The 57671-nt window shown below is 35.8% G+C and carries 55 protein-coding genes, 2 tRNA genes and 1 riboswitch (2 of these 58 cut by a window edge); of the genes, 24 read left to right on the top strand and 33 right to left on the bottom strand.

Features of this window, described 5'->3' with window-relative positions:
• From eno to ctlX, 4 genes are all read left to right on the top strand, one after another.
• Nucleotides 1–1246: the 3' portion of a phosphopyruvate hydratase gene (gene eno / locus ABVM53_RS02915; RefSeq protein WP_405329295.1), read on the top strand. It extends 44 nt beyond the left edge of the window; the window shows 1246 of its 1290 coding nt (coding positions 45–1290); its start codon lies off the left edge, out of view; its stop codon occupies nt 1244–1246.
• A 247-nt stretch (nt 1247–1493) separates the two neighbouring features.
• Complete coding sequence (locus tag ABVM53_RS02910; RefSeq protein WP_405329292.1) at nt 1494–2780, top strand: citrate synthase; 1287 nt, start codon at nt 1494–1496, stop codon at nt 2778–2780.
• 89 nt (nt 2781–2869) lie between these two features.
• Nucleotides 2870–3784 carry a dimethylarginine dimethylaminohydrolase family protein gene (locus ABVM53_RS02905; RefSeq protein WP_405329290.1) on the top strand — a complete coding sequence of 305 codons (915 nt, stop codon included), beginning with the start codon at nt 2870–2872 and terminating at the stop codon, nt 3782–3784.
• A gap of 77 nt (nt 3785–3861) precedes the next feature.
• Nucleotides 3862–4794: a citrulline utilization hydrolase CtlX gene (ctlX, locus tag ABVM53_RS02900; protein ID WP_405329287.1), complete on the top strand. Its 933-nt coding sequence runs from the start codon at nt 3862–3864 to the stop codon at nt 4792–4794.
• A gap of 2 nt (nt 4795–4796) precedes the next feature.
• Here ctlX and ABVM53_RS02895 read toward each other — a convergent pair whose 3' ends face one another.
• The 3 genes from ABVM53_RS02895 to ABVM53_RS02885 are packed head-to-tail and all read right to left on the bottom strand — an operon-like array spanning nt 4797 to nt 8208.
• Complete coding sequence (locus ABVM53_RS02895; protein WP_405329284.1) at nt 4797–6293, bottom strand: BCCT family transporter; 1497 nt, start codon at nt 6291–6293, stop codon at nt 4797–4799.
• 5 nt (nt 6294–6298) lie between these two features.
• Nucleotides 6299–7744: an SDR family oxidoreductase gene (locus ABVM53_RS02890; RefSeq protein ID WP_405329281.1), complete on the bottom strand. Its 1446-nt coding sequence runs from the start codon at nt 7742–7744 to the stop codon at nt 6299–6301.
• 32 nt (nt 7745–7776) lie between these two features.
• A complete protein-coding gene (locus ABVM53_RS02885; RefSeq protein WP_405329278.1) occupies nt 7777–8208 on the bottom strand; it encodes a hypothetical protein in 432 nt (143 codons plus the stop codon).
• 147 nt (nt 8209–8355) lie between these two features.
• On the opposite strand from ABVM53_RS02885, the gene argS reads away from it, so the two are divergent.
• The 3 genes from argS to ABVM53_RS02870 all read left to right on the top strand — a co-directional run bounded on the left by argS (nt 8356) and on the right by ABVM53_RS02870 (nt 12635).
• The gene (gene argS, locus ABVM53_RS02880) at nt 8356–10131 is read left to right on the top strand and encodes an arginine--tRNA ligase (protein WP_405329275.1); all 1776 of its coding nucleotides are present in this window, start codon (nt 8356–8358) and stop codon (nt 10129–10131) included.
• Between the two features lie 217 nt (nt 10132–10348).
• Nucleotides 10349–11677, top strand: a complete 1329-nt coding sequence (gene ffh, locus ABVM53_RS02875) for a signal recognition particle protein (RefSeq protein ID WP_405329272.1) — start codon at nt 10349–10351, stop codon at nt 11675–11677.
• 70 nt (nt 11678–11747) lie between these two features.
• The gene (locus tag ABVM53_RS02870; RefSeq protein WP_405330842.1) at nt 11748–12635 is read left to right on the top strand and encodes a bifunctional 5,10-methylenetetrahydrofolate dehydrogenase/5,10-methenyltetrahydrofolate cyclohydrolase; all 888 of its coding nucleotides are present in this window, start codon (nt 11748–11750) and stop codon (nt 12633–12635) included.
• A gap of 67 nt (nt 12636–12702) precedes the next feature.
• Here the strand turns inward: ABVM53_RS02870 and ppgK are convergent, their stop codons facing one another.
• The 10 genes from ppgK to ABVM53_RS02820 form a co-directional block, all read right to left on the bottom strand.
• The gene (gene ppgK, locus ABVM53_RS02865; RefSeq protein ID WP_128757633.1) at nt 12703–13446 is read right to left on the bottom strand and encodes a polyphosphate--glucose phosphotransferase; all 744 of its coding nucleotides are present in this window, start codon (nt 13444–13446) and stop codon (nt 12703–12705) included.
• Between the two features lie 306 nt (nt 13447–13752).
• A complete protein-coding gene (locus tag ABVM53_RS02860) occupies nt 13753–14808 on the bottom strand; it encodes an AI-2E family transporter (RefSeq protein ID WP_405329268.1) in 1056 nt (351 codons plus the stop codon).
• Nucleotides 14805–15224: a VOC family protein gene (locus ABVM53_RS02855; RefSeq protein ID WP_405329265.1), complete on the bottom strand. Its 420-nt coding sequence runs from the start codon at nt 15222–15224 to the stop codon at nt 14805–14807. The genes ABVM53_RS02860 and ABVM53_RS02855 overlap by 4 nt, the downstream gene beginning before the upstream one ends.
• 18 nt (nt 15225–15242) lie before the next feature.
• Nucleotides 15243–15488, bottom strand: coding sequence for a Rho termination factor N-terminal domain-containing protein (locus ABVM53_RS02850; protein WP_371456953.1), 246 nt, complete (start codon nt 15486–15488; stop codon nt 15243–15245).
• 92 nt (nt 15489–15580) lie between these two features.
• Nucleotides 15581–16363, bottom strand: coding sequence for a 23S rRNA pseudouridine(2604) synthase RluF (rluF, locus tag ABVM53_RS02845; RefSeq protein WP_405329262.1), 783 nt, complete (start codon nt 16361–16363; stop codon nt 15581–15583).
• A 31-nt stretch (nt 16364–16394) separates the two neighbouring features.
• Complete coding sequence (locus ABVM53_RS02840; RefSeq protein WP_405329259.1) at nt 16395–17234, bottom strand: alpha/beta hydrolase; 840 nt, start codon at nt 17232–17234, stop codon at nt 16395–16397.
• A gap of 48 nt (nt 17235–17282) precedes the next feature.
• Nucleotides 17283–17486, bottom strand: coding sequence for a hypothetical protein (locus ABVM53_RS02835; protein WP_128757627.1), 204 nt, complete (start codon nt 17484–17486; stop codon nt 17283–17285).
• A gap of 103 nt (nt 17487–17589) precedes the next feature.
• Entirely contained in the window at nt 17590–17961 is a 372-nt protein-coding gene (locus ABVM53_RS02830) for a cupin domain-containing protein (RefSeq protein ID WP_405329256.1), read from the bottom strand.
• Between the two features lie 21 nt (nt 17962–17982).
• Nucleotides 17983–18528, bottom strand: a complete 546-nt coding sequence (locus ABVM53_RS02825) for a hypothetical protein (protein WP_405329253.1) — start codon at nt 18526–18528, stop codon at nt 17983–17985.
• A 22-nt stretch (nt 18529–18550) separates the two neighbouring features.
• Nucleotides 18551–20071, bottom strand: a complete 1521-nt coding sequence (locus ABVM53_RS02820; RefSeq protein ID WP_405329251.1) for a helicase HerA-like domain-containing protein — start codon at nt 20069–20071, stop codon at nt 18551–18553.
• Between the two features lie 152 nt (nt 20072–20223).
• Between ABVM53_RS02820 and ABVM53_RS02815 the strand changes: the two genes are divergently transcribed.
• Nucleotides 20224–20856, top strand: coding sequence for a 7-carboxy-7-deazaguanine synthase QueE (locus ABVM53_RS02815; protein WP_405329248.1), 633 nt, complete (start codon nt 20224–20226; stop codon nt 20854–20856).
• A 53-nt stretch (nt 20857–20909) separates the two neighbouring features.
• Here ABVM53_RS02815 and ABVM53_RS02810 read toward each other — a convergent pair whose 3' ends face one another.
• Nucleotides 20910–21461 carry a DUF2911 domain-containing protein gene (locus ABVM53_RS02810; RefSeq protein WP_371456958.1) on the bottom strand — a complete coding sequence of 184 codons (552 nt, stop codon included), beginning with the start codon at nt 21459–21461 and terminating at the stop codon, nt 20910–20912.
• Nucleotides 21462–21715: 254 nt separating this feature from the next.
• Here ABVM53_RS02810 and asnB point away from each other — a divergent pair, with 254 nt between their 5' ends.
• The 5 genes from asnB (at nt 21716) to secDF (ending at nt 31285) form a co-directional block, all read left to right on the top strand.
• On the top strand, nt 21716–23398 hold the full coding sequence (asnB, locus tag ABVM53_RS02805) for an asparagine synthase B (RefSeq protein ID WP_405329245.1): 1683 nt from the start codon (nt 21716–21718) through the stop codon (nt 23396–23398).
• A gap of 293 nt (nt 23399–23691) precedes the next feature.
• Nucleotides 23692–25632 carry a DNA topoisomerase (ATP-hydrolyzing) subunit B gene (gene gyrB, locus ABVM53_RS02800; protein WP_128757620.1) on the top strand — a complete coding sequence of 647 codons (1941 nt, stop codon included), beginning with the start codon at nt 23692–23694 and terminating at the stop codon, nt 25630–25632.
• 121 nt (nt 25633–25753) lie between these two features.
• Nucleotides 25754–26755, top strand: a complete 1002-nt coding sequence (locus ABVM53_RS02795; protein WP_405329242.1) for a DUF6588 family protein — start codon at nt 25754–25756, stop codon at nt 26753–26755.
• Nucleotides 26756–26937: 182 nt separating this feature from the next.
• Entirely contained in the window at nt 26938–27864 is a 927-nt protein-coding gene (gene mdh / locus ABVM53_RS02790; RefSeq protein ID WP_405329239.1) for a malate dehydrogenase, read from the top strand.
• 406 nt (nt 27865–28270) lie between these two features.
• Nucleotides 28271–31285 (top strand): protein translocase subunit SecDF, encoded by a 3015-nt coding sequence (gene secDF / locus ABVM53_RS02785; protein ID WP_405329236.1) that lies wholly within the window; start codon nt 28271–28273, stop codon nt 31283–31285.
• A gap of 91 nt (nt 31286–31376) precedes the next feature.
• Here secDF and ABVM53_RS02780 read toward each other — a convergent pair whose 3' ends face one another.
• The 8 genes from ABVM53_RS02780 to ABVM53_RS02745 form a co-directional block, all read right to left on the bottom strand.
• On the bottom strand, nt 31377–32294 hold the full coding sequence (locus ABVM53_RS02780; protein ID WP_405329234.1) for a glutaminase: 918 nt from the start codon (nt 32292–32294) through the stop codon (nt 31377–31379).
• Nucleotides 32295–32783 carry a DUF192 domain-containing protein gene (locus ABVM53_RS02775; protein ID WP_405329231.1) on the bottom strand — a complete coding sequence of 163 codons (489 nt, stop codon included), beginning with the start codon at nt 32781–32783 and terminating at the stop codon, nt 32295–32297.
• A gap of 4 nt (nt 32784–32787) precedes the next feature.
• Nucleotides 32788–33723, bottom strand: a complete 936-nt coding sequence (gene lgt, locus ABVM53_RS02770; RefSeq protein WP_405329228.1) for a prolipoprotein diacylglyceryl transferase — start codon at nt 33721–33723, stop codon at nt 32788–32790.
• Between the two features lie 59 nt (nt 33724–33782).
• Entirely contained in the window at nt 33783–34031 is a 249-nt protein-coding gene (gene yidD / locus ABVM53_RS02765) for a membrane protein insertion efficiency factor YidD (protein ID WP_405329225.1), read from the bottom strand.
• A gap of 11 nt (nt 34032–34042) precedes the next feature.
• Nucleotides 34043–35530, bottom strand: a complete 1488-nt coding sequence (gene cysS, locus ABVM53_RS02760; RefSeq protein ID WP_405329222.1) for a cysteine--tRNA ligase — start codon at nt 35528–35530, stop codon at nt 34043–34045.
• Nucleotides 35531–35566: 36 nt separating this feature from the next.
• Entirely contained in the window at nt 35567–36247 is a 681-nt protein-coding gene (gene folE, locus ABVM53_RS02755; protein ID WP_128757611.1) for a GTP cyclohydrolase I FolE, read from the bottom strand.
• Nucleotides 36248–36411: 164 nt separating this feature from the next.
• Entirely contained in the window at nt 36412–37908 is a 1497-nt protein-coding gene (locus ABVM53_RS02750) for an OmpP1/FadL family transporter (protein WP_405329218.1), read from the bottom strand.
• A gap of 24 nt (nt 37909–37932) precedes the next feature.
• Nucleotides 37933–39081, bottom strand: a complete 1149-nt coding sequence (locus tag ABVM53_RS02745) for a hypothetical protein (RefSeq protein WP_405329215.1) — start codon at nt 39079–39081, stop codon at nt 37933–37935.
• Nucleotides 39082–39211: 130 nt separating this feature from the next.
• On the opposite strand from ABVM53_RS02745, the gene proS reads away from it, so the two are divergent.
• The 4 genes from proS to rpsT all read left to right on the top strand — a co-directional run bounded on the left by proS (nt 39212) and on the right by rpsT (nt 41231).
• On the top strand, nt 39212–40684 hold the full coding sequence (gene proS, locus ABVM53_RS02740) for a proline--tRNA ligase (protein ID WP_371456969.1): 1473 nt from the start codon (nt 39212–39214) through the stop codon (nt 40682–40684).
• Between the two features lie 86 nt (nt 40685–40770).
• A tRNA-Glu gene (locus ABVM53_RS02735) sits at nt 40771–40842 on the top strand.
• Nucleotides 40843–40887: 45 nt separating this feature from the next.
• Nucleotides 40888–40959 (top strand) — tRNA-Glu (locus ABVM53_RS02730).
• A 23-nt stretch (nt 40960–40982) separates the two neighbouring features.
• Entirely contained in the window at nt 40983–41231 is a 249-nt protein-coding gene (gene rpsT, locus ABVM53_RS02725; RefSeq protein WP_128757607.1) for a 30S ribosomal protein S20, read from the top strand.
• A 304-nt stretch (nt 41232–41535) separates the two neighbouring features.
• Here the strand turns inward: rpsT and rho are convergent, their stop codons facing one another.
• Entirely contained in the window at nt 41536–43272 is a 1737-nt protein-coding gene (gene rho / locus ABVM53_RS02720; protein WP_371456970.1) for a transcription termination factor Rho, read from the bottom strand.
• 210 nt (nt 43273–43482) lie between these two features.
• Here rho and ABVM53_RS02715 point away from each other — a divergent pair, with 210 nt between their 5' ends.
• The gene (locus ABVM53_RS02715) at nt 43483–43893 is read left to right on the top strand and encodes a DUF4293 domain-containing protein (protein WP_371456971.1); all 411 of its coding nucleotides are present in this window, start codon (nt 43483–43485) and stop codon (nt 43891–43893) included.
• A 74-nt stretch (nt 43894–43967) separates the two neighbouring features.
• Here the strand turns inward: ABVM53_RS02715 and ABVM53_RS02710 are convergent, their stop codons facing one another.
• Nucleotides 43968–44462: a metallophosphoesterase family protein gene (locus ABVM53_RS02710; protein WP_405329210.1), complete on the bottom strand. Its 495-nt coding sequence runs from the start codon at nt 44460–44462 to the stop codon at nt 43968–43970.
• Between the two features lie 87 nt (nt 44463–44549).
• Between ABVM53_RS02710 and truA the strand changes: the two genes are divergently transcribed.
• Nucleotides 44550–45317 (top strand): tRNA pseudouridine(38-40) synthase TruA, encoded by a 768-nt coding sequence (gene truA, locus ABVM53_RS02705; RefSeq protein WP_405329207.1) that lies wholly within the window; start codon nt 44550–44552, stop codon nt 45315–45317.
• Nucleotides 45304–47076: an ABC transporter ATP-binding protein gene (locus ABVM53_RS02700; RefSeq protein ID WP_405329204.1), complete on the top strand. Its 1773-nt coding sequence runs from the start codon at nt 45304–45306 to the stop codon at nt 47074–47076. Before truA ends, ABVM53_RS02700 begins: the two co-directional genes overlap by 14 nt.
• Nucleotides 47077–47086: 10 nt before the next feature.
• Here the strand turns inward: ABVM53_RS02700 and cdaA are convergent, their stop codons facing one another.
• Nucleotides 47087–47869 carry a diadenylate cyclase CdaA gene (gene cdaA, locus ABVM53_RS02695; protein WP_128757601.1) on the bottom strand — a complete coding sequence of 261 codons (783 nt, stop codon included), beginning with the start codon at nt 47867–47869 and terminating at the stop codon, nt 47087–47089.
• Nucleotides 47870–48103: 234 nt separating this feature from the next.
• Here cdaA and ABVM53_RS02690 point away from each other — a divergent pair, with 234 nt between their 5' ends.
• The 3 genes from ABVM53_RS02690 (at nt 48104) to ABVM53_RS02680 (ending at nt 50788) form a co-directional block, all read left to right on the top strand.
• On the top strand, nt 48104–48460 hold the full coding sequence (locus tag ABVM53_RS02690) for a BlaI/MecI/CopY family transcriptional regulator (RefSeq protein WP_128757600.1): 357 nt from the start codon (nt 48104–48106) through the stop codon (nt 48458–48460).
• A 3-nt stretch (nt 48461–48463) separates the two neighbouring features.
• Complete coding sequence (locus tag ABVM53_RS02685) at nt 48464–50161, top strand: M56 family metallopeptidase (protein ID WP_405329199.1); 1698 nt, start codon at nt 48464–48466, stop codon at nt 50159–50161.
• A 474-nt stretch (nt 50162–50635) separates the two neighbouring features.
• A complete protein-coding gene (locus ABVM53_RS02680; RefSeq protein ID WP_405329196.1) occupies nt 50636–50788 on the top strand; it encodes an SsrA-binding protein in 153 nt (50 codons plus the stop codon).
• Here ABVM53_RS02680 and ABVM53_RS02675 read toward each other — a convergent pair.
• Nucleotides 50785–51297 (bottom strand): adenine phosphoribosyltransferase, encoded by a 513-nt coding sequence (locus ABVM53_RS02675; RefSeq protein WP_405329193.1) that lies wholly within the window; start codon nt 51295–51297, stop codon nt 50785–50787. The two genes, ABVM53_RS02680 and ABVM53_RS02675, sit on opposite strands and share 4 nt — an antisense overlap.
• 84 nt (nt 51298–51381) lie before the next feature.
• Between ABVM53_RS02675 and ABVM53_RS02670 the strand changes: the two genes are divergently transcribed.
• On the top strand, nt 51382–51771 hold the full coding sequence (locus ABVM53_RS02670; RefSeq protein WP_405329190.1) for a DUF423 domain-containing protein: 390 nt from the start codon (nt 51382–51384) through the stop codon (nt 51769–51771).
• Between the two features lie 57 nt (nt 51772–51828).
• Here the strand turns inward: ABVM53_RS02670 and ABVM53_RS02665 are convergent, their stop codons facing one another.
• From ABVM53_RS02665 to ABVM53_RS02635, 7 genes are all read right to left on the bottom strand, one after another.
• The gene (locus ABVM53_RS02665) at nt 51829–53109 is read right to left on the bottom strand and encodes a hypothetical protein (protein WP_405329187.1); all 1281 of its coding nucleotides are present in this window, start codon (nt 53107–53109) and stop codon (nt 51829–51831) included.
• Nucleotides 53110–53111: 2 nt separating this feature from the next.
• The gene (locus tag ABVM53_RS02660) at nt 53112–53915 is read right to left on the bottom strand and encodes a hypothetical protein (protein ID WP_405329184.1); all 804 of its coding nucleotides are present in this window, start codon (nt 53913–53915) and stop codon (nt 53112–53114) included.
• A gap of 349 nt (nt 53916–54264) precedes the next feature.
• Nucleotides 54265–54921: a thiaminase II gene (gene tenA, locus ABVM53_RS02655; RefSeq protein ID WP_405329182.1), complete on the bottom strand. Its 657-nt coding sequence runs from the start codon at nt 54919–54921 to the stop codon at nt 54265–54267.
• Nucleotides 54908–55741: a bifunctional hydroxymethylpyrimidine kinase/phosphomethylpyrimidine kinase gene (thiD, locus tag ABVM53_RS02650; protein ID WP_405329179.1), complete on the bottom strand. Its 834-nt coding sequence runs from the start codon at nt 55739–55741 to the stop codon at nt 54908–54910. The genes tenA and thiD overlap by 14 nt, the downstream gene beginning before the upstream one ends.
• Nucleotides 55742–55752: 11 nt before the next feature.
• The gene (thiE, locus tag ABVM53_RS02645) at nt 55753–56412 is read right to left on the bottom strand and encodes a thiamine phosphate synthase (protein WP_405329176.1); all 660 of its coding nucleotides are present in this window, start codon (nt 56410–56412) and stop codon (nt 55753–55755) included.
• Nucleotide 56413: 1 nt separating this feature from the next.
• Nucleotides 56414–57208, bottom strand: coding sequence for a hydroxyethylthiazole kinase (thiM, locus tag ABVM53_RS02640; protein ID WP_405329174.1), 795 nt, complete (start codon nt 57206–57208; stop codon nt 56414–56416).
• Between the two features lie 46 nt (nt 57209–57254).
• Nucleotides 57255–57345, bottom strand: a riboswitch (TPP riboswitch).
• Nucleotides 57346–57413: 68 nt separating this feature from the next.
• A protein-coding gene (locus tag ABVM53_RS02635; RefSeq protein ID WP_405329171.1) for a Na(+)-translocating NADH-quinone reductase subunit F crosses the window boundary here: on the bottom strand, nt 57414–57671 show its 3' portion. It continues 195 nt past the right edge of the window; only the last 258 of its 453 coding nucleotides appear in the window; the start codon falls outside the window, past its right edge; the stop codon is at nt 57414–57416.

The following is a 57671-nucleotide window of genomic DNA, read 5'->3' as shown; positions in this document are numbered from 1 at the left end:
TCGTGGTAACCCTACAGTAGAGGTAGATGTTTTAACTGAAAATGGTGTGCTAGGAAGAGCTGCTGTGCCTTCAGGTGCTTCTACAGGTGAACATGAAGCTGTAGAGTTGCGTGACGGGGGTAACGATTATATGGGGAAAGGTGTTTTAAAAGCAATTGATAATGTTAATACAATAATTGCACAAGAATTACTTGGAGTTTCTGTTTTTGAACAAAATTTAATAGATCAGACAATGATCGAATTAGATGGGACACCTAATAAATCAAAATTAGGAGCAAATGCAATTCTAGGAGTTTCTTTGGCAGTAGCTAAAGCGGCAGCAAATGAGCTTAATATGCCATTATATCGTTATGTAGGTGGTGTTAGTGCAAAGACACTTCCAGTACCTATGATGAATATTATAAATGGTGGTTCTCATAGTGATGCGCCGATTGCATTTCAGGAATTTATGGTTATGCCGGTTAAAGCAGAAAGCTTTACGCATGCTATGAAAATGGGTACCGAGATTTTTCATAACTTAAAGAAAGTGCTTCACGACAGAGGTTTAAGTACTGCTGTGGGTGATGAAGGTGGTTTTGCACCTACATTAGAAGGTACCGAAGATGCAATTGAAAGTATTCAAAAGGCTGTTGAAAATGCTGGATACAAATTTGGTGATGAAGTTATGATTGCTTTAGATTGTGCTGCAGCTGAGTTCTACGTTAATGGAAAGTACGATTATACAAAATTTGAAGGAGATAAAGGTGTTATTCGCTCTAGTGAGGAACAAGCGACTTACCTTGCTGAATTAGCTGCTAAATATCCTATAATTTCTATCGAAGATGGAATGGATGAAAATGACTGGGAAGGATGGAAATCTTTAACTGAAAAAATAGGTGACAAAGTTCAGCTTGTAGGTGATGATTTATTTGTTACAAATGTTGAGCGCTTATCAAGAGGTATTGAAAATGGAATTGCAAATTCTATACTTATTAAAGTAAATCAAATAGGTACGTTAACAGAAACTATTGCTGCCGTAAATATGGCACACAATGCAGGATATACCAGTGTAATGTCGCATCGTTCTGGAGAAACAGAAGATACTACAATCTCTGATCTTGCAGTTGCATTAAATACAGGGCAAATCAAAACAGGTTCAGCTTCGCGTAGTGATCGTATGGCTAAGTACAATCAACTACTTCGTATAGAAGAAGAGTTAGGATCTGTTGCATATTTTCCTAAAATGCAAGCATTTAAAATAAAATAAATTTCACAATACTGTGATTATAAAAAGCATCCATTTTGGATGCTTTTTTTTATTCTATTTTAAATTTTACTTTGATAGCGTTGATGATTCAGTAATTTAGTATTTGATAGAATCATTAAAATTTATGGATTAAATTATTTGGTTTTTTTTAACCACGCAAGCCAGCTATTTTCTTTAATAATCTCTCTTAATTTTGTATTTTAGCAACACTTGAATTTTTTGATAATCAGCTAAAACTTATAATATAATGGCAGATAATGCTACGTTGACAATTGGGGGTAAATCCTATGAATTTCCTGTTATTACAGGTACTGAAAATGAGAATGCAATCGATATAGCTAGCTTAAGAGCAGTTACCGGAGGATATACAACTATAGATCCCGGATATAAAAATACCGGAAGTTGTGAGAGTGCAATAACATTTCTAAATGGAGAAGAAGGTATTTTGAGATATAGAGGATATTCAATTGAAGAATTAGCTGAAAAAGCATCATTTCTTGAAGTTGTTTATTTACTGATTTTTGGTGAATTACCTACCCAAAATCAATTAGATAAATTCCATAAAGATATCAAGGAAGAAAATCATGTAGATGAGGATATAAAGAAAATTCTTAACGGTTTTCCTAAGTCTGCTCATCCTATGGGCGTTTTAGCTTCTTTAACTTCGGCACTTACTGCTTTTAACCCAGGGGCAGTTAATGTAGATTCTGAAGAGGATATGTATAAAGCTATCGTTAAATTACTAGGTAAATTCCCGGTTTTAGTAGCGTGGACTATGCGTACTAAAATGAGCAAACCTCTTGATTACGGGGATGATAGTTTAGGTTATGTTGAGAATCTACATAAAATGATGTTCTCTAAACCTAATAGTGAGTATAAAGTAGATCCTTCTATTATTGAGGCTATAGACAAATTATTAATTCTTCACGCAGATCACGAGCAAAACTGTTCTACTTCTACAGTACGAATAGTAGGATCTTCACACGCGGGATTATTTGCTTCTATTTCTGCAGGTATTTCTGCATTATGGGGACCATTGCATGGTGGGGCAAATCAAGCAGTTATTGAAATGCTTGAGGCTATTAAAGCAGATGGTGGAGATACTAAGAAATATATGCAAAAGGCTAAAGACAAAGAAGATCCTTTCCGTCTTATGGGCTTTGGTCATAGAGTTTACAAGAATTTTGATCCACGGGCTAAAATTATCAAGAAAGCAGCAGATGATGTTCTTGAGAAGTTAGGTGTTGATGATGAAGTGTTAGCGATTGCAAAAGGTCTAGAAAAAGAAGCGCTTGAAGATGACTATTTTGTAAAGCGTAAACTATATCCTAATGTAGATTTTTACTCAGGTATAATCTATCGTGCACTTGGGATTCCTGTAGAAATGTTCACGGTTATGTTTGCAATGGGTCGTGTACCGGGATGGATTGCACAATGGAGAGAAATGCGATTACGCAAAGAGCCAATAGGACGCCCTCGCCAAGTGTACATAGGCGAGACGTTGAGATCATTTAAACCTATGGAAGAACGTTAGAATCTGCGGGTTCTGTATTATAAAAAGCGGGTTTTTGATTATCTTCAAGAACCCGCTTTATATTTATATAATTACGACAATTAGATTTTATGATAAAACTGAATATAAACGATGAGACCTCTCGTCTTAGGTCTGTAATACTCGGAACTGCTAAGAGCAATGGTCCTGTTCCCACCTTAGAGGAAGCATACGATCCTAAATCTATGCTATATATAAAGGCCAATACCTATCCGAAAGAGGAAGATATGCTTAGAGAAATTGAAGCAGTTGAAGAAGTCTTTAATAAATATGGCGTACAAGTGTTTAGGCCAAAATTGATTGAAAATTGCAATCAAATATTTACTAGAGACATTGGTTTTGTTATTAATGATACTTTTATCAAAGCGAATATTCTCCCCGATCGTGAAGAGGAAATTGAAGCGATTGAGCACGTACTAGCTCAGATGGATCAAAGCAAAATCATACGATTTCCTGAAGAAGCTCACATCGAAGGAGGAGATGTAATGCCAGTGGGCGATTATATATTTGTAGGTGTTTATCGTGAAGTAGACTATCCCGACTATATAATTGCACGTACTAATATGGAGGCGGTAAATCACTTGCAAAAATCATTTCCCGATAAGAAAGTGGTGTCTTTTAATCTTCGAAAATCTAATTCTAATCCGTATGAAAATGCACTTCATTTAGATTGTTGTTTTCAGCCAGTAGGTGATAAATATGCAATAATTCATAAGAACGGATTTTTAATTGAAGAGGAGTATTTGTGGCTGGTCAATCATTATGGAAAGGAAAATATTTTTGAAATAGATTCTGAGGAAATGTTTAATATGAACTCTAATATTTTTTCAATAGCTCCAGACGTTGTTATTTCAGAAAAGAATTTTACCCGACTTAATGCTTGGTTAAGAAGCAAGGGGATCACAGTTGAAGAAGTGCCTTATGCAGAAATTTCAAAGCAAGAAGGATTATTGCGATGCAGTACACTTCCACTAGTACGAGAATAAAATATTTCAATACAAAATACTGGTAAAAGGCTATGAAAATTGAAAAGTGAAACTCTACATTTGCGCAAAAAATCACAATGAAGCAAGTTACTAATACGGTATTGATGGTACGTCCTGTAGCATTTAGAATGAATGAGCAGACTGCTATAAATAACTACTTTCAAGAAGACCTAGCTCTTAAAAATGAGGAGATAAATAAAAAAGCTCAGCAAGAATTTGATCAGTTTGTTTTAAAATTAAAGTCTGTTGGTGTGAATGTGCTTGTTCTTGATGATGATAAAGAGCTTGACACTCCAGATTCAATATTTCCAAATAATTGGGTAAGTACTCACGAAAATGGGAATGTAGCCTTATATCCAATGTATGCTGAAAATAGAAGGCGAGAGCGTAGAGAAGAATTTTTTAATGTTTTAGAAGATTCAGGTTTTCAAATCAATAATATCGTTGATTACACAGAGGCCGAAGAGGAAAGTATTTTTCTTGAAGGAACCGGAAGTATAATTTTAGATCGAGTTAATGAGAAAGCTTATTGTGCACTTTCAGCTAGAGCAGATGAGGATCTATTTATAGAATTTTGTGAAGATTTTGAATTTTTACCTGTAATCTTTAATGCCTATCAAACTGTAGAGGGAAAGCGACTTCCTATATATCACACTAATGTTATGATGTGTGTGGCAGAAGAATTTTGCGTTATTTGTTTAGATAGTATTGATGACAAAAAGGAACGAAAATTTGTAATTAATCAGTTAAAGGAATCCGGTAAGGAAATTATTGCTATTTCAGAAAAACAAATGCATCAATTTGCAGGCAATTTGTTACAGGTGGTTAATGATAAAGGGGTTAACATCCTTGTAATGAGTAAAAGTGCTCATTTATCTTTAAATGATGGGCAAATAAAAAGTATCACTAAATATTGCGAAATTGTAAGCAGTGATCTAGAAACTATAGAGACTTGCGGAGGAGGAAGCGCACGTTGTATGATGGCTGAAATTTTTCTTCCTAAGGCTTAATACTACATTTTCCAGCGGTAGAGATTCAGTATCCATTTGATGATCATCCATACCATAAATAAGCTCAAAGGGAGTGATGTAATTATAAGCAGCATCTGGGCGGCTACAAGTACATCACTTCCTTCTCGAGCAAAACCTAATAGCACGAGTCCTATAGCGCTCAATGTTAATATGACGCTCCATAAAATGCGATGTTTACGTGAAGGATTCTCTGTTTTGGACGTAAAGGTGCTAAGTACATAAATGGCAGAATCTAAAGAGGTTACTAGAAATCCTATAAGTAGTATAATGATTAAGCTATTTACGATAGTTTGCAAGGGATAGTTAGAAAGAAAAATAAATAATGAGGTGAACACATTTCCAAACTCATCTGAATAACTTCCCCAATCTTCAATATGTTTAAAAGCTGAAGTTCCAAACACAGAAAACCAGAAAAAAGTACCGATTGAGGGAATAAGTAAAGCGCCTATTATAATCTCACGTATAGTTCTTCCTTTACTGATCCTAGCTATGAAAATCCCTGTAAACGGAGCCCAAGCTATCCAAAATGCCCAATAATAATAAGTCCAGTCTGTTAAGAATTGTTTCCCTGGATTATAAATTCCTATGGCAAGACTCAAAGGAATAAAATCTATTATATACCGGTAAAAAGCTATACCAAATTGTTTTACAATTTCGAATATATCTCCTTGAACGAAGACAAATAACAGAAGAGCAAGAGTAAGATAAATATTTGCCGATGATAGCCTCTTGATACCCTTATCCACACCGCTCAAAGCAGATAGTAATGAAAATATACCAATTATAATTATGAGTAAAATGATGTAATTGTAGTTCAAAACGTCTCCTAGAAGATGATCCAATCCTCCTTTAATTTGACTAGCTCCCAGTCCTACAGCTGCTACAAGGCCAAAAACAGTAGTTAGAATGGTTAAGAGATCTATTAAGAACTTTCCATTTATATACGATTTGTTTATTAATTGTTCTGAGTGAAAAACAGTACTACTGGTTAACGTGGGTCTATTAAATTTAAATACGGCCGTACCTATAGCTAATGCAAATAGTGTATAAAAAGCCCAGGCGGTGAATCCCCATTGATAAAATGTAAACTCCAGAGCTATAACTTCTCTAGATTGGCCGGTATTTATAGGAGAATTTTCAAACATATATACAGGTTCCTGTACAGCTCGTAACAAAATTCCAGCTCCCATTCCGGCACTATATAACATAGAAATCCAGGCTATTTTAGAAAAAGCCGGCTTCTCAGTCGGTTTTCCAAGTTTGTAGTTCCCCCACTTTGAAACCGCTATACCAAGCAGTAGAAATACACTTACAAGTCCCAGCACTAAATAATACTGACCGAAGATATCGCGTACTTTTAATGAGGCGCTTTTAATTAAATTATAACTTTCTGAGGTATAACTATAAAAGAAAAAGCATACTATTAATAAAATAGCAATAGATGAAAATAGGAGAAAATTGTCTTTAATTTTATGCAAAGTTTTTAGGATAAATTTTTATGCGGGTTATATGTAGCAATATTTCTAATCATACCCTCAAAAATAAAATAATGAAAGGGTAGCATACTAAACCAGTAAAGTCTTCCCCATAAACCACGTGGTCTAAAGGTGGCTGTTTGATGTAAAATATTATTGTCATCAATTTCCCAATCTAACCAAGCTTCTCCGGGAACTTTCATTTCTGCAAACAGGAGTAAACGCTTCTCTTTTTTGTCTGCGAGTAAAACTCTCCAGAAATCCAGAGAGTCACCTTCATAAAGTTCGTTTGTATGGGTACGTCCTCTACGCAAACCTACACCGCCAAAAATTTTATCTGCAAATCCGCGTATTTTCCAGAGTCTGTTTGCGTAATACCAGCCGCGATTACCGCCTATAGACCATATGTTTTCTAGAGCTTGTTCTGGGTTATCAAGTTTAATTGTCTGTCTGTCTTTGAGACATCCAAATTCTGGAACTTTTATATACTCACTTACATCTTTTCTAAACCTTCCGCTAATCATTGAATCCTTCCAGCTAGAGACTACTTGATTTTGCTCGATTTTTTCAAATGCCAGTTTGATAGCTTCAGTATAGGTGAGCGGGGTAATTTGTAGTAATTCCTGCAAACGCGTATCTCTTGTGATAACCTCTATACGCATACTGTCTACAAGATTTAAAGCGAGTTTGTAGCTTGTAGATGTGACAAAATAAAGCCAGTACGAGGAGATCTTTGGACTCATAACCGGGACATCTAGAATTGTGAGAGACAAGGATCTTATTTCCGCGTAGCGTAACATCATTTCTTTATATGAAAGAATATCTGGACCTCCAATATCAAAGGATTCATTGTAACAAGCTTCATTACCCAGCACACCTGACAGATACTGTAAGACATTACGAATAGCAATAGGCTGGCAGCGTGTAGTAACCCATTTTGGTGTAATCATAACGGGTAACTTCTCACATAAATCACGTATAATCTCAAAAGAAGAGCTTCCAGAACCCACGATAATGGCAGCTCTAAGTACCGTAAGCTTAAAATTACCTTCGTAGAGCGTATCTTCCACTTGTTTTCTCGATCTTAAATGCTTGCTTAAGTTTTCTTCGTTAACAATACCGCTTAAATAAATAACCTGCTTACAATTTGTATTTTTTAAATAGGTATTGAAATTACGTGCTGAAAGTTCTTCTTTTTCATCAAAATCTGATGTTGAAGAGGTCATAGAATGGATGAGATAATAGGCGGCATCAATATCTTCGGGTAATTTTGAAACCTCTGGTTTTTGTAAAAAATCGATTTCAATTACAGTAATGCGCTCTAACATACGCGCATTTACAGAAAGTCTATTTTTGTCTCGCACAGCACAGACAATCTCGTGTCCTTGTTCTAAAAGTAACGGTAAGAGACGCATACCTATATAGCCGTTAGCGCCGGTAAGTAAGATTTTCATAGGTATGTTTTAATATGAATAATTTTGAGATATTACATTCCTTCCGGAAGTTGAGGAAGGTTTTCTGCTTTATAATCAAGTATTTTTTTAATAAAGTTATGCGTGGCTTTATCCGTTGCGAGAGCCCTAATTTTTATAAAATAGTTATCTCTATAAATGCTGTACTCTTCAGCTTTGCCCTTATACAAGTGCAATTTGTAATACGGTATGATTAGAGCATAGGATTCTAATAACGATCGAAAACCTACGATTATACCTTTTGGTCGCATTTCAATATTACAAGTATTTAGGTAACTATCTAATATTAATAGGTTATGAATTTCTATACTTGTGCTTGTAATAAATAATTTTGAAGAACCTATGCCGCGCATTTTTAAGCGTTCACGAATTGTAAATGGTGGACCTACTTCATTAATAATTTTTCTTTTTACTTCTGGATTGTTATAAGAAACATTGAGCAACATCTTTTCTTTTAAAGATACAGGTTTGTGAAGAATAATTTACTCTAATTATTAGGATTGCTTTCTTCGGAAACCAGACAACACCAGATTAGCATTTTACTTTGGTAAAGGCTGTATTTGCTTATCTTTGCGGGTTCAGAAATAAAGCTCATGAATTTATCACAAAAAATTAGTCAGGCAGTTAAAGATGCTGTTAGGAATATATATAACGCAGAATTACTAGAGGTAGAATTGCAGCCTACTCGTAAGGATTTTGAAGGCGATTTAACGGTAGTTGTATTTCCGATCTTAAGAGTGGCAAAAGGCAATCCTGTTATTATTGGTGAGCAAATAGGAAAGTTTTTGAAAGAAAATATTTCAGAAGTTTCTGATTTTAATGTGGTTAAAGGTTTTTTAAATCTGGTTATTTCCGATGAATATTATCTTGAGTTTTTCAATAGTATAAAATCTATAGAAAACTATGGGCATAAACCAGCTACAGGCAATGCGGTTATGGTGGAGTATTCATCCCCTAACACAAACAAGCCACTTCATTTAGGACACGTACGTAATAATCTTCTAGGTTATTCGGTAGCTGAAATTATTAAAGCTTCAGGAAAGAAGGTTTATAAAACACAAATTATTAATGATCGCGGAATTCATATTTGTAAGAGTATGTTAGCCTGGAAAAAATTTGGAGCAAATGAAACTCCAGAAAGCAGCGGTCTAAAAGGAGATAAGCTTGTAGGGAATTACTACGTAAAATTTGATAAGGCTTATAAAGAAGAGCAGTCGTATCTAGTAGCACAAGGAAAAACACAAGAAGAAGCAGAGAAACAAGCTCCGTTACTTTTAGAAGCTCAAGATATGCTCCGTAAATGGGAGGCAGGTGATGAAGAAGTGGTTTCACTGTGGAAAATGATGAACGGCTGGGTATACGAGGGTTTTGAGCAAACCTACCAAAATCTAGGGGTTGATTTTGATAGTTATTATTTTGAGAGTAATACCTATTTATTAGGAAAAGACAATATTGAAGAAGGCCTAAAAAAAGGTGTTTTTTATAGAAAAGAAGATGGCTCAGTTTGGTGTGATCTTACTGAAGATGGTCTTGATGAGAAAATCGTACTGCGTAGTGATGGGACTTCTGTATATATGACTCAGGATATAGGTACTGCCATACAACGTGTAAAAGATCATCCCGATGTAGGTGGCATGATTTATACCGTGGGTAATGAACAGGATTATCATTTTAAAGTATTGTTTTTAATTTTGAAGAAACTAGGTTATGAATGGGCTGAAAACCTATACCATTTAAGCTACGGCATGGTGGATTTACCTAGCGGAAAAATGAAAAGCAGAGAAGGGACCGTTGTTGATGCAGATGATTTAATTGCAGAAATGGCCAGCACTGCCGGAAATATTGCAGAAGAGCTAGGTAAGCTAGATGGGTATAGTGATGATGAAAAGCAGGAGCTTTATAAAATGATAGGATTAGGTGCACTCAAATATTATATTTTGAAAGTGGATCCTAAAAAACGCATACTATTTAACCCGGAAGAATCTGTAGATTTTCAGGGGAATACAGGTCCTTTTATTCAGTATACTTATGCGCGTATACAATCTATTTTACGAAAAGCTATAGATACTGGGGTTCCGCTAGATGCAGATCATAAAGAACTACATATAAAAGAAAAGGAACTTATTAAGCAAATAGCTTTATATCCTGAAACAGTACAACTGGCTGCAGAAAATCAAAGTCCGGCGCTTATAGCCAACTATACCTATGATTTAGTAAAAGAATTTAATTCATTTTACCAGCAGGTTTCAATATTAGGAGCAGACTCTGATAGTGAAAAGAGTTTCAGAGTTGCACTTTCTAAGAAGGTGAGTGATGTAATTGCAGCTGCTTTTGGATTACTTGGGATTGAAGTTCCCGAGCGTATGTAAATAATAAAATAATGCACTGCATTTTAAGAGTATTGTTTATTGGATAATTGAGAAACAAATTGTTCTAATAATCTACTTGATCTTGTAGTATTAATATGTGAAGAATACCCATTGAGAATAATGAGTTTATTGAGTTTAAACAATGTATTTCAGAATACAAATAAACCTTTACTGTCATATTCTAAATCATTAAATTTGCAGTCTTAATTGAATACCTATGTTTGATAATTTAAGTGATAAGTTAGATAAGGCGATGCACGTGCTTAAGGGGCACGGTCAGATTACAGAAGTAAACGTAGCCGAAACCCTAAAAGAAATTCGTCGTGCGCTCGTAGATGCCGATGTTAACTATAAGATTGCCAAAGATTTTACCAGTACGGTAAAAGAGAAAGCATTAGGTCAAGATGTTTTGACGGCTCTTAAGCCAGGTCAATTAATGACCAAGCTTGTTAAAGATGAACTTACAGCTTTAATGGGTGGTGATGCTGAAGGAATTAATCTTTCTGGGAATCCATCTGTTATATTAATGTCTGGTTTGCAGGGTAGTGGTAAGACAACATTTTCTGGAAAATTAGCAAATTATCTAAAAACCAAAAAAACTAAAAAACCGTTACTAGTTGCTTGTGATGTGTATCGTCCTGCGGCAATTGATCAGCTTCACGTAGTAGGTGATCAAATAGGCGTTGAGGTCTATTCTAATAGAGAAGAGAAAGACCCTGTTAAAATTTCGCAAGCTGGTATTGCTCACGCAAAGGCTAATGGATTTAATGTGGTGATTATAGATACGGCAGGTCGACTGGCAGTTGATCAAGCTATGATGAATGAGATTGAGGCCGTTCATAAAGCAATACAACCGCAAGAGACGCTTTTTGTAGTTGATTCTATGACGGGGCAAGATGCTGTGAATACTGCTAAGGCATTTAATGATATTCTAAATTTTGATGGGGTTATCTTAACAAAATTAGATGGTGATACCAGAGGTGGTGCAGCCTTATCAATAAAAACGGTTGTAGATAAGCCTATTAAATTTATAGGTACGGGTGAAAAAATGGAAGCGATAGATGTGTTCTATCCTTCACGTATGGCAGACCGTATTTTGGGAATGGGAGATGTTATCTCTCTGGTAGAGCGTGCACAAGAGCAGTTTGATGAAGACGAGGCGCGTAAACTTCAGAAGAAAATCGCTAAAAATCAATTTGGGTTTGACGATTTCTTAAAACAAATTCAGCAGATTAAGAAAATGGGTAATATGAAAGATCTTATCGGGATGATTCCCGGGGCTGGTAAAGCTTTAAAAGGTCTTGATATTGATGATGACGCCTTTAAAGGAATAGAAGCAATCATTCACAGTATGACTCAAGAAGAACGTACGCAACCTTCAATAATTAATAGTAGTCGTAAAAAACGTATAAGTAAAGGTTCTGGAACATCTGTACAGGAGGTAAACCAATTATTAAAACAGTTTACTCAGATGAGTAAAATGATGAAAATGATGCAAGGTGGAGGCGGAGCCAAAATGATGCAAATGATGAATAATATGCGCTAAGAATGTTTATAGCTCTATTTACAATAGGGTGAAAATGTTACTAGCTCAAATGCCAAATTTTAATTATACCATGACAATCTTAGACGGAAAGAAAACCAGTGACGATTTAAAAAATGAAATTGCTGCTGAGGTTAAAGCTATGAAAGAAAGAGGAGAGAAAGTTCCTCACCTTGCCGCTGTTTTAGTAGGTACTGATGGAGCTAGTCTTACTTATGTAGGTAGCAAAGTACGTTCTTGTGAGCGTATTGGCTTTGAATCTACTCTAATCAAACTAGCGGAAGAAACTACCGAAGATGAGTTATTAAATCAAATTGAGGCATTAAATAATAATCCTGAAATTGATGGTTATATTGTACAGCTGCCATTACCAAAACATATTGATGAGCAAAAAGTCTTACTAGCTGTAGACCCCGATAAGGATGTAGATGGTTTTCATCCTACAAATTTTGGGAAAATGGCTCAAGATATGCCGGTTTTTATCCCTGCTACTCCTTTTGGAATAATGGAATTATTAAAGCGGTACCAGGTTCCTACCGAAGGTAAACATACTGTAGTTATAGGACGTAGCCATATTGTGGGGCGACCTATGAGTATTTTAATGTCTCAAAAAGGGAATCCAGGAAACAGTACCGTGACTTTAGCGCATAGTCGCACACAAAATTTAAAAGAAATAACACTACAGGCAGATATTATAATTACGGCATTAGGAGTTCCTGAATTTTTAAAAGCAGATATGGTAAAAGAGGGTGTTACCGTGATAGATGTGGGAATTACAAGAGTTGATGATGCTTCAAAAGAGCGTGGTTATCGTCTTACAGGTGACGTAGATTTTGAAGCGGTAAGTAAAAAAGCAGAGTTTATTACTCCTGTGCCTGGTGGTGTAGGACCTATGACTATTGCGATGTTATTAAAAAATACATTACTTGCAAGAGCAAGACACAATGAGCTTCAAGCGTAAACGTCTGTAGTTTTAAGCATAAAAAAAGAGGTCAATTTTGGCCTCTTTTTTTATGCTTAAATATTTTCTATTTTAATAAATGTCTGGCGCCAAGAGCAGCACCTATAATACCGGCGTGATTTCTCGTATGGGCTGCCATTATAGGAATATCTGTTTTAAGATATTTTATATACTCATCAAGATTTTTACTGGCTCCACCACCAATGATAATAAGTTCGGGCTGACTTATCTGACTTACTAACTGAATAAATTTATTGAAACGTTTGCCCCATTTTTTGAAGCTCATTCCGTTGTCTAAACGTACCCGACGAGACGAAAACTTTTCAATTGTCGTATTCTTTTTATACTGCATTTGACCCAATTCAAAATTGGGAATAAGTTCGCCATTGAAGAAAACTCCACTTCCTATTCCAGTTCCTATAGTTACTGTTATAACAAGACCTTTAACACCTTTGCCAACTCCAAACTCCATTTCTGCAAGACCGGCTGCATCTGCATCATTGATGACATTCACAGGTAATCCTATTTTCTGCGATATCATATCATCAACTTGTAAACCTAGCCACGACTTATCAAGATTTCCGTGTTCTAGTGCTTTCCCTTTATGAATTACCGTAGGAAACCCTACACCTACCACACCTTTCCAGTCCCAGTATTTTACAACCTCTGCGATTGTATTTACCATTGCTATAGGTTCACGAGGGAAGGGAGTATCTAGTCTAAATCTATCGCCTAAGTATTTTTCTTGTTCGAGATCAACAGGGACACCTTTTATCCCAGATCCTCCAACATCAACTCCCAGAATTTCCATATGTATTTGTATGCTTAATTATAAAATTGTTTAAAAAGCTATATGCTTTTTAAGCTGTTTGCAATTTGAAGAGGCAATTTATTGAAAAAGCATAAAAAGAAGTAAGAGAATGCAGAAAATATATTTGCGGTTAGAATTTTTCACATCTGGTAATTTTGATGCTAGTAAAAATATACAGAGGTGGAAGGATATTAAATTATAAAGCAAAGTCAACTATCTATTATAGGTAGTGACTTTGCTTTGTAACTTGGATAAAATATCCTTTAAGTTTCAGTATTAAAAAGCGAAACTCAGTTTAATTAATTTTTAAGCTTCCGAAGATTTTATAATCAGCTCATCATCATCAATATCGCTTTCAGAATCTCCATATTCCTGTTTGTAAATTTTGACAATTAGTAGGAACAGACTTATAAGAAGCGGACCAAAAATTAATCCTATAAAACCAAATAACGGTACACCTACAATAACACCAATAAGTGTTACAAGTGGGTGAACATTTGCTAATCGCTCTAAGACATATAATCGAATAATATTATCTGTAGAACCTACCACCACAATCCCATAGATAGCGATGCCCACAGCTTGAAGATTATCTCCACTAGCAATCATAAGTATAACAACGGGAACAATCCCTAGTAACGTCCCTACAAAAGGAATCATACTACCTATCGCAGTAATAACAAACCAGAAAAAAGGATCGGGTACACCAAAAATTAAAAAGCCTATTAAAGCGACAATTCCTTGTGCCAGAGCAACAAGTGGAATTCCTAAAGCATTGCTTTTTACCATAGCTACGCATTCTTCTCCTATACGTTCTATATTAGGCTTAGCAAGTGGTATAAATGCATATAAAGAATGTCTAAGTTCTTTCCGGTTAATAAGCATATAGTATAGCATAAAATACATAATACCTATTGCTATAAAAACATTGAATGTTCCGCCGGCAAAATTTTGAAGATTAGTCGACACCCAAGTTGTGATTGAGTTGGTGTCAATAGAATCACTTGCTTTATAACCTAAATCATCTTCCCAAACTCCTACTTGATCTTTAACGGCTTGAATTACGCGTTCAGAATTTTTTACTGCTTTACCTATTTTGTTAGTAAGCATTAAAACAGTTAGACCTATAGGAACAAGGATAATTATAAATGATGCTAGCATAGCAAGACCGGCCGCAAGGCCCTTTTTCCAGCCACGTTTAATTAGTTTTTTTACCGGTTTACGCATTAGAACGTAAAGGGTAATTGCTCCTAGTACACCAGATAAATAAGGAGTCATCTCCTCAATTATAAGTACAAATAAAAATAGAATAAGCAGAATTAAAAAAAGCTGCCTTACCAGTTCTGGTTTTAGTTTATTCATTTTGCAAAAAGTTGAGACATATCTTTAAAGCTTTTAAATTCCAGAGCATTACCACATGGGTCATAAAAAAACATAGTGGCTTGCTCACCTACTTGACCTTCAAAGCGTATATAAGGCTCAATAGCAAATGAAACATTTTTATTTGTGAGTTGGTCAGCAAATTTTTCAAATACCTCCCAGTCTAATACTACTCCAAAATGAGGAACTGGAACATGCTTGCCATCAACTTCGTTATGGTGTGTAGCACCTGTCTGTTCTTTAGGTTTGTAATGAATTACTAATTGATGTCCAAAGAAGTCAAAATCGACCCATTCATCAGTACTACGTCCTTCTGAAAGTTCGAGAACATCTCGATAAAATAAGCGGGCTTTTTGTACATCATCAACAGGGATTGCTAAGTGAAACGGAGAAGGCATTATGGGTTGTATTTAAGGTTAGTTATTTCGAAGCGCTTTGATGAGTTCTTTCTTATTCATTTTAGATCTGCCATCAATGCCTACTTTCTTAGCTTGCTCATAAAGATCTTTCTTGGTGCGCTCTTCATATTTTTCAGATTTGCCACCTTTCTCGCCAGAATTTGATGTATTTGCTATGCGAGCAGATTTTTCTTTACTGTAACCTTGATCTCGTAATGCTTCGTACTGTTTTTCATTTTTAACAGATGGAATTTTTTCTGCCATAATTTGAGTTTTTGAAGATTCATCTAAAATTAGGTCGAAAATCTCATTTGGCAGGCATACTTAACACAGGTTTAATTTTTAGCAGCAGCGGTTTACTGTATGCGTCGTCTGGGGCCACTAGGCTTAGGTGTAGCGCCATCTCCTGCGATGTATTCTTTAGAGCTGTTAATGAGTAGCTCATTTAAATCATTGAGCTCTGTTTTAGTAAATTCTCTATACTTACCTACACCTACATCAAGATGTATGTTCATAATACGCACTCTTTTTAACCGAGTTACATTATAACCAAGGTGCTCACACATACGACGAATCTGTCTGTTTAATCCTTGAGTAAGTATAATTTTGAATCTATTTTTTCCCAGCTGTGTAACTTCACATTTACGCGTAATGGTATCAAGGATAGGAACTCCGCCGGCCATACTATTTACAAATGAAGCGGTAACAGGTTTATCTACTTCAACTATATATTCTTTATCGTGATTATTACGTGCACGTAAAATTTTATTTACGATATCCCCATCATTAGTTAAGAATATAAGACCTTCACTAGCTTTATCTAATCTGCCTATAGGGAAAATACGTGTTGGGTAATTTATATAATCGATAATATTGTCTTTTTCTACTCGAGTATCTGTTGTGCAAACAATGCCTACCGGTTTATTAAAAATCAGGTATACAGGAGCATCTTGTTTCTCACCTACCAGTTTACCATTTACACGTATCTCATCAGCGGCACTCACTTTTGTACCCATCTCAGGAACACTACCGTTTACCGTTATACGGCCGGCATCAATAAGTTTATCTGCTTCACGTCTTGAACAAAAACCTACCTCACTGAGGTATTTGTTTATTCTTGTTTTAATAGGTTCTTCCATAATTGTAAATGTATAGCGTTTGCGATGAAGATTAGCGTTTTAAAAAGTCAACAATTTGATCATTAACTTTAGGGTCGTAAAGCGAGTGATTAAGTCCTTTAGTTTCTATAAATTCTGAATTTTTATAGGTCGCATGAATAGATTTTGATCCTGAAAACGGAGTGATAGTATCATCCATATCGTGAATTATTAATGCCGGAGTTTTAATATTTTTCGCAAACACCGAAGATGAAAAATCTGCAGTCTTAAAGTTAAAACGTTTTTGAAAGTAATTTTCCAGCGCTTGCATAACGCGGTCATTCAGTTTTAAAATACGCTGATAATCAATAAGAATACTATCTAATCGATCTGGAGCACCTAAAACAACCAGCTTTTCAGGTTTATAAGTGTCTGTTTGTGATTGATTGAATAAAACGGTCATAGCGCCTATTGAGTGTCCTATCATATAATCGGGTTGATAGCGTACTAGAACTTCACTTAATACTTCGTGATAAATAGGAACATATAAATATTTACCTGTGCTGTAACCGTGGGCAGGAGCGTCAAAAGCTATTATGGTATAATTCTCACTCTTAAGTCTGCCTATCATTTCTTTCCAACGATGCGAATGACTTTCCCAACCGTGCACAAGTAAAATAGTTTTCTTTCCGCCTTCCCATTTATAGGGTTGTATTTTTAGATTATTTATTTCTATTGCAGGCTCGAGATTAGGTTTTAAAAAACCTTCATGATGAGGTCCTATTTTGCCGCGTCTAGGTTTACTAAATATTTTAAAAGCCTTTTTAGCAGCAGCTTGAGGACTAATAATTGCTAATGTATTAACGTAGTTTCCTAATATTTTAGGAAGCATTTTTACTAAATATTTATTCATAAAAAAACCCTCTTTTATAGAGGGTCAAATATACGGGTTATGAGATTTCTAACGTTTGTTTTCAGTGTCAATCACATCGGTGTCCTTTCTATATTTCAGTAATGATATACCAGATAAAAAGAAAACTCCTCCTAATATAGCCATTGCCCAGGGACTTAAACCCGTGCTTAAACTTCCAAATATACCTAGAACTCCTACCACAAGTGCAATTGCTCCTCCTATCACCATTACTAATGCTAAAATCTTAATCATAATAAATAATCTAAGTTATGAATCAAAAGTAATAGAATGATTATTAGATCTATAAATGATTAACGCTCCTTTAGCTAAGAATTAGTAAATATTAGTAAAAAAGCTACACTTCTTCTCTGTGAACCTTTTTAAAGTGAAAAGCTGGTTTACAGATTGATAGATAGGTGCAAGGTTCTGAAAACGGATTACTGTATTGCACGCGTGTACCGGCAATTATTTTAATCGATTGACCTGCCTCAAGTAGTATACTTTCATCGTCAATTATAAACATCTTCTTGCCTGAAATTATAAAGGTGTACTCATCAAATTCTGGAGTTTGAAAAGGTTCGCTCCAATTTGCTGGAGCAATCATATGAGCAATGCTTATTTCCGTATTACCATCGCTGGCATTACCAAAATGTTCCCCTATATATTTACCATCTGTGGTAGGTACTACAAAAGGATTTTTCTGTACCAGATAACGCTCTTTTTTCATTTTTCTATTTTGAATTGGTTATTACCAGCCAATCATAAAATATTTAATTTTTGCAGAATCGGGAATTTCGGCTTGGGATACTTTGGCATCCATATCAAAGCGTAATTCACCGGCAAGTTCTTTTCTGTCGATGGTAAAGTAAGCATTTATCTCATCTACAAATACCACTACACTGCTTATCAAAGTTTCAATACGCGATATCTCATAAGCATCAGATATATCTTTAAACGTACTGTTTAAATTAATGCCTTCCTGCGTTGTATACCGTTCATCAAATATTTGTACAGTTCTTATAGTTTTTGGTTGGTTGTCTTTTACTGGCATCAAGCTTAATAATTGAGCGCCTCCTTTTTCATAAATTTCAATAGCATTAACATTCAGCTCTTCGCTTAATCCTGAATTTTGATCTACAACACTGTCATTTTCAAAAATTGTTTTGAGTTCATCTAGAGTTGTATTCTTTGTAAGTGGTCCCACGCTATCTGGAGTTACTTCATAGGGTTTGTCTGAATCACACGATACCAGAATAAGATTTGCGATAAGAGTTAAGAGTAATAAACGTTTCATATATTATTTAAATGTTAGGTTGTTATTTAATCATTTTTCCCAAGATACCTAATACACCACGTATAACAGTGGCACTAGTAAGAACCTTTAAGATTGCTTTTTCAGTTGCGCTACTTTTTGATGAAGTACGTGTGCTTCTTTTAACTGTTGCACGCTCTTCTTTAGCTTTTTCTTTTACCTCCTCACTTTCAGCTTTTTTTATTTTTGCTGTTAACATTTCGTATGCGCTTTCTCGATCTATTGAGTTATTATATTTTGGAGCCAAAACAGATTTTTTGTAAAGATCGTCTAGTTCTTGATTTGTCAAAATATCCATTCGGGACATAGGTGCACGCATCATTGTTGCAGCGAGTGGAGTAGGACGCCCCTTCTCGTCAAGAGCAGAAACTAATGCTTCACCGGTTCCCAATGAAGTTAAAACTTCTTTAGTATCATAATATTCAGAATCGGGATAGTTCTCTGCAGTAAGCTTAATAGCTTTACGGTCTTTAGCCGTAAATGCCCGAAGCGCATGTTGTATTTTTAAACCTAACTGACTTAAAACACCTTCTGGAACATCGGTGGGGTTTTGAGTAACAAAATAAAGACCAACTCCTTTACTGCGTATTAGTTTTACAATACTTTCTATTTGGCTATGTAGCGCTTTAGAAGCTTCTTTAAAAATCAAATGAGCTTCATCAATAAAAATTACAAGTTCAGGACGCTCACTATCTCCTCGCTCAGGAAAAGTACTATAAATCTCTGCAAGTAAACTCAACATAAAAGTTGAGAAAAGTTGGGGACGATCTTGAATATCTGTAAGCCGAATAATATTAATTTTTCCTCTTCCGGTCTCATCGAGTTTCAGCAAATCATCAACTTCAAAAGATTTCTCTCCAAAAAAGATGTCTCCTCCTTGCTGTTCTAGTTGAACAATCTTGCGCAATATGGCACCTGCCGAAGCAGTAGAAATTCTACCGTATAAATCTTGAATTTCTTCTTTGCCTTCATCTGTAGCATATTGAAGAACCTTTTTAAAATCTTTCAGGTCTAATAGAGGTAAACTCTTGTCATCACAATATTTAAATAGAATTGCAATTATCCCTGATTGCGCATTAGATGCATCCATTATACGTGAAAAAAGTACAGGTCCAAACTCACTTACAGTGGCTCTTAACCGAACGCCATTCTGCTCAGAAATCGTAAGTAATTCTACTGGGAAATCTTTAGGTGTATAGGGTAAACCTATTTTTTGATGTCGTTCATAAATTTTAGGATGATTAGAACCTGCTTTGGCAATTCCGCTTAAATCACCTTTCATATCCATCAATAGAACCGGAACACCTTTTTCTGAAAGATTTTCTGCAAGAATCTGTAAGGTTTTTGTCTTACCGGTACCGGTTGCTCCTGCAATGAGACCATGCCGATTTAAAGTACGCAAAGGAATCTTAATATGTGCATCTGTAATGGTTTGACCATTAAGCATTGCGCCTCCTACAGTGATGTATTCGCCCTTAAACGTATTGCCTGTGACGATATGCTCTCTAAAAGCTTCGGTATCCATAAATTGAAATTTGGCTAAAAATAAGGATTAATACAAGAAATAGGAGATGTGTAGATGTATAAAAATAGGTTCTAATTTTTGAGTTGTTTGCATATTAAAATAAGACTGTCAAGCTTTGGCAACGATTTTATTGAGGCGTATCTTTGCAGCTTATGACAAAAGAAGCAACAGCAAACCGGGTAAAGCTGGGAGAATTACTTCCGCTGATGGAAGAATTTTATACAATTCAAGGTGAAGGAGCGCACACTGGGACGCCTGCATATTTTATACGTGTAGGTGGTTGTGATGTAGGATGTCACTGGTGTGATGTAAAAGAAAGCTGGGATGCTGCAATTCATCCACCTACAGAAGCAACTGCGATTGTTGCAAATGCTGTAAAATATAGTAAAACGATTGTAATAACAGGTGGAGAGCCGCTTATGTGGGATATGCGACATCTTACCAGTTTGCTTAAAGCTGAAGGTTTAAAAGTTCATATTGAAACGTCTGGAGCTTATGAGTTGAGTGGAGAATGGGATTGGATCTGTTTGTCTCCAAAAAAGCGAATGCTTCCGAAACCACGTATATATAAAGAAGCGCACGAACTTAAAGTGATTATTTTTAATAAATCTGATTTTGCCTTTGCTGAAGAACATGCAGCAATGATTAACGAGAATTGCGAATTATACTTGCAGTCAGAATGGAGTGTAAGAGATAAAATGACACCGCTCATTGTTGATTATGTAATGGCTAATCCTAAATGGAAAATAAGTCTGCAGACTCATAAATATTTAAATATACCCTAATAAAAAAAAGGCTTTCAGTTTATGAAAGCCTTTTTTAATCTATATATATTCTATTATTCTACTTCTTCTACGGGTACTTGTATATAAGAGTCATCCCATCCTAAAAACATATCAGATCCTGCTTCAGTAGGTTGAAATGAGATTGAAAAAGACTCGATAGGCGCCGCAGTTTTGCGGGCTGGTGTAGTAATACGTAATAAATCGCGTTCTTGTTTGTAGCCATAGGCTCCCCAAGTGTCAAGATCCTTATTTAATATTACCGTCCATTCTTTTTCTCCAGGTATTGTAAACAACGTATAGGTGCCTGCAGCCACTTTTTTGTCTCCAAGCATCATATCTTTATAAAATTTTATTTCTGTTGATTCATTAGCACCGGTTCGCCATATTTCTCCGTACTTCTGTATTCCGTCCTTAGCAGCAAAAACATCGCGACCTTTACGTTGCGGTCTGCTATAAATAACCCGTACACGCGGTGCTTTATCTTGCCCTCTAAACATTGCGATGTCTAACGGACTTTTATCTAACTCACTAAATTTTTGAGCATTAAGTGAATTGCCCATTACTAAAAAGGTAAGCAGGAAGCTGCTAATTATAAGAGATTTCATTAAAAATTTTATTTATGTTGGATTTATATATTCTCACAAATGTACAATGGGTATAAGATTAGGTTTGTTAATGGTTTATTAAAAGAAGTGAGATTTCTATTTTAAATTTAAAGTGCAATTTTTCATAAAATACAATTACATATAAATAGTTTATCGACTTTTGAAGTTAACGTATGTAAGCATAATATAGTTTTGTGTTTGTGAATTAGAATTGAATAGGCATCTTTGAACTATCAAATTAAAACAATACGATTATGTGCGGGATAGTATGTGCCTATGAATTAAAGCAATCATCTGAAGTCTTAAGACCTCAGTTGCTAGAGATGTCAAAAAAAATACGTCATCGTGGTCCAGATTGGAATGGAGTTTATGCAGACGAAAAAGCAATATTAGCTCATGAGCGTTTATCTATAGTTGATCCTGCTTCTGGTAAGCAGCCGCTATTGAGTCCTGATGGTAAACTTGTACTAGCAGCCAATGGCGAAATTTATAATCATCAGAAATTACGCAAGCAGTTTGAGGGGAGTTATAACTTTCAAACCGAATCAGATTGTGAAGTAATACTTGCATTATATCAAGAAAAAGGACCTGATTTTCTAGATGAGCTGAATGGTATTTTTGCTTTTTCACTATATGATGCAGAGAAGGATGAGTATTTTATAGCTCGTGATCATATGGGTATTATACCACTTTATATGGGTTGGGATGAGCACGGTACTTTTTACGTAGCTTCAGAACTTAAAGCATTAGAAGGTACTTGTACTAAAATTAAATTGTTTCCTCCAGGTCATTATCTACATAGTGCTGATGGTGAATTGCGACAGTGGTATAAGCGCGATTGGATGGAGTATGAAGCAGTAAAAGAGAATGAAACAAGCATAGAAAAATTAAGAGATGCTCTTGAAGCAGCTGTGCACCGTCAACTTATGTCTGACGTGCCTTATGGAGTTTTACTTTCGGGAGGATTAGATTCTTCGATCACCTCTGCAGTCGCTAAAAAATATGCAGAAAAACGTATCGAATCTGGAGATACAGACGGTGCTTGGTGGCCTCGATTACATTCCTTCTCTGTAGGTTTGGAAGGTTCGCCAGATTTAGCAGCAGCTCAGAAAGTTGCAGATCATATAGGTACTGTACATCATGAAATAAAATTTACGATACAGGAAGGACTTGATGCAATAAAAGATGTAATCTATAACTTGGAGACTTATGATATTACAACGATTAGAGCTTCTACGCCGATGTATCTCATGGCCCGTGTAATAAAATCAATGGGTGTTAAGATGGTGCTTTCGGGCGAGGGTGCAGATGAAGTTTTTGGAGGATATCTATATTTTCATAAGGCGCCTAATGCTCAGGAATTTCACGAAGAGACTGTGCGAAAACTAGGTAAGCTTCATATGTATGACTGCCTAAGAGCAAATAAATCACTAGCCGCTTGGGGGATTGAAGGTCGGGTTCCATTCTTAGATAAAGAATTTATGGATGTAGCTATGCGAATTAACCCACAAGACAAAATGATTAATGGTGAGCGTATGGAAAAATGGGTGCTTCGTAAAGCTTTTGAATCTTATTTACCAGAGAGCGTTGCGTGGAGACAAAAAGAGCAATTTTCTGACGGGGTGGGTTACAGCTGGATAGATACACTTAAAGAGGTAGCTAATGAAAAGGTGTCTGACGAGCAACTTGCAAATGCGAAATATAAATTTCCTATTCAAACACCTACAAACAAAGAAGAATACTACTACAGAAGTATTTTTACAGATCACTTCCCAAGTGACGCTGCAGCTTGGTCAGTTCCTCAGGAAGCTTCGGTTGCCTGCAGTACCAAGATTGCTTTGGAGTGGGATGAAGCATTTAAAAATATGAATGACCCATCGGGACGTGCAGTTGCTAATGTTCATTCTGATGCGTATATTAAAAAACAACTGGCTTAACAGTTGAGGTTTTACTTTTGGAGCCGCTTTCTCGATGAGAAAGCGGCTTTTTTTTGCTTAATTAAGTTGAGATCTGGGAATAACTTATTTTTGTGCTTTTTTTCACATTTTGTTGATAACTTAACGTCTTTGGCGTGGCTTTTGTCTATATATAGGGATGCGATTTTTTATATTTGTTAGCTATCAAAAAACACGACTTATTACGGGTTATTTTTTGATTTTGAGCAATAAAATTATAAAGCACATAGTTTCCGCTTTAAGAATAAACAGAACACTTAATTAAATAAATTTATATGAGCGAAGAAGCCAATAAGAAGCAATATTCGGCAGACAGCATTCAGGCGCTAGAGGGAATGGAGCACGTGCGTATGCGTCCCTCAATGTATATTGGAGATGTAGGAGTGCGTGGTTTGCACCACTTGGTTTATGAGGTTGTTGACAACTCGATAGATGAAGCTATGGCAGGTCACTGTGACGCCATAGATGTTGTTATAAATGAAAATAACTCAATATCTGTTAAAGATAATGGTCGGGGGATACCTGTTGACCTACATAAGAAAGAAGGAGTCTCTGCCTTACAGGTTGTAATGACTAAAATAGGTGCCGGAGGTAAATTTGATAAGGATTCTTATAAAGTTTCAGGAGGTCTTCACGGAGTAGGTGTAAGTTGTGTTAATGCTCTTTCAGATCATTTGCGTGCGACTGTTTATCGAGATGGGAAAATCTGGGAACAGGAATATGAGAAGGGGAAAGCGATGTACCCTGTTAAAGCTATAGGAGATACAACAGATAGAGGTACAGCTGTAACATTTCTTCCAGATCCAACGATATTTCAGCAAACAATAGAATTTAATTACGATACGCTGGCTAGTCGTATGCGTGAACTTTCTTATTTAAATAAGGGAATTACCATTACGCTAATTGATAAGCGTCGTAAAAATGACAAAGGTGAATATGATGTAGAAACTTTTCATTCTGAAGAAGGTTTGAAAGAGTTTGTACGTTTTATGGATGGTAATCGTCAGCCTATAATCGGTCATGTGATCTCAATGGAAGGTGAGAAAAATGATATTCCTGTTGAGGTAGCTATGATTTATAACGATAGCTATGCAGAAAATTTGCATTCGTATGTAAATAATATCAATACTCATGAGGGTGGTACACATTTAGCTGGTTTTAGACGTGGATTAACTACTTCTTTAAAGAAATATGCAGATGCTTCTGGATTGCTAGACAAATTGAAGTTTGACATTGCCGGAGACGATTTTAGAGAAGGTCTTACAGCAATTATTTCTGTAAAAGTTGCAGAGCCACAATTTGAGGGTCAGACTAAAACAAAATTAGGTAACAGAGAAGTGACTTCAGCGGTATCTCAAGCAGTTTCAGAAATGCTTGAAATTTATCTTGAAGAGCATCCAGACGATGCAAAAACTATTGTTCAGAAGGTAATTCTTGCAGCTCAGGCTCGTCACGCCGCTAAGAAAGCGCGTGAAATGGTACAGCGTAAAACAGTTATGAGTATAGGTGGTTTACCTGGAAAATTAGCTGACTGTTCAGAAACTGATCCTGCTGCTTGTGAAGTGTTTCTTGTCGAGGGAGATTCGGCAGGTGGTACTGCAAAAATGGGACGTGATCGTAATTTTCAAGCAATTTTACCCCTGCGTGGTAAAATTTTGAATGTTGAGAAAGCGATGCAACATAAGGTTTTTGAAAATGAAGAAATCAAAAATATTTTTACAGCTCTAGGTGTAACGATAGGTACAGAAGAAGATAGCAAGGCTTTGAATTTGTCAAAACTGCGTTATCATAAAATTGTTATTATGTGTGATGCCGATGTCGATGGTAGCCATATTGCAACTTTGATTCTTACTTTTTTCTTTAGATATATGAGAGAACTGGTTGAGGGTGGACACGTTTATATTGCTACTCCGCCATTATATCTTGTGAAAAAAGGTAAAAAAATGCGTTATGCATGGTCTGAGAAGGAGCGTGATGAGTATAATGACGCGATGGGTGGTAGTGCAGGTATACAGCGTTACAAGGGTCTTGGAGAGATGAATGCTGAGCAATTGTGGGATACTACTATGAATCCAGAATTTAGAACTTTGCGCCAAGTTACAATTGATAACGGTACAGAAGCAGATCGTATATTCTCCATGTTAATGGGAGATGAGGTTCCGCCAAGGAGAGAGTTTATTGAGAAAAATGCGATTTATGCAAATATTGATGTGTAATTTATTTTACTCTTAAAATTATAATTTAGCCTGCTTTTACTAAAGCAGGCTTTTTTTTGCGTATTAAGTTTTGATTAACAGTCGTTTTACTATTTTTGAGAGGAACCAAATCAATCAAAAAATGAAAAAAATAATACTAAGTTTTTCAATCGCATTTTGCGCTTTTACGGGGTATAGTCAGGATGACGGATTTGAATCAATTGTTAAAGCAGGGGCTGCAGACTCTAACACCCTTATGGGAGCTTATATTGCACCAGCGATGGAGGGACTTGTATATAGTATGTCTGGAGGATGGTATCATACTGCAAAAACACATAAACAATTAGGCTTTGATATTACAATAGGTTTTAATGGTGCAATTGTACCTTCTGAAAAAGAGATCTTTTTGTTGAGTCAGCTTGACTTTCAAAATAATTATACCGCTAGTTCAGATGTTACACCTACGGTAGCGGGTAATGGAGCGCCGTCTGAAATTACATTTAATACAAGCGAAGGAAATGTCACTTTTACAATGCCAGAAGGGGTAAAAGACGATCTACCTATAAATGCAGTACCGGCTCCGGCAATTCAAGCAAGTTTAGGTGTGTTTAAAAGCACAGATCTTATGGTGCGATTTGTACCCGAAGTAGGTAGCGATCACGTTAAGGGTAAACTATTTGGTGCTGGGTTTAAGCATAATATTATGCAATATTTTGGCCCTTTAGATAGGTTGCCTTTAAATGTTTCAGTTTTAGGAGCATTTACTACTATGAATGTAGATTATGATATTCAGTCTGAATCAAGTATAGATGGTTCTAATCAAGCTGCAGAATTTAAATTAAACTCCTATACAGTTCAGGGTATAGCCTCTTTAGACTTTCCTATTGTAACGGTTTATGGAGGTCTAGGATTTACTGGTGGTAAGTCTGAATTAAATGTCTTAGGTACGTATGAATATGCAACTAATGGTAGTGCAACGAATAATGCGACAATCGTGGATCCTATCAATCTATCTTACACTCCATCTAGTGTAAGAGCTTCATTAGGTGCTCGTTTGAATCTGGCATTTTTTAAGATCTTTGCAGATTATACCGTTCAAGAATATAGTAATGTAACTGCAGGCATCGCATTTAGTTTTAGGTAAAAAAAGAATCATTAATTATAACAATGACTTTCAGAGATGAAAGTCATTGTTATTTGGGTCAATTTTAAAACCTTAGTTGCTATTATACTCTTTGAGAAATTGTATTTTTGAAATGCGCAATCGTTAACGTGTAATTTTAAGGGTTGTGGTCAATCAATAATTATTCACTTAAATAAAATAGAATGAAAGTTACCGTAGTAGGAGCAGGAGCAGTAGGTGCAAGTTGTGCCGAATATATTGCTATGAAAAATTTTGCCTCAGATGTAGTTCTTTTAGATATTAAAGAAGGATTTGCTGAAGGAAAAGCAATGGATTTAATGCAAACTGCTTCATTAAATGCTTTTGATACCCGCATAACCGGTACCACTGGCGATTATTCTAAAACTGCAAATAGTGATGTTGCGGTAATTACTAGTGGAATACCTCGTAAACCAGGTATGACAAGAGAAGAATTAATAGGGATAAATGCAGGTATTGTAAAAGATGTTGCGACTAATTTAATTAAGCATTCTCCAAATGTTATAATTATAGTAGTTAGTAACCCTATGGATACGATGGCCTATTTAGTTCATAAAGCAACAGGACTTCCTAAAAATCAAATTATAGGAATGGGTGGTGCTCTTGATAGTGCACGTTTTAAATACCGTCTTGCTGAAGCATTAGAATGTCCTATTTCTGATGTAGATGGTATGGTAATAGGTGGACATAGTGATACTGGTATGATTCCACTTACACGATTAGCAACTCGTAACAGTGTTTTAGCTTCAGAATTTTTAGCTGAAGATCGTTTAGATCAAGTGCTTGAAGATACTAAGGTAGGAGGCGCTACACTTACAAAATTATTAGGAACATCAGCTTGGTATGCTCCAGGAGCAGCAGTATCGGGAATGGTACAGGCTATCGCTTGTGATCAAAAGAAAATGTTCCCTTGTTCTGTAATGTTGAATGGTGAATATGGTCTTGAAGATATATGTATAGGTGTTCCTGTACTTTTAGGAAAAAATGGTATTGAGAAAATTGTTACTATAGAATTAAGTGATGCTGAAAAAGCAAAACTTCAGGAGAGTGCAGATGCTGTACGTAAGACTAATGGATTATTAGAATTTTAAACAGCTCTAAAGTTTAAATAGAAAGCCACCTAACCGGGTGGCTTTTTTTATTTATAGCTAAAAAGGAGCAGTACTATTTAAATTTAAAAAATGAATCATTTATTCTATAAATTAAGGTGTTAGGCTCAGGAGTTTGAAAATCTTTTTGAGAGCTAAAAAATAGAGCTTTGAAAGCATGCCTTAAGTGTAATGAAATGTGCCGCATAATTTTATGGAGATAATTATTAATTTAAAATTCTTAAAATCAGGTGATTGATCATTCGTTATTCTTTATATTTTAATAACTAAAAGTTAAAGGAATCTAAAATATATTTATTGGCATTTCTGCATTGAAACCCTATATTTGCACGTTTTAAAAAATTGCCCGAAAAAAGTTCGGGTAGAATTAATAAATATTTATAGGATAATGCAGAATAAAGGACTCATACGAGTATTTGCGATTTTATTTGGGTTGGTAAGTTTGTACCAGCTTTCATTTACGTATTTTACAAATAAGGCAGAAGATGAAGCTTCGGCTTACGCAGAGCGTCAAGTATCTAATACTGTAGAAGATTATGTAGATAGACGGGGGGAAGTTGAGCGCCGTTATTTAGATTCTGTAGGAAACAATCCTATCGCATTGGGTATTACCTATAACGATGCAAAAGCAAAAGAACTAAACAAAGGTTTGGATCTTAAAGGAGGTATGAATGCTATTCTTGAGATTTCTGTAGCAGATATCTTAAGAGGTTTAAGTAATAATAGTACTGATCCTGCCTTTAATCAAGCATTAGATCAAGCGGCAGAAGCACAAAAGGATAGTCAAAATAGCTTTTTAGAAGACTTTTTTGATGCTTTTGAAGCGTTGCCGGGAGATAACAAATTAGCATCTCCAGATATATTTGCAAATACTACTCTAGGTGAGAAGGTAAACTTCAATATGAGTAATGCAGATGTTGAGCCGGTAATAAAGAAAGAGGTTGATGAATCGATCAAGTCTGCTTTTGAAGTACTGCGTAATCGTATTGATAAATTTGGTGTTACTCAACCTAATATTCAGCGTTTAGATAATCAATCAAGAATTCTTATAGAATTACCTGGTGCTACAGATATTGAGCGTGTAAAATTTCAATTAGAAAGTACTGCACAATTAGAGTTTTATAAAACACATTATGCAGCAAATGTTGCACCTTACTTATTTGAAGTAAACACGGTTCTTAAAGATCTTGTTGCTCCTGCAACTTCGGAAGAGGTTGAGGAAACTACAGCAGATTCTACGGAAACTAAAGATGATTCAATTGAAGAATTATTGGCAAGTGAAGAAGATTCAGTAAGTACAGGAAGTCAAAATAATCCATTATTTGAACTGTTTAGTTTTAATCCTGCTATTCAGCAATATGGTCAGGCTGCTGTAATTGGTTATGCGCAAGCAAAAGATACAGCTACAATTAACAGCTACTTATCAAAGCCCGAAATCGTAAGACTGCGCCCACAAGATTTGCGTTATGCAAAATTTAGATGGGGAACTGCAGAGGAAGAAACAAGCGTTGTAGGTTTATATGCATTACAGTCAGATAGAAGTGGAACTCCGGCAATGGATGGTGATGTTGTTCAGGATTCACGTCAACAATACACACAATCAGGATTGCCATCTGTAGGGATTGATTTTGAAGGTCAAGGTCCTGGTAAATGGGCAAAGTTAACGGGAGAAGTTGCAAATGAAGGTAGTGCAATTGCGATTGTTCTAGATGACGTTGTTTATTCTGCAGCAACTGCTAAAGCAGAAATTACAGGTGGTGCTACAGAGATTTCAGGTAGTTTTACAGTAACTCAAGCTCAGGATTTAGCAAACGTACTTAAGGCTGGTAAATTACCTGCTTCAGCAAAAATTATATCTTATGATGTTGTTGGTCCTTCACTAGGTCAGGAAGCGATTAATAGCGGTTTAATATCATTTGTATTAGCATTAGTACTTGTTCTTGTATGGATGGTATTCTATTATGGTAAAGCAGGTCTATTTGCAGATATCGCACTGGCAGTTAACATTCTATTTATCTTCGGAATATTAGCTGGTTTAGGTGCTGTTCTTACATTACCTGGAATTGCAGGTATTGTACTTACTATAGGTATGTCTGTAGATGCAAACGTGCTTATTTTTGAGCGTATTAAAGAAGAGCTTGCTAAAGGTAAATCTCAGAAAGATGCTATTAAGGATGGTTTTAGTAATGCACTATCTTCTATTCTTGATGCAAACATCACAACATTCCTTACTGCATTAATTTTATTCTTATTTGGTACAGGACCTATTCAAGGTTTTGCAACTACCTTAATGATAGGTATTGCTACATCTTTATTTACAGCGATTTTTGTTACACGTCTGTTTGTAGATGGTTACGGTAAAAATGGAAAATCACTAATGTTTTCTACTGCTGCAACACGTAACTTATTTACCAACTTTAATAAGGATTTCCTAGCAAAGCGAAAAATTGCTTACGTGATAAGTGGTATTCTTATAATTGTTAGTTTAATTTCTTTATTTACAAATGGTTTAGATCAAGGTGTAGATTTTGTAGGTGGTCGTAATTATACGGTGCGATTTGAGCAACCAGTAAATGCGAGTGAAGTAGAAGGTAAATTAGTAGCCGAATTAGAAAGCGCACAAGCTAAAACCTACGGTGAATCAAACCAATTAAAAATTACTACTAAGTATAGAATTAATGAAGAAGCATCAGAAGTTGATGATGATATTCAGCAGAAATTATTTACTGCATTAGGTAGTTATTTGCCATCAGATCTTACTTATGCGCAATTTGTAAAAGGTGGATCTAGTGAAGCTAAAATAGGTATTCTTGAATACAACAAAGTTGGTCCTACCATTGCAGATGATATTAAAAAAGATTCATTCAGGGCAGTTTTAGGTTCTCTAGTAGTTGTATTCTTATATATTCTTCTACGTTTTAGAAGATGGCAGTTCTCATTGGGAGCTGTTGCTGCAGTATTCCATGATGTATTAATTGTACTGGGTATATTCTCTTTAACTTATAAGTTTATGCCATTTAACATGGAAGTTGATCAGTCATTTATCGCTGCGATTCTTACAGTAATTGGATACTCGCTGAATGATACGGTGGTAGTATTTGACCGTATTAGAGAGTTTATGAAAGAATATGGTCCTACTCGCAAAATGGACTTAATCATAAATCAAGCAATTAATAGTACAATAAGCCGTACGTTAAATACATCGATGACAACTTTAATCGTTTTACTTGCAATCTTCATATTTGGAGGAGCTAGTATTATGGGCTTCATGTTTGCATTGATTGTAGGTGTGGTTGTAGGTACATACTCGTCAATCTTTATTGCTACTCCGGTTATGTATGATACTATTCAGAAGAAAGCATTAAAGCAAGAAGTAGAAGTTGAGGAAGAGCCGGTGGCTTAACTCCTAAACTTAATCAAAAAAAGAGCCGATAGTTTTAAAACTATCGGCTCTTTTTTTTTGATTCTAACTTTAATTCAAAATCTGAGTAAAGTTAAAATACAGATTGTTCGGTTTTTGTAGTGAGAAGCTCAAGAGCTTTAAGACCTAATTCTGAATTCCCTTTTGAATTTAATGGCGGACTCCAGACTGCGATGCTGTAGTATTTAGGATGCAAGGCTACAATGCCTCCGCCCACGCCACTTTTACCCGGTAAACCTACGCTAAATGCAAATTCGCCAGACTCATCATAAAACCCACAAGTGAGCATAAGAGCATTAATACGTTTGGCTAAAGTAGGATCTAAAACAGCTGCTTCTGCACTGAGATCATATTCCCCGTAGTTTAGAAATATGGTGAAGGTTTGTGCCAGTTGCTTGCAATTCATAGCAATGGAGCATTGATGAAAATAGAAATCAAGAACCTCATTTACATCATTCTTTATATTGCCAAAATCTTTCATTAAATGTGTCAAAGACGCATTGCGGAATTTATGTTCCATCTCAGATTCGGCAACTTTGGTATTGTATTGAATAGTTTGATCTTCTGCAAGGTCTCTAACGTATTGCAAAAAATCTACCTTCGGATTTTTAAGTTCAGAAATTAAAATATCTGCAACAACAAGCGCTCCGGCATTAATAAATGGATTGCGAGGAATTCCCTTTTCATATTCGAGCTGTACGAGTGAATTAAAAGGATCTCCTGAAGGTTCAACACCTATGCGTGTCCACATATGATTTCCGATTAATTTTAAAGCTAATGAAAGGCTAAGTACCTTTGATATACTTTGTATAGAAAATGTCTCTAACGCATCACCCACAGAGTAACCCTGACCATCTGTACACTGAAGATAAATTCCAAATTTATCAGGTTGTACATTTCCGAGTTCAGGAATATAGGTGGCTACTTTTCCAGAGCCTTCAATTAATCCTATTTCAGCACTTATTTCATCAAGAACTTTTTGATAATCCATTTAGTTACGTGTCCAGCTTATTGAATCTCCCTCTGTAATAGTATGCAATTTTGCAAATCCTGCGTTTGTTTCCAGAACATAAGTCACAGGGACTTGAGAAGGTAAGTTTGATTCATCAAGAGGCATCGCATTTTCTATAATTGTTGCAATAGATTTCTCTTTTGTGATAAAGAATAAGTCTAGAGGTATGTACGTATTCTTCATATAAAAATTATGAGGGCGCTCATCATTAAATATAAAAAGCATCGCTTGGTTGCCTTCCATAGATTCTCTATACATCAAACCTGTTGATGTCTCGTATTCTGTCTCAGCAAATTCTACATCGAGATCTATAATAGTACTATCGTTCTTAAATATTTTTAACTCCCCCTCTTTAGTGAAAGTAATAGGAGCTTGATCTAGCGATTCTCCTTCTGAGTTACTTTCTTCTTTGCACGAATAAAAGATGCATAGAAAAGATAAAATATATAAGAATTTATAGACTTTCATAATCTTAATATTGAGGGTTTTGCTTTTGATTTAGACCGCGTACTATTAAGAAAATACCAATAAGTATAAATGGAACGCTCAATATTTGACCCGTATTTAATCCAAATACCCAATTTTCTCTACCTTCTACTTGAGCCCTTTTGAAGAATTCTACTATAAAACGAACAGTCCATAGTAATACTAGAAATAGACCAAATATAAGTCCTTCTTTTTTGCGTAGATTAGTTTTCCAGTAAACAAACATTAGAATTAAGAATACAAAAATGTAACCTGTTGCTTCCATAAGTTGACCTGGAAAGCGGTATGGAATTTCTGCAATATAATTTGCAAATTGTGGATCATCTGTTAAGGCTCTAAAAGCTTTATGCTCGTCAGCTATTCCGGTAATTCGCTGAACCTCATATTTATTGTATTGATCTTGAACAAATTTTATTCCCAAATTTGAATCGGTAATTTTACCTACCATTTCAGAATTAAAAAAGTTACCTATACGTACAAATATAGCTCCCAAAGAAACTGGAAGTATTACTCTGTCTAAAAGCCAAAGAACACTTTTCTTAAGAATTTTCTTGTTATATAAATACATTGCAAAGATCATCCCTATAGCAGCTCCGTGACTAGCTAATCCTTGAAAACCGGTATATTCAATTTCAGGTACAAATCTAAAAGGAAGCAACACAGAAAGAGGATCCTCCCAGAGTAATTCAGTTTGATAGAAAAATACGTGTCCTAAGCGTGCTCCTAATAAAATTGCCAGAACCGAGTATATAAATAATGGATCAAGTTTTTCTTCTTCAACTCCCTCATATTTGTACACTCGCTTCATCAAATACCAGCCTAATGAAAAAGCAAGGACAAACATTAAACTGTAATAGTGAATTGTCAAAAATCCTAAGTCTAGGCCGGTAGAGGGATTCCAAGTCATTTTTAGAGGAAGCATATATAAAAATTTTGTGCGTAAATATATAAAAGCCAAGAAGCTTCTAGGTGATTTTTGTATTAATTATGTGAGTTAGCTTTTTTTGGTTCTGGGACGGGATCATATCCAGAGCCTCCCCAGGGATTGCAACTTGCAATACGTTTAATTGCCAGCCAGCTCCCTTTAAAAATTCCGTGTTTTTCTATAGCTGTGACACTATAGTGGGAGCAAGTAGGAGAATATCTGCAGGCCGGTGGTAATAAAGGAGATAAAAATTTTTGATAAACTCTTATGGGAAAAATTAATATGTTTTTAGCAAAATTTCTCACCGTAAGTAGATCTAAGAAAAAGTAAATGTTGTCCCTTCTTTACCGTCCTTAAGTTGTATTCCAAGTTCAAGAAGTTGATCACGTATTTGGTCGCTCGTAGCAAAATCCTTATTTGATCTGGCTTCCTTGCGCAATTGTATAAGTAATTCTATTGCACCATTAAGTTTATCTGAATTAGACTCTGCGGCAATGTTTAAATCTTCTAAGCCCAGAATATCAAAAACAAAGGCGTGTATCGAAGATTGAAACTTCTCTAAATCCGTTTGAGTAATACTGGCTTTGCCATCCTTTATTTGATGGATGTATTTTGCCGCTTCAAAAAGTTGTGCAATTAGTATAGGCGAATTAAAATCGTCATTCATAGCATCGTAGCACGATTGAATCCAAGAATTGATATCAATCGAACTTTTTTCTGAAGTAGGAAGTGCACTGAGTAAATTAATTGCTTCCATAAGGCGATTGAAACCTTTTTCACTTGCTAATAATGCGTCGTTGCTAAAGTCAAGAACACTCCTATAATGCGCTTGCATAATAAAAAAGCGTGCTACACTTGGGGAATATCCTTTAGTTAAAAACGGACTCTCACCACTAAATATTTCAGCCGGAAAAATATTATTACCGGTGCTTTTAGACATTTTTTTGCCATTAAGCGTCAGCATATTCGCGTGTAGCCAATAATTCACAGGGTCTTGACCATTAGAAGCTTCAGATTGTGCAATCTCACATTCGTGATGCGGAAACTTTAAATCCATTCCTCCACCGTGAATATCAAATTTTTCGCCAAGATATTTTGTACTCATTGCAGTACACTCTAAATGCCATCCCGGGAAACCATCGCCCCAAGGAGACGGCCAGCGCATAATGTGCTGCTGTTCGGCTTTTTTCCAAAGAGCAAAATCTTGTGGATTTTTTTTCTCACTTTGAGCAGTGAGTTCACGCGTATTGGTAATCATATCTTCTAGTAATCTGCCACTAAGCTTACCATAATTATGATTTTCATTAAATTTTAATACATCAAAGTAAACCGATCCATTTTTTGAATAGGCATATCCATTGTCAAGAATTTCCTTGATAATTTCAATCTGCTCAATAATATGACCAGTAGCTGTAGGCTCGATGCTGGGAGGGAGGCAATTAAATTTTTGAAGTATATTATGAAAGTCTATGGTGTACTGCTGTACAACTTCCATAGGCTCTATTTGTTCAAGACGTGCTTTTTTAGAAATTTTGTCTTCACCTTCGTCTGCATCATCGGTTAAATGACCGGCATCTGTGATATTTCTAACATATCTTACCTTATAACCTAAATGTTTTAAGTATCTAAAAATCATGTCAAAAGACATAAATGTGCGTACATTTCCCAGATGTACATTGCTGTACACTGTAGGGCCACATACATACATTCCCACGTTTCCCTCTAAAATAGGTTTGAATAATTCTTTCTCACCAGATAGTGAATTATAAAGGGTAACGGATTGATTAGAATACAATGACGTCATAAAGTATAGTTGTATATGTAAGTGATTACAAGAAACTTAAAAAGTAGTATCAAGTTTTATATAATCCAGAAATTCTCTGCGTACAGATTCTTCTTTAAATTTTCCTCCAAATTCACTGGTAACTGTGCTGCTTTCGATATCGCGAATTCCTCTACTATTAACACAAAGATGTTTTGCATCAATTACACAAGCAACATCTTGAGTCCCTAATGCGATTTGTAGTTCTTCTACAATCTGCATAGTCAACCTTTCTTGTACTTGTGGTCTTTTTGCGTAATAATCAACTATGCGGTTCATTTTAGAAAGACCTACCACCGTACCATTTGAGATATAGGCAACGTGAGCTCTCCCTATAATGGGTAGTAAATGGTGCTCACAAGTAGAATAAACTGTTATGTTTTTTTCCACAAGCATTTCACCATACTTATAGTTATTCTCAAAAGTGGAGGCTTTTGGTTTTCGCTGAGGGTGTAAGCCTGCAAAAAGCTCATTTACAAACATTTTTGCCACACGATTAGGTGTGCCTTTGAGACTATCGTCTGTTAAGTCTAAACCTAATGTATGCATGATGTGACTTACATCTTCTTTTATTAATGCAATTTTTTCTGCATCACTCATTTCAAAAGCGTCTTCTCTAAGAGGTGTAGTTGCAGAAGCACTATGGTGATCATCACCTGCTTCATCAATCGCTTTTAATTCTTCGTTTTCAAAATTCATATTCATAAAGCTATTAGTCGCTGCTTAGGCTAAAGGCTTGCAAAGATAGTTAATTTAACAATTTAAAGTTGCTAACAAGTAGCCTGTTTTATGGTAATCTAATCTTGATAATTACTAAAAACCCTCAAGAATTCTTGAGGGTTTTAAATAACTTTAATATCTATCTATAGCTGAAAAGAGAGGGTTGCTATAATATTTGTATTTATAGAATCGACGTATGCAGTGTTTGTAAATGCACCATCAAATAAACGTGGATTGCTTGTTTGTTTTGCCCAGTCATAGGCAATATCTATGCGAGCGCTGCCTAATGCATATCCAAGACCAAGTGTATAGCCGCTGCGATCACTTAAGATAGAGTCATCTTGATAAGGGCTTTCCTTAAAATTGTATCCTCCTCTAAAACTCCAGTTTCCCGATAAAAATTCTCCACCTACTTTATAAGTCGAGGTTCCTTTTAACGTGTTATCAATGTCTGCGTTCACTTGCTGAAAAAATACATCATTATCAGGTCTGTATTTCATTGAAGTATAATCTTCATAAGAATAATCAAAACTTATAAATCCGTTTGAGCCAAATATATAAGCAATGCTTCCTGTTGCTTTTCCGGGAGTTTGCAGATCATAATCTTCATATATATTAGTTACATTGGGAGCTAGAACTACATTTCCATTTGCTCCTTCTGTAGAAAGATATTGTTCTGTTTCCTCAGAAATTGTGTAATAAGTAGGAGTATCATAAGTTGCTCCGATTCTCAAATTGGGCGACACGTGATAAATACCTCCTAATTGAAGCGAGGCTCCAGTACCATACGATCGTAATTCATTATCAAAACGAGAACTTGATACTGCATTTGCTGCGTTTTGCGCATTTTCAAAAAAGATAGTCTCTTTTCTAAAGTTGAAACTATGAGCATTTAAGTTTATTCCTAAATATAAATTTTCAGAAACCTGGGCGGCTGCGTTAAAAGTAAATTTGCTATTATTTCCCGAACTTAAATACTGATATTCTTGATCAAAAGAATTACCATTTTGAGCATTTGTATAGCTGGTATTATTTAAATCGTCAGAATCTGGATTTATAAAATAACCTTGATAGCCTAATAATGCTTGCTGTGCTCCGAAGCTTTCATTTTCGCCTAAAAATTGATAAAGGGTAGAGACACTCTCATCATCTCTTAATTCAAGAAGATCTAAAGGTACTCCTTGTGCGTAACCAGAAAAGTATTCTCCAATAGAATTACCGCTGTTTCCTACAGCAACGTAACCATTGTCAAAATCAGTAGAGCGATCATAATTAAAGCTAAAGGCAAATTTTCGTAATGCTCCTCCTCCGTGGGAAACAAACACACCACCAAACTGATTTAAATCAATGTCTGTTTCATCAGACACTGTTATACCATCATTGTAATAGGTTTGATTATCATAATTTCCAGAAGAAAGTGATAGAGAAATAAAACTCCTATTGAAAATCGCAGAACCCGCAGGGTTATTATTAATAGCCGAAACATCTCCACCTAAAGCTCCAAATGCTCCACTAGCGCCGCGATAACGAGCGGTACCGGTTATATCTTGTGAGCTATATCTAACTGCATCTGCAATATTTTGAGCATAAAAACTCTGCATACTTAAGCCTGCGATTAGGAGTATGACAATATTTTTCATTTAAAGAAATTTAAAAATTATAGATCAGCGTCCTCCGCCTCTTCGACTACTTCCTGAACTGCTACTTCTTGAACTAGAGCTACTAGATCGAGATGGCGCAGAAGTTCTTGTAGGAGCCGAGGTTCTTGTAGGTGTTACAGTACGAGATGGAGTTACAGTTCTGGAAGTAGTATTGCTTCTAGAATAGGTACTCGTTCTCGATGGAGTAGAAGTAGATCTATTTATCGTAGTATTTCCTGAGCTTCTACTAACAGTGTTACTGCTTCTTCTAGCGGTTGTATTATATATAGAATTTGATCTAGACGCTGTATTTGCTGATCTTGAATTGTTACTTCTTGAAGAAGGATTTACACCTACATTATTACGACTGTAAGTTCTGCTGGTACGGGCATAATTAACATTAGAAGAGCTTCTTGATCTTGAAGTTGCTGTAGTTTTAGAATTTAAGGTTCTACTTGTGCTGTAATTATTGTTTGAGCGACGAGAATTAGAATACGCTACATTTCCATTATTATAATTAGAGTAATATCTGTTTCTGTAATAAGGGTATCCTCTATAGTTGTACCCAAAGTATGGGTTATATCCATAATAGAAAGGTGATCCCCATCCATAGCCATAACCATACCCGTAACCAAATGCAGGGTAACCGCCCCACGCATAACCGGAGTAGAAAGGATCATTAAATCCAAATGCACCATAGCCAAAACCACCGTAACCAAATCTGCCATAACCGTATCCAAATCCACCACCCCAGAATGGTCTGCCAAAACCTATTTGATTATAAAGAGATGGATAGATATTAATTACAACCTCGTCATAAGTGTCTCCCCAACCAGCATTTGCATTATAAGCTAGTTCTCCCTGAAGCATTGCTTCGTCATCATTATATTGGGAGTTAGAGCTATATGAGTCAACATCTGTGAAAATTGTTCCAGCTTCTTGTGCATCTTGCAATTCTGAAGCACCCTGGTTAAAATAGTTTGCATAAATACCAGAATTATCGCTGGCAATCTCTTCTTGAGAATTCGTATCATAAATACGCGTACTACTTCCATAGATTCCATCATTCATTGCATATTGCGATGGACCACAGGAAACTAATCCAATAAAAGAAAAAACCGCAGCTATAGCTGGTTTAATTAAAGTTCTAAGAGTTAAGTTCGCGCCTCGCATATCATCCGTATTTTATTGTTGTACATTGTAAATTTAGTTAGTTTTGCGGTCAATTTTGTGCATTTAACAAACATGTTGCAAAACTTTCAATTACAGATAAAGACACAATATTTGTGCCAAATAAATATTTATGGGAAAGAATTTAACTACGAGGGCAGAGGATTATTCAAAATGGTATAATGAGCTAGTTGTCAAGGCTGATTTAGCTGAAAATTCGGGTGTTAGAGGGTGTATGGTGATAAAGCCATATGGTTATGCAATCTGGGAAAAGATGCAGGCAGAGCTGGATAGAATGTTTAAAGATACCGGCCACGAGAATGCTTATTTTCCGCTATTTATTCCGAAGTCTTACTTTAGTAAAGAAGCATCTCATGTAGATGGTTTTGCAAAAGAATGTGCTGTTGTAACACATTACAGATTAAAAAATGACGAAGATGGAAGCATCATCGTTGATCCGGAAGCTAAACTTGAAGAGGAGCTTATTGTGAGACCTACTTCAGAAACTATTATCTGGGATACGTACCGAAAGTGGATACAGTCTTATCGTGATTTGCCTATACTTGTTAATCAATGGGCAAACGTAGTACGCTGGGAAATGCGTACGCGTTTATTTTTACGTACTGCAGAATTTCTTTGGCAAGAAGGTCACACAGCTCACGCAAAACAAAATGAAGCAATAGCTGAAGCGCAACAAATGATGCGTGTTTATGCAGATTTTGCTGAGAACTTTATGGCTATGCCAGTTATTAAGGGAACTAAAACAGAGAGTGAGCGTTTTGCAGGTGCATTAGAAACCTATTGTATTGAAGCTTTAATGCAAGATGGGAAGGCGTTACAAGCCGGGACTAGCCATTTTCTAGGTCAAAATTTTGCTAAAGCTTTTGACGTGAAGTTTGCAACAAAAGAAGGAGGTCAAGAATATGTATGGGCAACTTCTTGGGGAGTTTCAACTCGACTTATGGGAGCTCTAGTGATGACGCATAGTGATGATAATGGTCTGGTATTGCCGCCTAATCTTGCTCCTATACAAGTGGTAATAGTTCCTATTTATAAAGGGGAAGATCAGTTAGATTCGATCTCACAAGTGGCGAGAGAATTACAGCGCGAGCTTAAACTTCTAGGTGTTTCGGTAAAATATGATGATAGAGACACGCACAAGCCAGGCTGGAAGTTTAATGAGTATGAGCTTAAAGGTGTACCATTGCGTATTGCAATAGGTCCTAGGGATCTTGAGAAACGCACAGTTGAGTTAGCAAGAAGAGATACACTTACAAAAGAAACGGTTTCAAAAGATTTAATTGTTGATCGCGTACAAGAGTTGCTTAGCGAAATGCAGAAAGCACTTTTCAATAAAGCCAAAAACTTTAGAGATAGTCACATCACCGAAGTAGAAACTTACGATGAATTTAAAGATGTTTTAGAAAATAAAACAGGATTTGTAAGTGCATTTTGGGATGGTACAAAAGAAAGTGAAGAACGCATAAAGTCAGAAACCAAAGCAACAATTCGTTGTATTCCACTGGATGTCAAGGAGGAAGAGGGTGTTTGTGTTTACAGTGGTAAGCCTGCAACTATGCGCGTTCTTTTCGCTAAAGCATATTAATTGAAATTTTTTTAAAAAAAGTTCCTTTTGCTATTGCACGATCTAAATATATGTGTATTTTTGCATCCGCAATTAAGCGAAAGATTGGTCCGTTCGTCTAGGGGTTAGGACGCCAGGTTTTCATCCTGGTAACAGGGGTTCGAGTCCCCTACGGACTACAGTAAGGTTGGTTATGCACCTTAAGCATAAATATTTGACATAATGGCCCGTTCGTCTATCGGTTAGGACGCCAGGTTTTCATCCTGGTAAGAGGGGTTCGATTCCCCTACGGGCTACAATTTAAAAACAGAACAAGATAATGGCAAATCACAAGTCATCTCTAAAGAGAATTAGAAACAGCGAAGTAAAGCGTTTAAGAAACCGTTACCAGAGTAGAACTACTCGTAATGCAATGAAGAGATTGCGCGAAGCTGACAAAGAGCAAGCAACAACTTTGTTTCCTTCTGTGATTTCTATGATCGACAAGTTAGCTAAGAACAATATCATTCATGATAACAAGGCTTCTAACTTAAAGTCTCAACTTGCTAAGCACGTTAACGCTTTATAGTAACTTGTTTTTAAAATATTGAAAACGCCTACAAGCAATTGTAGGCGTTTTTTTATGCGCAGGGTTTAGTTAATTGTACAATCGGTGTGATGGGAACTGCTAGAGCTCTTTCTGGATTCCTCTTAGGGTTACTATTTATAGAAGACGTCTAAGGTGTGTCTTTTAGTTTGTATATTGTTTTGTTTGTGCGCTTATTTAAGCTGCTGAGTACTCTTAAATTGTCTCAATGAGTTCATAGGATATTAGAAATAAAAAAAGCCGATATCAAATGATATCGGCTTTTTAATATACAGAAGGTTAAAAATTAACCATTCATAGAAATAAGAAATTCTTCATTATTTCTGGTTTGTTTGATGCGCTCGCTAACAAACTCCATAGCTTCTACAGGATTCATATCTGCAAGATACTTACGCATAACCCACATTCTTTGTATTGCGTTATCGCTTAATAATAAGTCGTCTCGTCTGGTGCTAGAAGAAGTGAGGTCGATGGCAGGGAATATTCTTCGGTTGGCAATCTTACGATCTAACTGAAGTTCCATGTTACCGGTTCCTTTAAATTCTTCAAATATTACCTCGTCCATTTTAGAGCCTGTTTCAGTAAGGGCAGTAGCAATGATAGTTAATGAACCACCATTTTCTATATTCCTTGCAGCTCCAAAGAAACGTTTTGGTTTGTGTAAGGCATTTGCATCTACACCACCACTTAATATCTTACCAGACGCAGGTTGTACAGTATTGTATGCTCTCGCTAGACGGGTAATAGAATCTAAAAGAATCACAACATCGTGACCACATTCTACAAGACGTTTTGCTTTTTCTAATACTATGTTTGCAACGCGCACGTGTTCATGAGCTTCTTTGTCAAAAGTAGAAGCGACAACCTCACCTTTTACATTACGTTGCATATCTGTTACTTCTTCCGGGCGCTCATCAATAAGTAAAATCATTTGATAAACTTCAGGGTGATTTGCAGCAATTGCATTTGCAACATCCTTAAGAAGCATAGTTTTACCTGTCTTAGGTTGTGATACAATCATACCACGTTGTCCTTTACCTATAGGTGCAAACAAATCCATCACACGCGTAGAAATTGTACTCTCACGATCTGCGATATTAAATTTCTCTTTTGGGAACAATGGTGTTAAATGCTCAAAAGAAACGCGATCGCGAACCACACTAGGATCTAACCCATTAATCTTCGAAACCTTGATAAGTGGAAAATATTTTTCTCCTTCTTTTGGAGGGCGAATTACGCCAAGAACGGTATCTCCGGTTTTTAGACCGAATAAACGTATTTGCGATTGTGAAACATAAATATCATCAGGAGATGATAAATAGTTATAGTCTGATGAGCGTAGAAAACCATAACCGTCCTGCATGATATCTAATACCCCTTCGCTTTCTATAAGACCTTCAAATTCATAATCTGGCTCTCTGTAACGGTTTCTGGTATCTTTATTACCATTGTTTCCAGAATTAGAATTGCGATTGTTATTTCTGTTATTAGAATTGTTATTGTTCGAATTATTAGTGTTGCCATTAGTGTCCCGGTCTCTGGTATTTGAGCGGTTATTCGAATTTGACGAATTCTCATTACGAGTTCTTGCCTTTTGTGGCTTGTTGTCGTTTTGTTTAGAAGTTTCAGAATCTGACTTAGCTGGTCTTTGTTTGCGCGGTCTTTCTTCTCTTGCTTCTGTTTTTTCTGGCTTAGCATCGGTATTTTTTGATGTAGGCTCAGAATTATTTTTAGAAGAATCTCTTTCTGGACGCGTATTCTTGCTATTTGTATTTTGCGTGCGTGGTTTAGGAGTCTTTTTAACGTCTGGCGTATTTGACTTTACATTCTTGTCCTTAGATTTATCTGTAGAAGATACTTCTAATACCTCGGCAACTGCTTTAGGATCTGCAGCTTGCTGATCGAGTACTTTATAAACTAAGTCTAGTTTTTTTAAGGTCCTGTATTTTGGGATATCTAGGCCTTTAGCTATTTCCTGAAGTTCTGGAAGTTTTTTAGCTTTTAATTCTGAAATATTAAACATTAAATATAAGTATGAATTTCTGTATCGTAATTGAATTTGAAAACCAACAAAAAATTTGAAGAAGGTCTAAGAAATTTTTCGGCAAGTAAGTAACCAACATAGAAGTGGTTAGGCTTTCTAATGCAATTATACGATAATATTTTTTATTTAAATGATCTTAGTCTCAAAGAAGTTTATATTTTTGTCATCCTTAATAGCTTTATAAAATATATGATTCAGCGCATACAAAGCATTTATCTGTTTCTTGCAGCATTAGTTTCAGCAGGGCTGCTTTTTGCTATTCCTGTCTATACTACAGCTGAAGGAAATTTAGTATATGCAGTAGATAAATTAGAGTTAGTGGGTTTGTTCTTTGGGAGCGCTTTACTATCTTTGATAACCATTTTTATTTTTAAAAATAGGAAGCTTCAGTTTGTACTGGGCCGACTTAATATAATATTGAACTTTATTTTGCTAGGTGTATTGGTTTACCAGTCGCAAATCTTATCTGGAGGAGCGGCGGCTCCTGAGAAGGGTATTGGGATGCTAATCCCCATCATTTCTATCGTTTTTATAGCTTTGGCCAACAAAGCAATTAAGCGGGATGAGGATCTTGTAAAATCTGTTGACCGGTTGCGATAGACCTACTATCTTAGTTAATTAGTGCAAAAACCCTGTAAGTATGCCAACTTGCAGGGTTTTTCTTTTATAGTTATTTATTTTCTTTCAATTTCTATAACTTCAAGGTTATCGATTTTACCCTGATCTACTGTAAATCGCAACATCGTACGTACTTTATGGAAACCATGTATGCCTATCGCACCAGGGTTCATATGCAATAAATTAAGTTTCTTATCTGGCATAACCTTTAATATATGAGAATGGCCACAGATAAACAATTTCGGAGGGTTACCATTAAGTTCTTCCCGAATTGCCGGAGAATATTTTCCCGGATAACCGCCTATATGTGTGATTAATACATCTACACCTTCGCATACAAACCTATTATTTAAGGGGAATTCTTTTCGTATTTCGTGATCATCAATATTTCCAAATACTGCTCTCAAAGGTTTCAATTCTTTTAAGGCATCGGTTACCTGCAAGCTTCCTATATCTCCTGCATGCCATACTTCATCTGCTTTTTCGGCGTATGCCAGAATACGATCATCTATATAACTATGCGTATCACTAAGTAGGAGTATTTTTTTCATTGAAAAACGTTTTATCAAAAGTATTTGAGGAGAATTCAGACTATTTGCAAAGATGTATCTTTGCAGGCTTAATTACAAATCTACAGTTTGCGGTATTTTATTGAAATAGCATATGATGGTCAGCCATACCACGGCTGGCAGAGACAACCACAAAGCATAAGTGTACAAGAGGTGCTAGAGGAGGCATTATCTACTTTATTAAGAGCGGTAATTGTAGTAACTGGTGCGGGACGTACAGATGCCGGTGTGCACGCTAAGCAATTATATGTGCACTTTGATTTTTCAAACCTATTTACAGAAAAAGATTTAAAGAATTTGCAACACCGCTTAAATAGGTTTATGCCTCAAAGCATTGCAGTAAATCGTATTGTCCCGGTTACGAGTGAGGCACATGCACGTTTTGACGCAATGGCCCGTAGTTATGAATATAAAATACACCAAGCTAAGAATCCGTTTTTGAACAAACATTCATATTTCTTTGAAAAAGAATTAGATGTAGAACGTATGAACGAGGCTTCTCAATACCTCTTAGGTAAGCAAGATTTTAAGTGTTTTAGCAGATCAAATACAGACGTGAAAACTTACCTTTGCGAAATTACTGAAGCGCGCTGGGAACACAATAATACCGAGCTGTTATTTACCATTACTGCAGATCGATTTTTACGTAATATGGTTCGGGCAGTAGTAGGGACTTTATTAGACGTAGGAATGCATAATATAGCTCCCTCGCACTTAAAAGAAATAATTGCAAGTAGATCCCGTTCAGAAGCAGGAGCATCGGCACCCGCACACGGTCTTTACTTAACTGCAGTTAAATATCCTCAAGAAATATTCAATCTAGATGGCAGAAGATAATAAAGGAAATGCGTTTGACTTTGGACTTTTTAAGCGTTTACTTAGTTATACTAAGCCTTACCGCGTACGTCTTTATTTTGTTGCCTTTGCGGCAATCCTAATTTCTGTATTTGCTGTTTTACGACCTATATATCTAGAGTTAGCTATCGATGAGGGTATGCAGCCTAAAGATATAGACAGCTTAATTTACTATATACAACTTACGCTGGTTGTACTGCTTGGAGAGTCGCTGTTTCAACTACTGTTTATTTATTTTGCTAACTGGCTGGGACAGCAAGTGGTAAGGGATATTCGGGTGAAGTTGTTTGGGCATATGATTCGCTTTAAGATGCAGTATTACGATAAATCTGCTGTAGGTAGATTAGTAACACGTGCTGTTAATGATATTGAAACCATTGCTAGTATTTTTAGTGAAGGTTTATTTATGATAATTAGTGATTTACTAAAAATGGCTGTGATCGCTGGGGTTATGCTTTATAAAAGTTGGCAGTTATCACTGATAATTTTTGTGATCTTACCATTCATTTTATATGCTACACGCGTTTTTCAGAAAAAAATGAAAGTGGCTTTTGAAGAAGTGCGTACGCAGGTGGCGAACCTAAATTCATTTGTTCAAGAGCGCGTTACGGGTATGAAAATCGTACAAATATTCTCCCGCGAAAAGGTTGAGCAAAAGAAGTTTGACGAGATCAACAAAAAACATATGCGTGCCTGGAATAAGACTGTGTGGTACAACTCTATATTCTTCCCGGTTGCAGAAATGGTGACCTCGATTACTATCGGACTTTTGGTTTGGTACGGTGGTTTACGTGCTGCTCAAAGTGACGTAATTACAATAGGTCTCGTAACGGCCTTTATTCAGTTTTCTCAAATGTTATTTACACCCCTTAGGCAAATAGCAGATAAGTTTAATACATTACAAATGGGAATGGTTGCGGCAAACAGAGTATTTGCTATTCTTGATACAGATTCTAGAATTGCTGATACAGGTACACATACGCTCAAAAATATCCAAGGCAATCTTACGTTTGAAAAAGTGCGGTTTAGTTATGTTCCTGATGAGGAAGTTTTAAAAGGAATAGATCTAGAAGTCCATGCGGGCGAAACGGTTGCAATTGTAGGTTCTACTGGAGCAGGAAAATCAACAATTATAAATCTTCTGGGAAGATTTTATGAGATTGATAGCGGTAAAATTAAGATTGACGGTATCGATATAACCGATGTTAAATTAGACTCGCTGCGTTCAGAAATTGCTGTTGTTTTACAAGATGTATTTTTGTTTGCAGATTCTATTTTAAACAATATCACCCTAAACAATCCTTCTATTACAGAAGCAGATGTGATTGAGGCAGCAAAAGCAATAGGAGTAGATTCTTTTATAAGTAGTTTACCTAATGGGTATCACTATAATGTAAAAGAACGTGGTGCAATGCTATCTAGCGGACAGCGACAGCTTATTGCATTTTTGCGCGCGTATGTAAGCAATCCGGGTATTCTCGTGCTAGATGAAGCTACTTCTTCGGTAGATTCTAATAGCGAGCAGCTTATTCAAAAAGCTATAAATAAAATTACAAAAGGTCGTACTTCAATAGTAATTGCGCATCGTTTAGCGACAATTAAAAAAGCAGACAAAATTATCGTAATGGATAAAGGTCTAATTGTAGAAATAGGAAGCCACAAAGAGTTGCTTCAAAAAGAAGGTGGTTATTACCGCAATCTGTACGAAGTGCAGTTTGCTGCAAACCAGGAGATGGTCTAATTAAGTTTTTTTAAGAGAGGTCTTTTCTAAGAATTTCTATAAGCTCTTGTGTGCTTTTAAATAAAACGAACTCGCCGTCTTTTAAATAGCTAATTGCGCCTGTTTCTTCACTTACAACAAGTGCAACTGCATCTGTTTTTTCGGTTATTCCTACTGCAGCTCGGTGACGTAAACCAAACCGTAAAGGAATATTACGCTCATTTGAAACCGGTAGTATAGCTCGTGTGGCAGTTATTTTATTCTCTTCTATAATTACAGCACCATCGTGTAAAGTCGAATTTTTGAAAAAGATACTTTGTAGAATAGGCTTGTTTACTTCGAGACTCATTCTATCCCCGGTGTTTTTCACAAAATCTAAGTTTGTCGTGCGTTGAATAACGATTAGCGCTCCAGTATTGTCGCTGCCCATTTTCTCACAAGCTTCTATGATCTCTTCGACTTTAGTGTTTGAAGAATCTTTAGCTTCGTCCTGTAGGAATTTAATATGCTTTAAAAAGCCACTCTTACGACCTATATTAGTAGAGCCTATCATTAACAGAAATTTTCTAATTTCTTGCTGAAAGACTACAATTAAGGCAAACATCCCAGCTCCAATAAACTGACCTAAAATTGTACTTAGCATCTCCATTTGTAAGAGTTGCGTAATCTTCCAGATTACCCATACAATACAAATACCTAAAAATATATTTATAGCAACAGTACCTTTTACTAATTTGTAAAGGTAATAGAGTAGGGTTGCAACTAATAGAATGTCGACAAGATCGAGTATTCTAAAATTCTCAAGAATATCCAAAGGCTGATTGGGTTTTTGTAAAAATAGGCAAAAATTCTACGCTGGCTTAAACCGTTTAACGAGTGAAATAAATACTAAATTTATAGTTATAAAACTAGTTAAGTAGTTTTATAATTAAAAAATTAGTTTTAGATTTGGTTAAATATTGATTGCAAATGAGTTATGTATTAACTCTAAAAGAATTTTTCAATATTTATTTTTTTAACCCCTTAATTACCCTATTAAAAATCATTAATGGAAAAACTAACAAACAAGGAAGAAGAAATTATGCATGTCTTATGGCAGTTAGAAAAGGCATTTGTAAAAGAAGTTCAAGCGGGTTTGGAAGATGAAAATCTTCATTATAATACGGTATCTACCATAGTTAGAAATCTGGTAGATAAAGGATATGTGGGTTATAAGGCATACGGCAAAACACATCAATATTATCCTGTGATAAGTAGAGAAACATATGGACGTAAATTTTGGAATGAAGCCACTCGGAAATTCTTTGACAGTTCTTATAAAAATATGGTCTCCTTTTTTGCTAAGGAGGAAAAAATTTCAGCAAAAGAATTGCGTGAGATTCTTGAAATAATAGAAAAAAAATAGGATATGGAGCTGATTATCTATCTACTGAAAAGTGCCGCTATCTTAAGTATTTTTTATTTTACATACAAGATACTATTAGAAAGAGAGACATTCTTTAAAGAAAACAGGTATTTTCTGTTGATGGGTATTTTAATATCGGCACTAGCTCCTGCACTTACTTTTACACGTATAATCTATAAACAATCTCCACTTCTCAATTTTGCTATACCTCAAAATGACAACTTTCAAAACAACGATCTTAACGACGCCTGGTTTAGCTATACCGGCTGGGAAATAGCTTGCGTGTTTTATGCAATAGGAGTGGGTATAATGGTTATTTTATTCAGTATTAAGCTGTATGCAATTATCCGATTTGTTAGACAAGAATCTACGTATTCAGAATTTGGATATCATTATATTCAAGTCGATGGTTTAAAGTCCCCTTTTTCATTTTTTAATTACATAATAATAGATAAGAAAAATCATAGTGATGAAGAATTGGCTATGATATTACTTCACGAGCAAGCACATGCCAATCAGAGGCATAGTATTGATATGCTTATAGCAGAAGTCTTATTAATTATACACTGGTTTAATCCGTTGGCGTGGTTCTATAAAAAGGCAATTGACCAAAATCTTGAATTTCTGGCAGATGCGACAACAGCTCATCAATTGGCAGATCAGAAAAAGTATCAGCTTACTCTAGTACAAGTTTCTATCGCCCCACGCAAGGCGATGCTAAATCTTACACATTCATTTTACCAATCATTCATTAAAAAACGAATAGTTATGCTAAACAAACAAGAATCTAACAGTATGCGAAGAGCAAAGCTTTTTATAATTCTACCGGTAATTGCTGTTTTTATATGGAGTTTCAATGTCAAAGAGGTGGTGAGTTATACTTCGGAAACAGGAAAAAATTCCTCAAAATTATCAGCTATCGAAAATGATAAAGCTAATTCTATAACAAATAAGGGGAATCAACTTAATACAGAAACTACTATGAGTGCTGAAACCGGAGACCAAATAATTGATCAGAAAGACGCTTATCAAGATCCAAAAGCTTTCAAAAAAATTATATCAAAATCTGCTTCTAAAGAAGAGTTAGATGCTCTTGTTGATGAATTAAAAACGGAGTATAATTTTACGTTGAACTACTCAAATTTGAATTACAATAGCGAAGGGTTAATTATTTCTATAAAGCTTGAGGTTAAGGATGGCGAATCTGGGAGTCAATCCACGACATCCTATAATAGCTCAAAACCTGTGGGTGATATTGTGATATACAGAACTGAGGATGGTAGCTTTGGGGTTGTGTCGGCATCTAATAAAGTAGTACAGCGATCTAATAACGATAAAAATGAGGCGTCTGAGTCGATGACTGAAGATATGAATTCACGTCGTGCAGATATTGCTGCCCGCAGAGAAGAGCTACGCACTCGTAGAATTCAAATGCGAGCAAAAGCAGACAGTGTATTTAAGAACGTAAAAATTGAAAGAACAAATGCTTCTCAACCGTTACAAAATCCATCTTCAATTTCTCAAAAGGCTTTAATTGTGGTTGATGGAAAAGTGGTAAAAGATTTAGATTTAAATAGTATAGATCCCAATACGATAGAGTCTATAAATGTTTTAAAAGGAGAAGAAAATATAAAACCCTACAAAGATCAATTGGAAGGTAAGTCTGGAGTAATTCTTATTAATCTTAAAAAGAATAAGTGATTTTCATCACTTCATAAAGCAGTCAGATTGCAGTTACAATTGATGATATTGACAGATTTGCCTGCTTTATCGAATAAATTTACCTTGAGAAATAAATTTTTATGAATTTAGGCTCTACAAAAATTACACCTAGAGATATTAACTCAATTATTTATTGTTAGATGTAAGATGTTTTAAGGCAAGGTGCTTTCAGTTTTGATTGATTTGTATTTTTTTACTTACAATACTGCATTCACTTACATTAATAATTGGCTAAACACTTGTGAGACTGGTTTTTACTTACATAATTTGTAATATAAATTATTTAATTAATCAAAAATCACAATTATGGTCACACTTATTCTTACAGTAATCGAAACTATCTTTGGGTAGTTAATTTTAAACTCTTAACACTTTCTGAAAGCGCGCGCAGATTGTTTATAAAAATCTAAATTTGATATAATTAGAATTTCGAGCTTATAAAATATAGAGTTTATGAAAAAACAGATATTTAAAACTCTGGCAAAAATCAATAAGAAAATATTGCCCAGTTATACTAAAAAGAACCTTGACTTAACAAACGCTACAAAATTCCAACTTGCTATTTTTGGATATAAATTGTGGGTAACAAAAAATGCTTTAGACTAATAGTGTATTAAACTATGTAGCTGGTACTTTTCTATTTTAGACCTACCTTCGAGGAAATCCAATTCCATTAAAAAATTACATTGTACAACAACACCTCCACATTTTTCTACAAGCTTGCAAGCAGCTTCTGCTGTTCCACCTGTCGCAAGTACATCATCGTGAATAATTACTAAATCACCGGGCTGAATACTATTTGCTTGAATTTCTAAAGCGTCTTCTCCATATTCTAACTGATAATTTTGACTAATTATCTCACCAGGCAATTTGCCGGGTTTTCTAACGGGTACAAATCCCAGTTTTAAATGTTGCGCAAGTAGAATTCCAAGTAAAAAACCTCGACTTTCAATACCTACTACTTTAGTAGCTTGAAAGTTATGCAAACCCATTGCTAAAAGTTCTATTGCTTTATCTGTTGCAGCTGCATTTGCAAGCAACGGACTAATGTCTTTAAATACAATTCCTGCTTTTGGAAAGTCTGGAATATCTTTTATATAATCTGTCAAATTCATTTTTTGAAGATATAATTTTCGGAGCAAATTGATCATTAAATAAATCTCAAAATTTATCTTTAATTTTTATTCAATCTTGTAGTTATGGAAATTTTACTCAGTCAATTTTTTGGAGCTTTATTTGGTTTTTTAGCCATAGTTTTTGGAGCATTTGGAGCACACGCGCTTAAGAATAAATTAACCGAAGAGCAGCTGCACAGTTTTGAAACCGGTGTCAAATATCAAATGTATCATGCTATAGTGCTATTAGTTATCAGCTTTAATTTAAATTTTAATTCGAGCCTAGAAACCATTTTGTTAACCTGTTTTATTGTGGGTACGCTATTATTCTCGTTTTCAATATACGGATTGGTTTTAAGTAGTGCCTCGGGAAATAAAATGCGTTTTTTAGGACCCGTCACACCTTTAGGTGGTCTGTTATTAGCTATTGGTTGGCTTCTTTTAATGTTTAATTTTTTCCAAAACTTTTTTTAAAGCAAAAGAGACTCCTAATTAGGAGTCTCTTGCGCAGGTTTAATATTTAAATGGTCTTTAATTATTATACAAGTAAATAGAAGCAGCAGCCGTTAATGTATTATTTATAGAGGGAGCAATGTTTCCTCCCTGCGTCAAGGCGTTTGTATATCCATAAATTGCACCTTGAGCTACATCAGCGACAAATACAGTTTTGGTTTTACTATCATAAGCCACATCTATAGGATTATTCATTAAAGTTGCGGTTCCTTGTATAATTGTCTGGTTGCTGGTCGCAATGGTTCCGCCATTTGCTGTATTTGCAAGTAGAGCACTAAAGTTTTGTACTACATGAATTCCCCCGTCAAGAGCTCCACCCGCAGCCAGACCTATATTTGTCATAACTAAAACATCATCTGCTTCACTATAATCAATACCGTGGGTTCTAACAATCCCAGATATGCCTATTGTTTTTGTGGCAGAAATAGATCCATTAGTAGTATTTGCAGTTAGAAAGTCTTCATAAATGGCAAGTTGGTTTGAACCAGGACCATCTATCACGGCTAATAAGTCATTCCCTTTAAATGTTATTCCCCAGACACTTCTAAGGGTTCCTGTCAAGTCTATAAAGTCTGGAGTAAATGAATTTACCAGTGTAAAAGAAGAGCCAGAATAAGAGTAAACTAGTAACATTCCGCTGACATTGTCAGATACCACAACCTTATTCCCGTAAACTGCAATCTCTCGCGGACTGGTAAGATTTGAGTTTGCAGCAGCAGTGAAATCTGCCATTGTGTTTGCGCCTGCCGTAGAGAACATATCAAAATATTGTAAACCGGCAGTAGGAGTACGGGCACCTTGAATCAAAATATCTTGAAGTGCAGAATAATATATACCTTCAGCACCTGTTGCTCCAGACATTATGGTATTTATTAATGAACCTGAACCATCATATACAGTAATGTTTCCGTCTGCAGTACTCGTAGCATACAAATTAGTGGTTTTAGTCATCGATGCCATTCCTGTTTGTCCATCGGTCTCATCACTAGAGAAGTAAATAGAAGAAGCGCCTGCAAGATCTTTAGAAAATGAAGGAGAAATATTTCCGCCAGAGCCAATATTTGTAAAGCCTAAAACTTTTCCATTTCCTACTTCAGAAACATAAATAGCATCAGTCTCAGAATCATATGCTACATCTATGGGATTACCCATCATAGTGTTAGATCCAGCAACGCGTATTTGCATACTTAATGGGAGTACTTCCCCATCTGAAAGTGCATCAAATTTTGTTGAAAAGTCAGCAATTACATGGAAACCACCATCATTATTAGCATCTGCAGCACTTCCTATGTCTGTCATAATTAGTACATCATCTGTACCGTCATAGGTAAGTCCAGGGTACGCACAATGCCTTCAATGGTCACACGTTTTGAAGGATTTAGAGTGCCTGTAGTAGCATTTGTAATAAAGTCCTCAAACACTGCTAATTCATTCGATCCAGGACCGTCAACAACTGCATATAAATCGTTTCCTCTAAAAGCAATACCCCACACTGGAAACTGAATATCTATAGTTGCACTAAGGCTAAAACTCGACCCGTTTAATGTATATACATAAAATGTATTATTTGTATTGTCAGAAACTATATAGTTATTTCCAATAACAGCGATTTCTCTGGGAGCTGTTAAATCTGCAGAACTGGTAAAAGAGGAGGTTAATGTTGAGGTGTCTAATGTGCTTGTTCCAGAGAAAGCTTGTAAAACCCCTGTAGGCATTGCCGAAGCCTGAACTAATAGATCTGAATTTGCATCATAATAAATTCCCTCTGCAACGGTAGAAGTGGTGGTAAAAGTAACAAGTGAATCTCCAGAAATGCTATACTTAAAGATAGATGGATCTGCACTATTTGTATTCGTCACATACAATTCTGCTCTTCTTCCGGGTGTTACGGGAACTGCGCAGGGAGCACAAGAACCTCCACAATCTACTCCGGTTTCAGTACCATTCATTATACCGTCATCGCAGGTTGCTATCTCAATAGCATCTTCTGAGTAATCATCATTGTCGCAGCTACTAAAGCTTAAAAGCGCAAGTGATAACAAACTAATTTTAGTAAACATGTTTTTCATAAGATTGAGTATTTGATTAGTTAATGGTGCACTCATTACTGAATACATCTTATGTACGAAATGTTGATTATTAAGGTTTTAAGGCTGAAGCTTAAATGTTTGTTAAAAAAGAAGCCTTTTTTTTGTTGATTTATATTTGTTACGAACTGAATGTTGAAGAATTTTTAAATGTTGGAGTGTCCCATTTAAAAGTTTTGCGCAAAAAAAATCCCTTAACAAGTGCTAAGGGATCTATAAATATATAATTAACGCGAATGATTTCTGTATTATAGGCGGCTAATCCAAGTAAATAAAAGAAAACAGTTTGTCAACCTTAATTACCTAAAAGACGTTTGGTAATTAACAATGTGACAAAAAAATATTCAATTTTTGATTATTTAACAATTTACTCAATTGCCCATCGCCTTAATTTTGATGCACTATCCCAAAATTTGTATTCGAGTTGACTTGCTATATAAAATGCTTTATGCATTAGTTCTTTCTGGTTGTCTGAGCAGGTTTCAGCTACTCTATCACAACAGTTTATCGCTTGGTCCACAAGTAAACCAAATTCTTCTCCGGCATACGTTTCTATCCATTGTTGATACGGATTGTTTTTCACTGATTGGTTCTCATAAATATAATCACCCACTTTTTTATAAATCCAGAAACAAGGAAGTACAGCAGCCATTGCAACTTCTACCTGATCTAGCGCAGCTGTACTTTTTAAATAATGAATATAATGATGGCAAACCGGACTTACATCGTGTGTTTTTGAAATTTTAAATTCCTTAAAAAAAGATTCGTGTAAAGCATTTTCAACCACTATTGCTCCTTCGGCAAACCGGGTATAAGTTAGAACATCATCTACTTCGTGAGCTCTCGCAGCGATTAGAGCAAGCGCTCTGCCAAAGTTCTCCAGATAAATCGAGTCTTGCTGAATGTAAAATTGAAATTGATCGAGTGGGAGCGTACCATTTGCTAGTTGATTTATAAATGGCATTTCAATTATCTTATCGTAAATAGACTGAATATTATTCCAGCTTGTGTTACTCCATTTCATATTTTATAAGTTTCTGCGGATTGAAAAAATGATTAAGTGGGCCGTTGCCTTTACCTATGACAACATCTTTAGCATGAAATATTGCTTGATGTACATAATCCTGACCTATTTTGACTGCGTTCTCTAAAGATTCTCCTTGAGCGATGTAAGAACTAATTGCTGACGACAATGTGCAGCCGGAGCCGTGCATATTATTAGTTTCATACCGTTTGTATTCATATTCTATAACACTACCATCTTCTTTAAAATATAAAGAGGTAAGTATATCTGTTTGTAAGTGACCACCTTTTAATAAAACAGATTTACAACCTAGTTGCATTATTTTTCTACCTGCAGTGTGCATATCCTCAAGAGATTTAACCTCCATATTGGCCAATAGTGAAGCTTCATCCATATTAGGTGTAATAACAGATGCCAATGGGAAAAGATGGGTAACAATACTTTTTATGGTGGGATCTTCAATAAGTTTATGACCACTGGTTGCTACCATTACAGGATCAAAAACAACAGGTATTTTAGGATTTTCAGTTAATGATTTGGCAATGGTTTCTACAAGTTGCGGGGTATGCACCATTCCTATTTTTATTGCTGAAGGTAAAATGTCATCAAAAATTGATTTGAGTTGCTCTTCTACAACAGTTACAGGAATAGAAAAAATAGATTTTACGCCTGTAGTATTTTGCACAGGTAATGCGGTTAGAACTGTTGTAGCATAACACCCTAAAGCAGAAATAGTTTTTAAATCTGCTTGTATTCCTGCGCCACCACTTCCATCAAAACCGGCAATACTTAATACTGAAGGATAGGTCATTTTTTTCATACTCAATTTTTTTAATGGTGAGAAGAAGCTCTTACAGACGCTTTCTCAATCTCTTTACGAAGTACTAGTGCAGCTTTCTGCGGATTTTCAGCAGCACATATTGCAGATACTACCGCTACACAGTCAGCACCTGCTTCTATAATATCACGCGTGTTTATTGCAGACACATTGCCTATAGCCACTAGAGGTTTCTGAGTAATACTTCTTATTTGTCTAATCCCATCTAAACCCCAGGCTGTAACGGTATCAGTTTTTGTATCTGTTTTAAAAACCGGACTAATTCCTAGATAATCTGCGGTATAGGTTTGCTCATTATAAAGCTGTTCTAAATATTCTATAGAGTATCCTAAGCTCTTGCACGCTGTCCAGGTTTTTCTAATTTCCGTAGGATTTACATCATTATTCCCTACATGAATTCCGAACGCTTCTACTTGCTTAGCCACAAATAGATTATCATTTATAATAAGGGGTACATTATATCTGGATATCACTTCTTTTAAGCGCAATGCCTTATCTAAAAACTCTTCATTGGAGGCATTTTTTTCTCGTAATTGAATTATATCTACGCCTCCTTTTATTGCCTCTTCAGCTACGCTTAAAAAATTTTTACCAGCACAAGCTTCCTCAGAAATTACGAGGTACAGGCGGTAAGGAAACGAATTGTTGGTCATCTTAGTATTCTATTTTTAGGTGTTTTAAGAACTCATTTTCTGTGATGCTGTGAAGTTTGTCTAATATGGAAACTTGTAAGCTTCCGGGGCCATCACAGGATTTGGCACTAATTTCTCCGGCAATACTTATTAATGCAGTAGCTGCAACTGCGGCTTCAGCACTTTCTGGAATTACGGCAAGAAAAGCGGCTAATATCGCCGAAGCAGAACATCCCATACCGGTAATTTTTGTCATTAATGAATTGCCATTATTCAGTTTAACTTCAAGTTCGTTGCTTACAATCACGTCTGTTTCTCCAGAGATTATCACTACAGCATTATATTGTTTATTTAAAAATCTGGCAGCATCAATTGCATCTAAGCTTGAAGCGGTACTATCAACACCTTTTGTCTGAGTTTTATTGTGTTTAGCAAGAGCTAATATTTCTGATGCGTTTCCACGAATTGCAGTAGGCTTAAGATTTAGAAGTTCGCTCAGCACCTCGTCTCTAAATGAAGTTGCTCCTGCACCTACAGGATCTAGTACCCAAGGTTTCTTATTTTTATTAGCAGCCTCGATAGCGAGATGCATCGATTTCACCCAATACTTATCGAGCGTACCAATATTTATTACCAGTGAATTACAAATCTGCTGCATCGCCTCCATTTCCTCTTGAGCATGCGACATAATAGGGGAGGCACCTATAGCTAACAGCGCATTTGCTGTGTTATTCATAACCACATAATTTGTGATATTATGCACAAGTGGTGCTTGCTTTCTTACGGTAGTAATATGATTCCAGAGCTTCTCTTTCATAAGGTAATGTATAAGGTTACGGCCTTAGAAAACTGCTCAACTGAGAAGATAATCGATTACTTTTCCCTACGCTGGTATTAACCAAACAGGTTCAAAGGGACTGTCTCAATTCATTTAGAATACCCCTAAAGCCAATTCAAAGATAAAAGTAATAGAAGAAAATACCACAAGCCAGATGGTAAAAGAAAAATTAAATTATGGCAAACTAAAATGAAAGCTCATAAACAGGTTTATCTTCTTCAAAATCAAATAATTTTGAAAAGTCCATAACATTTGCAATGCCATCAAGCTCACATAGAATAGCAACGGCAGCACACATTCCATTAAACATAACCTCTTTTGAACTGCGGTTTATAGAATGACGATTTTTTCGCGAAAGTGGCAGTTTGTAGCCGCAACCACTAAGAAAGGCAGCCTCGATTTTAAGCAATTCTAATGGCGAATAACCATTAAGTTTACGGCC

This window comes from Leeuwenhoekiella sp. LLG6367-2.1, from assembly GCF_045055775.1.
GTDB lineage: Bacteria > Bacteroidota > Bacteroidia > Flavobacteriales > Flavobacteriaceae > Leeuwenhoekiella > Leeuwenhoekiella aequorea.
The sequence above is the reverse complement of the archived record's forward strand: the minus strand, read 5'-3'. Positions and strand labels throughout refer to the sequence as shown.

Coding starts and splice junctions, on each gene's coding strand:
- ABVM53_RS02910 (WP_405329292.1), top strand. CDS start 1,494: ATGGCAGATAATGCTACGTTGACAATTGGGGGTAAATCCTATGAATTT.
- ABVM53_RS02905 (WP_405329290.1), top strand. CDS start 2,870: ATGATAAAACTGAATATAAACGATGAGACCTCTCGTCTTAGGTCTGTA.
- ctlX (WP_405329287.1), top strand. CDS start 3,862: ATGAAGCAAGTTACTAATACGGTATTGATGGTACGTCCTGTAGCATTT.
- ABVM53_RS02890 (WP_405329281.1), bottom strand. CDS start 7,744: ATGAAAATCTTACTTACCGGCGCTAACGGCTATATAGGTATGCGTCTC.
- ABVM53_RS02885 (WP_405329278.1), bottom strand. CDS start 8,208: ATGTTGCTCAATGTTTCTTATAACAATCCAGAAGTAAAAAGAAAAATT.
- argS (WP_405329275.1), top strand. CDS start 8,356: ATGAATTTATCACAAAAAATTAGTCAGGCAGTTAAAGATGCTGTTAGG.
- ffh (WP_405329272.1), top strand. CDS start 10,349: ATGTTTGATAATTTAAGTGATAAGTTAGATAAGGCGATGCACGTGCTT.
- ABVM53_RS02870 (WP_405330842.1), top strand. CDS start 11,748: ATGACAATCTTAGACGGAAAGAAAACCAGTGACGATTTAAAAAATGAA.
- ppgK (WP_128757633.1), bottom strand. CDS start 13,446: ATGGAAATTCTGGGAGTTGATGTTGGAGGATCTGGGATAAAAGGTGTC.
- ABVM53_RS02860 (WP_405329268.1), bottom strand. CDS start 14,808: ATGAATAAACTAAAACCAGAACTGGTAAGGCAGCTTTTTTTAATTCTG.
- ABVM53_RS02855 (WP_405329265.1), bottom strand. CDS start 15,224: ATGCCTTCTCCGTTTCACTTAGCAATCCCTGTTGATGATGTACAAAAA.
- ABVM53_RS02850 (WP_371456953.1), bottom strand. CDS start 15,488: ATGGCAGAAAAAATTCCATCTGTTAAAAATGAAAAACAGTACGAAGCA.
- rluF (WP_405329262.1), bottom strand. CDS start 16,363: ATGGAAGAACCTATTAAAACAAGAATAAACAAATACCTCAGTGAGGTA.
- ABVM53_RS02840 (WP_405329259.1), bottom strand. CDS start 17,234: ATGAATAAATATTTAGTAAAAATGCTTCCTAAAATATTAGGAAACTAC.
- ABVM53_RS02835 (WP_128757627.1), bottom strand. CDS start 17,486: ATGATTAAGATTTTAGCATTAGTAATGGTGATAGGAGGAGCAATTGCA.
- ABVM53_RS02830 (WP_405329256.1), bottom strand. CDS start 17,961: ATGAAAAAAGAGCGTTATCTGGTACAGAAAAATCCTTTTGTAGTACCT.
- ABVM53_RS02825 (WP_405329253.1), bottom strand. CDS start 18,528: ATGAAACGTTTATTACTCTTAACTCTTATCGCAAATCTTATTCTGGTA.
- ABVM53_RS02820 (WP_405329251.1), bottom strand. CDS start 20,071: ATGGATACCGAAGCTTTTAGAGAGCATATCGTCACAGGCAATACGTTT.
- ABVM53_RS02815 (WP_405329248.1), top strand. CDS start 20,224: ATGACAAAAGAAGCAACAGCAAACCGGGTAAAGCTGGGAGAATTACTT.
- ABVM53_RS02810 (WP_371456958.1), bottom strand. CDS start 21,461: ATGAAATCTCTTATAATTAGCAGCTTCCTGCTTACCTTTTTAGTAATG.
- asnB (WP_405329245.1), top strand. CDS start 21,716: ATGTGCGGGATAGTATGTGCCTATGAATTAAAGCAATCATCTGAAGTC.
- gyrB (WP_128757620.1), top strand. CDS start 23,692: ATGAGCGAAGAAGCCAATAAGAAGCAATATTCGGCAGACAGCATTCAG.
- ABVM53_RS02795 (WP_405329242.1), top strand. CDS start 25,754: ATGAAAAAAATAATACTAAGTTTTTCAATCGCATTTTGCGCTTTTACG.
- mdh (WP_405329239.1), top strand. CDS start 26,938: ATGAAAGTTACCGTAGTAGGAGCAGGAGCAGTAGGTGCAAGTTGTGCC.
- secDF (WP_405329236.1), top strand. CDS start 28,271: ATGCAGAATAAAGGACTCATACGAGTATTTGCGATTTTATTTGGGTTG.
- ABVM53_RS02780 (WP_405329234.1), bottom strand. CDS start 32,294: ATGGATTATCAAAAAGTTCTTGATGAAATAAGTGCTGAAATAGGATTA.
- ABVM53_RS02775 (WP_405329231.1), bottom strand. CDS start 32,783: ATGAAAGTCTATAAATTCTTATATATTTTATCTTTTCTATGCATCTTT.
- lgt (WP_405329228.1), bottom strand. CDS start 33,723: ATGCTTCCTCTAAAAATGACTTGGAATCCCTCTACCGGCCTAGACTTA.
- cysS (WP_405329222.1), bottom strand. CDS start 35,530: ATGACGTCATTGTATTCTAATCAATCCGTTACCCTTTATAATTCACTA.
- folE (WP_128757611.1), bottom strand. CDS start 36,247: ATGAATTTTGAAAACGAAGAATTAAAAGCGATTGATGAAGCAGGTGAT.
- ABVM53_RS02750 (WP_405329218.1), bottom strand. CDS start 37,908: ATGAAAAATATTGTCATACTCCTAATCGCAGGCTTAAGTATGCAGAGT.
- ABVM53_RS02745 (WP_405329215.1), bottom strand. CDS start 39,081: ATGCGAGGCGCGAACTTAACTCTTAGAACTTTAATTAAACCAGCTATA.
- proS (WP_371456969.1), top strand. CDS start 39,212: ATGGGAAAGAATTTAACTACGAGGGCAGAGGATTATTCAAAATGGTAT.
- rpsT (WP_128757607.1), top strand. CDS start 40,983: ATGGCAAATCACAAGTCATCTCTAAAGAGAATTAGAAACAGCGAAGTA.
- rho (WP_371456970.1), bottom strand. CDS start 43,272: ATGTTTAATATTTCAGAATTAAAAGCTAAAAAACTTCCAGAACTTCAG.
- ABVM53_RS02715 (WP_371456971.1), top strand. CDS start 43,483: ATGATTCAGCGCATACAAAGCATTTATCTGTTTCTTGCAGCATTAGTT.
- ABVM53_RS02710 (WP_405329210.1), bottom strand. CDS start 44,462: ATGAAAAAAATACTCCTACTTAGTGATACGCATAGTTATATAGATGAT.
- ABVM53_RS02700 (WP_405329204.1), top strand. CDS start 45,304: ATGGCAGAAGATAATAAAGGAAATGCGTTTGACTTTGGACTTTTTAAG.
- ABVM53_RS02690 (WP_128757600.1), top strand. CDS start 48,104: ATGGAAAAACTAACAAACAAGGAAGAAGAAATTATGCATGTCTTATGG.
- ABVM53_RS02685 (WP_405329199.1), top strand. CDS start 48,464: ATGGAGCTGATTATCTATCTACTGAAAAGTGCCGCTATCTTAAGTATT.
- ABVM53_RS02680 (WP_405329196.1), top strand. CDS start 50,636: ATGAAAAAACAGATATTTAAAACTCTGGCAAAAATCAATAAGAAAATA.
- ABVM53_RS02675 (WP_405329193.1), bottom strand. CDS start 51,297: ATGAATTTGACAGATTATATAAAAGATATTCCAGACTTTCCAAAAGCA.
- ABVM53_RS02670 (WP_405329190.1), top strand. CDS start 51,382: ATGGAAATTTTACTCAGTCAATTTTTTGGAGCTTTATTTGGTTTTTTA.
- ABVM53_RS02665 (WP_405329187.1), bottom strand. CDS start 53,109: ATGACAGACATAGGAAGTGCTGCAGATGCTAATAATGATGGTGGTTTC.
- ABVM53_RS02660 (WP_405329184.1), bottom strand. CDS start 53,915: ATGAGTGCACCATTAACTAATCAAATACTCAATCTTATGAAAAACATG.
- tenA (WP_405329182.1), bottom strand. CDS start 54,921: ATGAAATGGAGTAACACAAGCTGGAATAATATTCAGTCTATTTACGAT.
- thiD (WP_405329179.1), bottom strand. CDS start 55,741: ATGAAAAAAATGACCTATCCTTCAGTATTAAGTATTGCCGGTTTTGAT.
- thiE (WP_405329176.1), bottom strand. CDS start 56,412: ATGACCAACAATTCGTTTCCTTACCGCCTGTACCTCGTAATTTCTGAG.
- thiM (WP_405329174.1), bottom strand. CDS start 57,208: ATGAAAGAGAAGCTCTGGAATCATATTACTACCGTAAGAAAGCAAGCA.